The sequence below is a fragment of the bacterium genome (assembly GCA_023145965.1).
In the GTDB taxonomy this organism is placed as follows: Bacteria; UBP14; UBA6098; order UBA6098; family UBA6098; genus UBA6098.
Genome location: JAGLDC010000005.1, coordinates 1 through 48,546, shown reverse-complemented (window position 1 = coordinate 48,546; position 48,546 = coordinate 1). Strand labels below are relative to the sequence as shown.

Annotated in this window: 45 protein-coding genes; 11 read left to right on the top strand and 34 right to left on the bottom strand. The window is 45.1% G+C overall.

All coding sequences use genetic code 11. From position 1 onward, the window contains the following. The 11 genes from KAH81_00580 to glnA form a co-directional block, all read left to right on the top strand. Positions 1-1,707 (top strand): hypothetical protein (locus KAH81_00580; GenBank protein ID MCK5832146.1); only part of this gene is annotated, 1,707 nt, incomplete at its 5' end. Positions 1,708-1,917: 210 nt separating this feature from the next. Next, positions 1,918-2,148: a hypothetical protein gene (locus KAH81_00575; GenBank protein MCK5832145.1), complete on the top strand. Its 231-nt coding sequence runs from the start codon at positions 1,918-1,920 to the stop codon at positions 2,146-2,148. Further along, complete coding sequence (locus KAH81_00570) at positions 2,148-2,477, top strand: type II toxin-antitoxin system PemK/MazF family toxin (protein MCK5832144.1); 330 nt, start codon at positions 2,148-2,150, stop codon at positions 2,475-2,477. Before KAH81_00575 ends, KAH81_00570 begins: the two co-directional genes overlap by 1 nt. A 12-nt stretch (positions 2,478-2,489) precedes the next feature. Beyond that, positions 2,490-2,690: a hypothetical protein gene (locus KAH81_00565; GenBank protein MCK5832143.1), complete on the top strand. Its 201-nt coding sequence runs from the start codon at positions 2,490-2,492 to the stop codon at positions 2,688-2,690. Further along, the gene (locus KAH81_00560; GenBank protein MCK5832142.1) at positions 2,687-2,887 is read left to right on the top strand and encodes a type II toxin-antitoxin system HicB family antitoxin; all 201 of its coding nucleotides are present in this window, start codon (positions 2,687-2,689) and stop codon (positions 2,885-2,887) included. Before KAH81_00565 ends, KAH81_00560 begins: the two co-directional genes overlap by 4 nt. Next, positions 2,884-3,105: a type II toxin-antitoxin system HicA family toxin gene (locus KAH81_00555; GenBank protein ID MCK5832141.1), complete on the top strand. Its 222-nt coding sequence runs from the start codon at positions 2,884-2,886 to the stop codon at positions 3,103-3,105. Before KAH81_00560 ends, KAH81_00555 begins: the two co-directional genes overlap by 4 nt. 766 nt (positions 3,106-3,871) lie before the next feature. Beyond that, entirely contained in the window at positions 3,872-6,580 is a 2,709-nt protein-coding gene (locus KAH81_00550) for a T9SS type A sorting domain-containing protein (protein MCK5832140.1), read from the top strand. A gap of 277 nt (positions 6,581-6,857) precedes the next feature. Further along, positions 6,858-9,236, top strand: coding sequence for a PAS domain S-box protein (locus KAH81_00545; GenBank protein MCK5832139.1), 2,379 nt, complete (start codon positions 6,858-6,860; stop codon positions 9,234-9,236). A gap of 12 nt (positions 9,237-9,248) precedes the next feature. After that, positions 9,249-10,067 (top strand): response regulator, encoded by an 819-nt coding sequence (locus tag KAH81_00540; GenBank protein MCK5832138.1) that lies wholly within the window; start codon positions 9,249-9,251, stop codon positions 10,065-10,067. 90 nt (positions 10,068-10,157) lie between these two features. Then, positions 10,158-10,970, top strand: coding sequence for a helix-turn-helix domain-containing protein (locus KAH81_00535; protein ID MCK5832137.1), 813 nt, complete (start codon positions 10,158-10,160; stop codon positions 10,968-10,970). 479 nt (positions 10,971-11,449) lie between these two features. After that, on the top strand, positions 11,450-12,856 hold the full coding sequence (glnA, locus tag KAH81_00530; protein ID MCK5832136.1) for a type I glutamate--ammonia ligase: 1,407 nt from the start codon (positions 11,450-11,452) through the stop codon (positions 12,854-12,856). Positions 12,857-13,148: 292 nt separating this feature from the next. On the opposite strand, the gene KAH81_00525 is transcribed toward glnA, so the two are convergent. From KAH81_00525 to KAH81_00360, 34 genes are all read right to left on the bottom strand, one after another. Next, positions 13,149-13,514 carry a septum formation initiator family protein gene (locus KAH81_00525; protein MCK5832135.1) on the bottom strand — a complete coding sequence of 122 codons (366 nt, stop codon included), beginning with the start codon at positions 13,512-13,514 and terminating at the stop codon, positions 13,149-13,151. Further along, on the bottom strand, positions 13,514-14,818 hold the full coding sequence (gene eno / locus KAH81_00520) for a phosphopyruvate hydratase (GenBank protein MCK5832134.1): 1,305 nt from the start codon (positions 14,816-14,818) through the stop codon (positions 13,514-13,516). Before eno ends, KAH81_00525 begins: the two co-directional genes overlap by 1 nt. A 126-nt stretch (positions 14,819-14,944) precedes the next feature. Next, positions 14,945-19,045 carry a T9SS type A sorting domain-containing protein gene (locus KAH81_00515; protein ID MCK5832133.1) on the bottom strand — a complete coding sequence of 1,367 codons (4,101 nt, stop codon included), beginning with the start codon at positions 19,043-19,045 and terminating at the stop codon, positions 14,945-14,947. 9 nt (positions 19,046-19,054) lie between these two features. Continuing rightward, entirely contained in the window at positions 19,055-20,308 is a 1,254-nt protein-coding gene (locus KAH81_00510; GenBank protein MCK5832132.1) for an HlyC/CorC family transporter, read from the bottom strand. 52 nt (positions 20,309-20,360) lie between these two features. Then, entirely contained in the window at positions 20,361-22,634 is a 2,274-nt protein-coding gene (locus KAH81_00505; GenBank protein MCK5832131.1) for an HDIG domain-containing protein, read from the bottom strand. 283 nt (positions 22,635-22,917) lie between these two features. Then, on the bottom strand, positions 22,918-23,829 hold the full coding sequence (locus KAH81_00500) for a YbbR-like domain-containing protein (protein MCK5832130.1): 912 nt from the start codon (positions 23,827-23,829) through the stop codon (positions 22,918-22,920). A 36-nt stretch (positions 23,830-23,865) separates the two neighbouring features. Next, positions 23,866-24,054 (bottom strand): hypothetical protein, encoded by a 189-nt coding sequence (locus tag KAH81_00495; protein ID MCK5832129.1) that lies wholly within the window; start codon positions 24,052-24,054, stop codon positions 23,866-23,868. 168 nt (positions 24,055-24,222) lie between these two features. Then, complete coding sequence (locus KAH81_00490; GenBank protein MCK5832128.1) at positions 24,223-24,933, bottom strand: DUF1460 domain-containing protein; 711 nt, start codon at positions 24,931-24,933, stop codon at positions 24,223-24,225. Further along, positions 24,923-26,125, bottom strand: coding sequence for a 2,3-bisphosphoglycerate-independent phosphoglycerate mutase (locus KAH81_00485; GenBank protein MCK5832127.1), 1,203 nt, complete (start codon positions 26,123-26,125; stop codon positions 24,923-24,925). The genes KAH81_00490 and KAH81_00485 overlap by 11 nt, the downstream gene beginning before the upstream one ends. Positions 26,126-26,325: 200 nt before the next feature. Then, positions 26,326-27,531, bottom strand: a complete 1,206-nt coding sequence (locus KAH81_00480; protein MCK5832126.1) for a glycosyltransferase — start codon at positions 27,529-27,531, stop codon at positions 26,326-26,328. Between the two features lie 315 nt (positions 27,532-27,846). After that, positions 27,847-28,455: a hypothetical protein gene (locus tag KAH81_00475; GenBank protein MCK5832125.1), complete on the bottom strand. Its 609-nt coding sequence runs from the start codon at positions 28,453-28,455 to the stop codon at positions 27,847-27,849. Then, a complete protein-coding gene (locus KAH81_00470; GenBank protein ID MCK5832124.1) occupies positions 28,456-29,568 on the bottom strand; it encodes a DegT/DnrJ/EryC1/StrS family aminotransferase in 1,113 nt (370 codons plus the stop codon). Further along, entirely contained in the window at positions 29,565-30,752 is a 1,188-nt protein-coding gene (locus KAH81_00465) for a hypothetical protein (GenBank protein MCK5832123.1), read from the bottom strand. Before KAH81_00465 ends, KAH81_00470 begins: the two co-directional genes overlap by 4 nt. Positions 30,753-30,754: 2 nt before the next feature. Then, entirely contained in the window at positions 30,755-31,993 is a 1,239-nt protein-coding gene (locus KAH81_00460) for a polysaccharide export protein (GenBank protein MCK5832122.1), read from the bottom strand. Then, entirely contained in the window at positions 31,990-32,982 is a 993-nt protein-coding gene (gene rfbB / locus KAH81_00455) for a dTDP-glucose 4,6-dehydratase (GenBank protein MCK5832121.1), read from the bottom strand. The genes KAH81_00460 and rfbB overlap by 4 nt, the downstream gene beginning before the upstream one ends. Continuing rightward, the gene (locus tag KAH81_00450) at positions 32,957-33,412 is read right to left on the bottom strand and encodes a dTDP-4-dehydrorhamnose 3,5-epimerase family protein (GenBank protein MCK5832120.1); all 456 of its coding nucleotides are present in this window, start codon (positions 33,410-33,412) and stop codon (positions 32,957-32,959) included. Before KAH81_00450 ends, rfbB begins: the two co-directional genes overlap by 26 nt. 10 nt (positions 33,413-33,422) lie before the next feature. Beyond that, complete coding sequence (locus KAH81_00445) at positions 33,423-34,616, bottom strand: pyridoxal phosphate-dependent aminotransferase (protein ID MCK5832119.1); 1,194 nt, start codon at positions 34,614-34,616, stop codon at positions 33,423-33,425. A gap of 273 nt (positions 34,617-34,889) precedes the next feature. Continuing rightward, positions 34,890-36,257, bottom strand: coding sequence for a V-type ATP synthase subunit B (locus KAH81_00440; protein MCK5832118.1), 1,368 nt, complete (start codon positions 36,255-36,257; stop codon positions 34,890-34,892). Between the two features lie 35 nt (positions 36,258-36,292). Further along, the gene (locus tag KAH81_00435; GenBank protein MCK5832117.1) at positions 36,293-36,817 is read right to left on the bottom strand and encodes a hypothetical protein; all 525 of its coding nucleotides are present in this window, start codon (positions 36,815-36,817) and stop codon (positions 36,293-36,295) included. Between the two features lie 14 nt (positions 36,818-36,831). Continuing rightward, on the bottom strand, positions 36,832-36,969 hold the full coding sequence (locus KAH81_00430) for a hypothetical protein (protein ID MCK5832116.1): 138 nt from the start codon (positions 36,967-36,969) through the stop codon (positions 36,832-36,834). 239 nt (positions 36,970-37,208) lie between these two features. Further along, positions 37,209-38,657 carry a hypothetical protein gene (locus tag KAH81_00425; protein MCK5832115.1) on the bottom strand — a complete coding sequence of 483 codons (1,449 nt, stop codon included), beginning with the start codon at positions 38,655-38,657 and terminating at the stop codon, positions 37,209-37,211. A 16-nt stretch (positions 38,658-38,673) separates the two neighbouring features. After that, positions 38,674-40,440, bottom strand: a complete 1,767-nt coding sequence (locus tag KAH81_00420; GenBank protein MCK5832114.1) for a V-type ATP synthase subunit A — start codon at positions 40,438-40,440, stop codon at positions 38,674-38,676. Positions 40,441-40,455: 15 nt separating this feature from the next. After that, complete coding sequence (locus tag KAH81_00415) at positions 40,456-40,875, bottom strand: hypothetical protein (protein MCK5832113.1); 420 nt, start codon at positions 40,873-40,875, stop codon at positions 40,456-40,458. A 352-nt stretch (positions 40,876-41,227) separates the two neighbouring features. After that, complete coding sequence (locus KAH81_00410) at positions 41,228-41,947, bottom strand: DNA alkylation repair protein (GenBank protein ID MCK5832112.1); 720 nt, start codon at positions 41,945-41,947, stop codon at positions 41,228-41,230. A 28-nt stretch (positions 41,948-41,975) separates the two neighbouring features. After that, positions 41,976-42,905, bottom strand: a complete 930-nt coding sequence (locus KAH81_00405) for a T9SS type A sorting domain-containing protein (GenBank protein ID MCK5832111.1) — start codon at positions 42,903-42,905, stop codon at positions 41,976-41,978. A 265-nt stretch (positions 42,906-43,170) separates the two neighbouring features. Further along, positions 43,171-43,602, bottom strand: a complete 432-nt coding sequence (locus tag KAH81_00400; protein MCK5832110.1) for a hypothetical protein — start codon at positions 43,600-43,602, stop codon at positions 43,171-43,173. Between the two features lie 9 nt (positions 43,603-43,611). After that, positions 43,612-43,782, bottom strand: a complete 171-nt coding sequence (locus KAH81_00395; protein MCK5832109.1) for a 4Fe-4S binding protein — start codon at positions 43,780-43,782, stop codon at positions 43,612-43,614. 194 nt (positions 43,783-43,976) lie between these two features. Beyond that, positions 43,977-44,303, bottom strand: a complete 327-nt coding sequence (locus tag KAH81_00390; protein MCK5832108.1) for a V-type ATP synthase subunit F — start codon at positions 44,301-44,303, stop codon at positions 43,977-43,979. Continuing rightward, entirely contained in the window at positions 44,290-45,303 is a 1,014-nt protein-coding gene (locus KAH81_00385) for a V-type ATPase subunit (GenBank protein ID MCK5832107.1), read from the bottom strand. The genes KAH81_00390 and KAH81_00385 overlap by 14 nt, the downstream gene beginning before the upstream one ends. Continuing rightward, a complete protein-coding gene (locus KAH81_00380; protein MCK5832106.1) occupies positions 45,300-45,887 on the bottom strand; it encodes a hypothetical protein in 588 nt (195 codons plus the stop codon). The genes KAH81_00385 and KAH81_00380 overlap by 4 nt, the downstream gene beginning before the upstream one ends. A gap of 1 nt (position 45,888) precedes the next feature. After that, on the bottom strand, positions 45,889-46,467 hold the full coding sequence (locus tag KAH81_00375) for a V-type ATP synthase subunit K (protein MCK5832105.1): 579 nt from the start codon (positions 46,465-46,467) through the stop codon (positions 45,889-45,891). Positions 46,468-46,491: 24 nt separating this feature from the next. Further along, positions 46,492-46,848: a hypothetical protein gene (locus KAH81_00370; protein ID MCK5832104.1), complete on the bottom strand. Its 357-nt coding sequence runs from the start codon at positions 46,846-46,848 to the stop codon at positions 46,492-46,494. Positions 46,849-47,301: 453 nt separating this feature from the next. Then, a complete protein-coding gene (locus KAH81_00365; GenBank protein ID MCK5832103.1) occupies positions 47,302-47,946 on the bottom strand; it encodes a hypothetical protein in 645 nt (214 codons plus the stop codon). 11 nt (positions 47,947-47,957) lie between these two features. Beyond that, positions 47,958-48,546: site-specific DNA-methyltransferase (locus KAH81_00360; GenBank protein MCK5832102.1), on the bottom strand; the 589-nt coding region annotated here is incomplete at its 5' end.

The following is a 48,546-nucleotide window of genomic DNA, read 5'->3' as shown; positions in this document are numbered from 1 at the left end:
ACGATACCCAGCAGTTGCACGTATTATCCTGTGCTCACAAGCTCTCTTGGCGTGGGAACGAGTTCGTATACTTACGATTGTGCAAGCCTGACCATCAACAGCGGCGGCTCCGTTACCGGCACGAACACGAACTTCTATACGTGGCTTTATGGCACACTCGATATAAATAGCGGCGGGACATTCCACCAGAATTTCAATACCTCTGGCAGGATGGAGATTCGAAGCGGCGGCAAGCTGCAGGTTGACGGCGGCACCTGTTACATAGGCAGCAATTCGGGCTATGGGTATTCCGATATCTACCTTCGGACCGGTGGCGAGGTCGAGGTGAACAGCGGAACACTGCGAATAGACGACAGGCTTTATGTCGAAAGCGGCGCCACAGTGGATTTAAATGGCGGCAATACTTATGTGAAATATCGTGGACGCGGAGACGGTGATCACGGTTTCCGTCTCAGAAGCGGCGCTACACTCACCATGGATGGCAGCCCAAACCTGTATATCTGCGGCGCTTATAGCACATCGACGTCCTACTGCGGCCTATATTTCCACACCAGTTCGAATGTAACCTGTAACGGGGGGTTTATCCGCTTCCTGAACGGCACGGGCTATACCCACAGCTTCTACGTAAATTTCGGCGGCAAAACCGCTCGATATGTATATAACGATAAAAGCACCAACTATGTTTATACCTGCGGCAATATGAACTGCTACCAGTTGCGCGCCAATCAGGGGCGTTTCTATGTGCGCAATGCCGTCTACGCTTCGAACAACGTATATACATACAACGCCGGGCGGATATACCTCGATAATGCCAGTAGTTCCCTTAGTGGCTACTCTTATGATCTAAATAATACCGGTGGGCTGTATGTCTCGAACGGAACATGCACCTGCAGATACCGTTTCTACAAATACAACGGCGCATATGCCCAGTTTAGCGGCGGGACAACAAACATCGCCAGGGAATACTATAATTATGGCACTTTAGGCAACACGACGGTGAACGGCGGGACACTGAACTTCGGAACAGCGGGCAACTATTATTCATACAACTACAATGGGAAGTTCTACGTGACAAGCGGGACGGTCGATCTGGATTATGTTTGGAAACAAGAAAACGGTTTTACATCGAATTTGACGCAAATCGACGGCGGAACGGTTTCTGTCCAGCATCTCCAGAACTATGACGGGGTTATATCCCATTCAGGTGGCACATTGAATATAAGCCAATATTATCGAGAAAACGATGCTGGCGGGGGGATCTACTACGGCAGATTAACCGCCGTGATGAACTTAACCGGCAGCAGCTATCTCCGCCTTACGCGTGCCGGCTCGTATTTCAACCATGTCAATGTTAATGGAACATACTATATAGAAACCGGCAGCACGCAGAACTTCGATATCAACGGGAATTTCACGATTAATTTGGGCAAATCCTTCGACACTAATGGTCGCACGATGTATGTCGCCAAGAACTGGACGAACAGCGGGACGTTCACGCACGATAATAATATCGTTAGATTCGACGGTAGCACGAACTCCACCATCAGCGGTCCCACGATATTCTACGAGCTGGAGGTCAATAAGACGAACAACACGTATTGGGTGAAACCGGCGGCGAGCACGGAGCTGCACATCACGAATCTCGATGTCAGCCATCTTGGCACATTCGACGCAACCAATACCGGGCTGAATATCCGGACGCCGTAGCAAAATTCCCTTCTCCGCGCTTTTCGCGGGGAGGTAACGGACGATTTGAAAACGATGAACGCGATATTTCCCCGTAGGGGCAGGTCTTAGACCTGCCCGTCGTCAAATTACGATAATCGTGATATGGAAACGGGCGGTTCTCGAACCGCCCCTACAAATCGGGCGCGGAGACCGCGCCCCTACGGATTTGAAAAGGAAGAGTTAACATAGATGAAAACAGAATTGTCCAAACAAAAGACGAAAATCGAATTATCTAAACGAATCGACGAAAGGGTGAAATCCGCATCGGATACGCTCGGGTTCGATAAACAGGAGATAGTAGAAAGGGCTATTCTGTTTTACCTCGACACTATAGATAGACGAATCGAGTTGAAACAGGAGTTCAACGAGTGGGATATGTTGAGCGACGAAACGCTTGCGAACTTCGAGGCGGCATTGTAATGAGAAAAGGGGAAATCATATTAGTTGAAATTCCGGTTACCGGTGGACACGAGCAAGCCGGAATGCGTCCGGCAATCATTATATCGGAAGTAGAGGCTAATATCGCAATAATCATTCCCTTTACATCTAATCTCAGCGCTCTGAGATATCCGCATACTATCGAGGTTAGCCCTTCGGAGTCCAACGGATTGAAAACCGATTCTGTAGCTCTGGTCTTTCAATTAAGGGCGATAGACGATAGGCGGATTAAGGATAAACTCGGGACGCTCGATAATGAGGAGATTAATAAGATCGATAAAATGATCGTGGAGATGCTTTTAATACAATAGCATTCCCTGGATTTGAAAACAATGATTGTCGGTAGAACAGGCATTCCTGCCTGTTCGGGGACAGACAAGAATGTCCGTCCTACCGAAATTCCGACGGGCGGGTCCCCGTGCCCTCCCGTGCGGAAGATTGAAAACGATGATTGCGCTGTAGGGGACGCATATATGCGTCTCGACCGAATAAACAAGGCAGATTATGGAGGCGAGATTATATGAAATTACAGGTTGTCATCGAGCAGGATGAGACAGGATATTATGTTGCCGAGGTGCCGGGGCTACCCGGCTGCGTCTCTCAGGGGCGAACAGCAGCCGAAGCTGAAACAAATATAAAAGAGGCTATTTTAGGATGGCTATCGGTTATGAACGACAAGGCAAAGCAACGTAAGACGTTGCTGGTAGAGGTTTTGGTGTGAGCCGTCGCCTTAAATTATGCTCTGGCGCTGCTACGGTAAAAAAACTCGAACGAGCGGGATGGACAATAGATCGACAGGTTGGTTCTCATATTATGCTTGTTAAACAAGGATACCGATACACATTATCCGTTCCTCAGCACAAGGAACTTGGTGTCGGCATTCTCGGTAGGTTATTGAAACAAGCCGAACTTAGTGTCGAAGAGTTCAACGCGTTATAAAAGAAATGTGATGGGTGGAGCGATAGGAAGAGAATGCAGATTGAAAAAGAAGACAACGATATTTCCCCGTAGGGGCAGGTTTGAAACCCGCCCGCGACGGATTTGAAAACAATGATTGTCGGTAGAACAGGCATTCCTGCCTGTTCGGGGACAGACAAGAATGTCCGTCCTACCGAAATTCCGACGGGCGGGTCCCCGTGCCCTCCCGGCGCGGTAAAACCGAATGGCGTTGGCGTGACGAGCGGGAGCACACAGGGGTGCTCCCCTACGAAATGGGTTAAATTACCCAAATCGCCGTAAGTTCTTTAAAATCAATGAAATAACGCAGTCGATTGTGTGATAAAAGCATTCAATCAATGAGATCGATGTTCCGTCTCTCGAATAGCCTTCATATAATGCTTGTAACAAAGGCGCTGGTATTCCGGCGCCTTTGTAAATTGTTCACTTCATGGCAGAGATTTAAAGTGAGCTTTGACAGAGTTTTTTTGTTGTTTTGAAATCTACATTAAACCATTGAAATATTTAGGATGAAGGCATATAATTAGAGGATAGCGTAATAATATAGTTAAAAATGATAACTGGGGAATATTCCCCTTAGCGGATGTTGATAATCGGGGATAATGCCCAAAGAGAATTTTACTTTTGAATTTAATGTATTGATATTCATATGGTTAGCGTTTTGGTATGGTCTGTGCATTAGTTTTTAACGAGAGTTGGGTTGGGTTGTATTTTAATTGAGGAACAAGGCCCGTTTAAGGAGGGCGTTATGGTAAAGAAAAATAGTGTTTTATTAATTTCCGCCATTTTAATGCTTTGTCTTACAGGTGTGGTGTTAGGCCAATATAAGATGGAGCGAAATACTTTTGCGCCGGGCGTTCCGGGCAAAAGTGATGCCGGCTCGACCTATATAATGAGCGAGGGCGCTATCGCGCAAACTGCGGCCGATATCACCGAAGATGGGACTTATGTCGACCAGCAGGGCTACATCCATCGGCCATTCAATCTGCAGATAGACTATTCCATGGCCGATCTTGGATACACACCGACCTTCGATGCCGAGCTGACGCCCCAACAAGGTTGGTATGAACCTACAGGAAAATTGGAGATACACGCCGAGGCTCAGGTTGTCGTGGTCGATACACTGTTTTACTTCGACCATTGGAGTTCAACTACCGGCGCTTCGTTTAACGACGCAGCGGCGAACGATACATGGTTCCCATTCTATCAAAGCCACAGCGTTTCAGCCGTTTACAAGACTCAATACAAGGTTATTTTTGCAGCCAATACAAAAAATGATGAAGATTACGTCGATTGGGATCCTGTTACTTATACACAAATGAAGACACTTGATGCCTCCGATTATGTGAAGGTTTCTTATTCCAATCAGGGGTCATCCGCCGAAACCACTCCAATTTACGATGGCACCTCTGTTACAACTTGGGCTGACTATGATCAGGATTGGACATTTGACGATTACAATGAAAGCTATGTTCCTGCTTCTGACGTAATTCGTTGGCTTACAATAGATACAGACCACACCGGACCGATTTCTGCGGCACAAGCGGGAGCTACAGTTACTTGCGATTACTATCAGCAATTTAAATGTGTTGTCGACATAGTTTATAACCCGCTTACAGGAACACCCGGCACGGTTGATGGTGTTACCTGGAATGAATGTAATGTTGCCGGAACACCAACCACTGGCTATACTGACGACAATGACTGGGTGACCACCCCAAGCTGGGCCGATGCTGCTTGCCATTTAGCCTTCCCTGAAATAACCACCGGTGGATGGTTTACTGTAAACCTCCGCGAGTGGGAGCCGCTGGATAAGCCTTTAACAAAAACCATCGTTTATGGCGAAAGAATTGTGGCAATGATGGCGGCGAATATGCTGATGTGGCGTGGCTATAGCCTTATGGGTGTTCCGCTTTATCCTGTTGAAGACACTGTAGCTTATCGTGAGCATGTCGAGCGAGAGGGTGGTTCTGTGCCAGCGGGATGGCCGCCCGCAATGGGTAGAAGCGATGGCAGAGGAGACCAAGAAGTTGTTGTATATGACGATCTCGACTCGAATTGCGTGCTTTGCGATGCTATAAGCATCGAGGACTCAGTATTTGGCGTCTATGGAAATTGGTGGAGCGTCAGCAAATATTATCCTGAAACTGGCGCTTACCGTCGCTACCGTGGACCCGGTGTTCCCATCGAGGGTAGCGTCGAACCTTTCTGGCCGGGTCGCGGTTACTGGTTCATTCAGGATCACTGTGATTCACTTCCTATCGATGTTTTTGGAACGCTTGTTGATACTACCGAACCTTATGATATTCCTCTTGGCGTTTTCAATGGCTCTTCTTACTCTATGTATAACATGATTGCTAATCCATTCTTCGACCCTGATTTAAGCGATACAATAGATGTCCAATGGGCCGAAGCACAGGTTTATCTTGCTTCGGATACCACAGTTAAAAAAGTGGTTGATGAAGCTGCGACCTCGGGATGGATAGATGCTACCGCACAGGTATATCGTGATGGGGGCTATGTTCCAATGAATGCCTCGATTGGAGATGAAGATGCGATTTTCGAGGCTGAGGGAGTTTGGGTTAAGACAGGAGATGCACCAGCCATTATCGACGATACTGTATATATCAGAATGCGTCCGCATAGCCTAATTGCTCGTAGGCGTGAGCGCCCAGCGCCGATCTACGAGATTGTCTCGCAATGGAAAGTTAGGCTCGGTGCAGAATGCGAGATTTATGGCCAGCGCGATTTTGCCAACTTCATTGGATATAGAGAATACAGTGAAATGGCTGCTAATCCGGTTTATTCAACTTATGAAATGCCTGATTATACCTATCCCGCGCCGCATCTTCGAGTTTTCATGCTCGATGATGAGAGCCAAGAGGTTTCCTCGATGTTCAAAGGCGAGCGCACATCTGTAATGAGCTGGCCAGCTGTCATTGATGGACGCGCTGTGAAGGGCCAAAAAGTTAATGTTAGCTGGGATGTCGATGACATTCCCGAAGGAATGCGTCTTCACCTGAAAGACCCCGCCCATGATGAATATATCGATATGCTGGAGCAGAAGGATTATAGCTTCATTGGTGATGGCAATATCTATAATATAGAGATCATCGCCAATGCTCCTCTTGCCTGGGTTGCAAAGGAAGTTGGCGAGGTTGCGGCTGTTCCTAAGCAGTTCTATATCGAGTCCCCGATGCCGAATCCGTTCAATGCCAGCACTCGTATCGAGTTTGGCCTTGCGGAGGGCGATGGTGGTGTGGTTCGCGTCGAGGTGTTCGATTTACTCGGTCGGAAAATTAACACGATTCATGATGGCATCCTCGACCCAGGTATCCACCGTTATACATGGACAGGCATTGATGATCTCGGTCGTGATGTTGCAAGCGGAACATACTTCATACGCTTCAACGGCGCAGGTCGCGAGATTACAAAACAGGTTAGCTTGATTAAATAGAACCCATTCTTCATTATACATTGTTTATGGAAAAAAAAGTCCGGTCTCACCGCCGGGCTTTTTCGTTTCCCTCCGATCCTTTCCCGGATTGAAAGATTTAGGGGCTTTTTAGAGGATAGTTGCGGAAATATTGATTTTCTCTTTCAAGTCCGTATATATCTAGAAATTACATAAAATTGTTGCTCATTTGTCAATAATAATTAAAATAATCAATAATATATATCTCGTGAATTATTAATAAGGCGATTTGCAATAATTCAATATTTGTTTGTTAGAAATGAAATTCATTAAAAACCAAAAACATAATAGCATAAAGATCACTTTAATGGCGATTCTTGCCATTGCTTTAGTAATATTTAGCATAAGTATAGATCTAGTAAACGAGATCTATCAATTTCTATTATCCTATGTGTCTATTCCTTTAACGCATACGCTTGTCAATATAGTTTTTTTAATCCAATTACTTGCAATCTTATTCGCATATAGAAAATGGTGGACTTCCAACAAAAGAGAACAGGAGCTTTCAAAGATAATCGATGGCATTAGCCCAGATACTCTTATTGTAACGAATGGATTAGGTGAAATAATCCTATCTAATCGGGCTGCTGAAAGGATGTTCGGTTATTCACAAGACGAGCTTATAGGCCTTGAACAAACTGATCTTATCTCATCTATAACTAAAAACACCGATGCGCTTCCCGACCCAATAGAATCCCTTAAAAATGAGGGTTTTTTGATAGGTCTTTCGAAAGCTAAAAGCAAAGATGGTTTGACTTTCCCCGCAGAAGTTATATCAACATCTTTACAAGATAATGGAGGAGCTGCTGTTCTCATAAGAAACATTACAGAAAAGGTCGATTTTCAGGATGAGATTTTTCATTATAAAAATCGCCTCGAGGAGATTGTTGCCAAAAGGACAAAAGAACTTCGAGATACCAAAATATCTCTTATCAAGGAAATTGACGAACACCGCCGGTCCAAGGAAGAAATCCAAAATCTTGCTCAATTCCACGAAAGTGTTGTAGATAATGCAAAAATATGGATGGATGTTATAGATTCTGAGGGGCGCGTTCTTCTTTGGAACAAGGCTGCAGAGGAAATTAGTGGCTATACTCGCGACGAGGTTGTTGGAAACGATATAATATGGGAAAAACTTTACGATAAAAGGACCTCGGAAAGCTTAAAAGAAAAGGTTTTAAGCGCTTTTAGAAATAATGAAGAAGTTGAGATCGAAACGGTTATTAAAGCTCGAAATGGCGAATTAAAAACCATAGTATGGATTTCGCGCTATTTAAGGAACAAAAAAGGGGGGAATTATAGCGCTCTTTATCTTGGGAGAGAAATAACCCAAGAAAAGATCGCAAACGCTCAGGCTAAAAAGAGGCTCGAGGAAATGAAATTCCTTTCAGACTCGAGTATTGCTTTTCTCGGGATATCCTCCCAAAAAAAGCTATTCGAGTTCCTTGCTAAGGGTCTCAGAAAATTATATCCTTCATCTAAAATCCTCGTAAATTCAAAAAATACAGAGACCATGGAGTTTGTGATCGAGGCATATGCAAATATCGAGGATATACGCGAGCTTCTTCGCCGAAAGCTCGGGAAAGATATGATAGGAATAGGATTCAAGCTTAACGATGATAATGCTATTGCGCAACTGCTTTCGAGTCGTTTAGTTTGTCTTCAATCTATGGGGGACCTAAACGCCCTGAGTTTTGGGCAAATACCCAAAACCGTATCTGAGGAGATAAAAGAGGAGCTTAATTTAGGTAATATTTACACCATCGGTTTCTCATGGGATAGGCAACTTTTTGGAAGCGCTAATATTATCACTACAGAACAAACCGATATAGATAATGCAGACATTATCGAGTCCTTCATCAATCAGGCCTCGGTTGCTCTCAGTCGTATCCGTGCCGAGAAGGAAATGGTTGAGGCAAAACGTATCGCCGAAAAAGCTAATAAGGCCAAGACTCAGTTTTTGGCTAATATGAGTCACGAAATCCGCACCCCTCTTAATGGGCTGCTCGGGATGACAGAGATTACACTTCGTTCGCAGTTAAACGCTGAACAACGAGAGAATATTCGCCTGGCTTACAAATCGGGTAAGGACTTGCTCAAAATAGTAAATAATATACTCGATCTCTCGAAGATCGAGGCAGGCGAGATGAGGCTAGCTGAGGAGGAATTCTCTCTTCGCGAAACTGTTTTATCTCTCAGAAATAAAATGGTTGTTCTCGCGAAAAAGAAGGTTCTTGATTTTTCGATCGAGATTTCTTCCGATGTCACAGATTTGCTTATTGGCGATGCATTTAGGTTGGAGCAGGTCCTCTTGAACCTCGTTTCCAATGCAATTAAGTTTACTGATGAAGGCTCGGTTCGAGTTGTAATTAGAGAGATAAAAAACAGTGATAAGAAAAAAGAAACAATCAAGTTCGATATAATCGATACTGGTATTGGTATTCCAAAAGAAAAAATGAAAATGATTTTCGAAAGTTATCAACAAGCGGATAGTTCCACTAAATATAAAAAAGGCACGGGTTTGGGCATTGCGATAGCTAAAAGTATCATTATATTGATGGGAGGAGATATAGAGGTAGAAAGCGAAGTTGGTATTGGCAGCGATTTTCATTTCACTATCGTGTTCGATTTATCATAAAGGAATTACGATATGGCTTATAGATATAGTTTAGAAGGAAAAAAAGTCCTCCTTGTTGCTCGCGACAGTGAAGAGAATAAAAATATAGCTGAGAGTTACGAGATATGGGGCTTCGAATTAATAGTCGAACCCGACGAAAAAAAGGCTCTTAAATTCCTAAAAAACTCAAAAAAAAGTGGTAATCCAGTCGATATAGTTGTTTGGGATACAACGGATAGTGATTCGAAACCTCTGGAGGTTGCCGAATCTCTTAAGAAAATGCACGAGGATTTTATTAGGGTATCTGTTCTTATCACCGATAGTGAAAGCTACGAAGAGAGAGAGAAGATTCTCAATAGCGGGATAACTTTTTGTCTTTCAAAACCGGTTTCGCCACCAGAATTACTCGACTCATCTCTGGATATACTTGGTGTCGAGGGCTATGGTCGCCGCGAGAGTTGCGGGGTTGATGATGAGTCTTTTAAGCGCATCTTACTTGTTGAGGATCACTATGTTAACCAACGAGTTGTGAAATCGATGTTATGCGAAGCTGGTTGGGCAGTCGAGTTCGCAAATAGCGGAAAAAACGCTCTTGTCCTCTGGGAATATGGCGATTACGATGCTATACTTATGGATATTGGTATCCCCGATCTCAATGGTGTAGAAATCACAAGAAGGATTCGCGAGAATGAGAATTCGAGCGGTGGGCATATACCGATTGTAGCACTTACTGCGCACGCTTTGCCCGGAGATAAAGAACGGTTTCTTGCCGCTGGGATGGACGAATATATCAGCAAACCCTTCAATTTCGAGAAGCTCCACAGGACTCTACAAAAAGTAATGAAAACTTGATTTTAAATTATATTTGTTTAAATTGCTTATATGTAGAATAAGACATAAAACATTGTAATATGTAAATATATAATACAAGAAGAGGTTATTATGAGAGCAACAATGAAAACACTTGGTTTTAGCGATGGAGAGGTTGACCTATATCTAAGACTTCTAGATATGGGCGAAGCAACGATTTCCGAAGCGCTAAAGAAAATCGATATAAGCAGACCACATGCCTATACTCTTATGAAGATATTGCTTAATAAAGGTTTGGTAGCTGAGGTTTCGGGAAAACCCTCGAGGTTTAGGGTTCTTCCTCCGGAAGAATCTTTTCTGAATCTCAGTGTAAAAAGGCTTCAAGTTTTAGAGGAGGATAAGAAGCATGTCGAAGAGGGAATGTCGATTATCAAAGCCAGGGCGCAATCGCTTTATAAAAATATAGATTTTCCTTCAGAGGCAGATGTTGAGTTTATGATTTTGAAGGGATATCGCCATGTAACTGAGTGGATGACAAGATATTATTCACAAACTAGAAACACATTTAAGGTAATGACGTGTTTACCTTCTATTGTCGATCTTATGATGGAAAAGCCTGGTGCACTTGATAAATTAACCGAAAAAAAGACTTTCCCTACCAATATGCTTGCGGCCGAGGAGATGCTTAATGATGAAGGTTTTAAGGCTTATCTTCGGAAGCAGATTTCTAAAGGTATTGCTAAGCTGAGGGTTGTGCCACAGGTTCCCATGAAAATGACGATTTATGATCGTTTCGCCAGTATTATCGTTTTGAACCTCAATCTTGCTCCAGAGGATTTTATTGTAATTCTCGTTCGGAATAAAGACTTGATCGAATATTTCGATATGACTTATAATTTATTATGGGAGAAAGGTCGCATTATTAGCGAGGCTGACCTTAAATAATCTAAAAAGAAATCTATCTGGAAAAGCCCGGTTTATTCCGGGCTTTTTTTGTTATTATTTTCTCGATTTCTGAGATAGGCATCTTGAGGGTTAGTTAGGTAAAGGAAAATATCTAAGCTGATTGATTAGCATTTTGATTTTTATCGATTATAGCTTTATTTGTTTTATTCCCCCCGTCTTTCGCTGTCACGACTTTTGCTATTCTGAGGGTTGTGCATTATCGCTTATATTATTTATGCAAAAATCCCCACCATTCATTTCTCTTCCACCCGCGCCAGCGTTTTGTGGCATTATTTTTCCGCAATTCGATTGAGTTAGTAAGGTAGAATTTTATTTGACAAATTAGATTACTTTGACTGGGTTATTAGTTTTTTCGGTTATTTGGTAGTTATTGTATGATATGCTATTTTTTTTATATTGTAATAAATTTAGATTATACTTATAATTTTCAAAATGACTTTTAAATCGTTAGGAGACTTATGTTTTATTCGGTTGAAGAAGCCCTGAATTATATAGAGGAAGATAATATTTCTATTATCGATGTTCGTTTTGTGGATTTATTAGGGCGTTGGCACCATGTTTCGCTTACGTCTGAGCGCGCCGCTTGTTTTTTCTCGGAGGGGATACCATTCGATAGTTCTAGTATTCCTGGTTTTCGGGGAGTAAACTGTGGCGACATGAATCTTATGCCCGATATAGGCTCGGCCTTTTTAGACCCTTTCACTGAAGCTCGCACACTGGTTTTTATTTGTTCAGTTGTCGAAGCCGATACAGGTGAAGGCATACCCGAAGACCCACGAAGTGTTCTTTTTCGTGCGGAATCTTTATTGAAAAAGAAACTTGGTGCTGAGTCTTTATGGCTTCCTGAACTCGAATTTTATCTTTTTGATAAGGCTTCGTTTAAGACCACAGAATCCTTTTGTTTTTTTCAATTCGAGAATATCGAAGCTGACAGTCGCGAAAATAGCTATATACATCCGCCATCTGGAGGGTATCACTCGATGTCTCCTTCGGACAAGGATTTCGATCTTCGTAGCGAAATCGTTCTTTTAGCGGAAAAAGCAGGAATTCCCATACGCTATCACCATCATGAAGTTGGTCGATTTGGTCAACAGGAAATAGAGATGTTGCCATCACCACCGGTTAAAGCAGCTGACAGTGTAATGAAGCTCAAATATTTAATTCGTATGGCCGCACTCGACCGCGGCATGGTTGCGACTTTCATGCCGAGGCCTCTTTATAACGAACCCGGCAATGGTATGCATTTTCATCAATACTTGACAAAAGACGGCGGCAGCCTTTTTTGGGATGAGAAAGGGTTATATTCACACTTCTCTGATATTGGAAAGGCTTATATAGCTGGTGTTCTGGAACATTCTTCTTCTATAGTAGGGCTAACAAATCCAACAACGAATAGCTATCGCCGTCTTGTTTCGGGTTTCGAAGCGCCTGCCAAAAAGTTTTATGGTCTTGCGAATAGAAGTGCTGCTATAAGAATTCCGAAATACGATGACAAACCAGCTTGTAAACGGTTTGAGTTTCGTCCTCCGGATGCAACATGCAATCCTTATTTAGCAGTGGCTGCCCAGCTTCTTGCCGGTCTCGATGGTATTATGAAAAAACTCGATCCCACTGCTCTAGGTTACGGTCCTTTCGACGACAATATTGACACGTGGTCTGAATCCAAGAAAAAGAGTCTTAAAGATATCCCTGCTACCCTCGATTTGGCTTTAAAAGCACTTAAAAGCGACCGCAAATATCTTACACAAGATAGTGTATTTTCGGATTCCATCTTAAATAGACATATTGAATTTGCTTCTAAAAATGCCGAGGATGTGGCTAAATATCCGAATCCTCGTGAGATGGAGCTTTATTTCGACCTTTAATTTTTAATGTCCGGTCGGAAAGGTTTTTTTCTTACTATTTCCCGGGGGGCGTCGGGCGTTGCGCCTTTTTTGCGCAACGCAGGTGTCCGGCCGGTCTAATATATAATATTATTAAGCGATATTGCTTCGACCGTCCACTGATTTCGTTGCATGCGAAAAATGCATTTTTCGCATGCAACGAAATCACGATGCCCCCCTCGGTTTTCGAAACCGATAAATTGGGTAGGTGTTTCTTGGTTGTTAAATTAAAGAAGAAAAAATAACCGCCCTAATTAAGGGCGGTTACTAGATATTATTCAATCTCTTGTGGTTCGAAACGATAAATAATTTCACCATCTTTCAGCATACGAAGTTTTTCGCGTGCCAATCTTTCTTTAAACTCATCATTAGCGTTAAGGTCCATAAGCGCCTGTTTTAATGAGTCTTGCCGCGCTTTTTCGGCTCCAATCTGTTTGGCGATTTGTTTCTCATATCGTTGGTATTTATAGATCGAGATTAACCCGAAATCGCCGCCGAAAAGTAAAAGAATCATGATCATCGCGATTAATATGAAAAGGGTTGTTTGAGCGCCTTTCCACATTTTTTTTCGATTTTCATCGCTAAGGCGTAAAAAACGGTTTTGATTATCTACATCCGATTTTGGAGTGCGTTCGGGCATTATTTCTTTTTAAGCCTCGGGAAAAACCTCGAAGCTTCGGGGAAGGAACAAACTCCCTCAAGCTCTTCCTCGATTCTGAGTAGCCTATTATATTTTGCAATACGTTCTCCTCTGCAAATGCTTCCCGATTTTATTTGCCCGGCTCCGGTGGCAACTGCAAGATCGGCCATGAAAGTATCCTCGGTTTCGCCGCTACGGTGTGAAATAACCGCTCCCCAGCCGGAGTTTAGCGCAAGATTTATTGCATCGAGTGTCTCGGTAACCGAACCTATCTGATTGAGTTTTATTAGGCTAGAGTTGGCGGATTTTTCCTCGATCCCACGCTCGATTCGCGTGACATTGGTAACGAAGATGTCGTCTCCGACAATCTGTATTTTATCGCCGAGAGCTGCAGTCATGTTATGCCAACCTTCCCAGTCGTCTTCGGCCAGTGGATCCTCAATACTGACAATCGGATAATCCTTGACCAACTTGGCATAGAAATCGATAAGAGCATCTGAATCAAAGCGTTGATTTCCTGCTTTAAACTGATAAATACCCTCGTCGGCGTTGTAAAACTCACTTGCTGCACAATCGAGGCTGAACCAAATGTCGTCACCGGGTGTGTAACCTGCGGCTTCGATAGCTTTCATAAGATAATCGAGTGCTTCCTGATTAGAGGCAAGACTCGGGGCAATACCGCCTTCATCTCCAACTGCAGTGACGAGGCCCTTGTCTCGGAGAATTTTCTTTAACGCATAAAATGTTTCACTAGCAACCCTCAGGGACTCACTGAACTTGCGAGGTCCTGCGGGAAGTATCATGAATTCTTGAATGTCGAGGTTATTATCCGCGTGCGCGCCACCGTTAATAACATTGAGCATCGGAATTGGTAATATGCGATTGTTTATTGTGCCGATGTATTGATACAACGGAAGGCCAGTGTGGTCAGAGGCCGCGCGCGCTAACGCCATAGAGACGCCAAGAATTGCATTAGCACCTAACCGACTTTTGTTTGGTGTGCCATCGAGATCTATCATTAATTTATCGATACCTAGCTGATCGGTAGCATCGAGGTCCATAATAGCCGGCCCGATTATCTCGTTAACATTCTCCACCGCTTTAAGAACTCCCAACCCTCTGTATCGGGATTTATCTCCATCGCGAAGCTCCACAGCTTCGTGTATTCCTGTCGATGCACCACTGGGCACTGCGGCCCAACCGGTTGCGCCGGATTCGAGTTCGATCTCGACTTCGAGCGTGGGATTGCCCCGGCTCTCGAGTATCTCTCTACTCCATACTCCGACAATAATTGGTTCGTTCATTTTTTACTCCTTGTTTTATTGTTATTTCTTGTTTTCTTTTTTATAAGCTAACTCTCGATATGATCGAGGATTTGCTTATTCTTATTCTAAATTTCTGCTTCCAGGAATTATACGAGAGTTCCTCGCCTACTTAATCAAAACTGCTTTGGTCTTGAAATGGTGATTCTCATTCTTGAGTTCGATAAAATACACTCCTGAAGGCAAATTCATCGAATTCTCATCATCACCTGTCCAGAAAACTTGTCTTGTATCGGCGCTCATATTCATTGATTTAACCCTTCGACCGAGTAAATCAAAGATTACAAGCTCTTTGTTTCCGGGAGCCTCAGAGCGAATACAAAGAGATGAATTAAACGGATTGGGCGTAATAGAAAGCCCAATAAAATCCGGTGTCGAAATCTCATCGATACCGGTTAAAAGAACCAACCAGCCGGAATCGGGAGCGCTGGCAAAACTTTCACCGTTTTCATACATTGAGACAATACGATACCAATACTTCCTGCCCTCGACGACGTCTGTGTCAATAAACACAGTGTCTGGCGATTCAATTGCCTCGGGAGTGCTACCCGGAGAGAGGAATTTCAGAAGCTTATAGCTTGTGGGAGAAGGTGAAACCGAAGACCAGTTCAGTGTGATATTCCCCGAGCCGTCCTCTTTACTGATAGATATAAATTCTGGTATAGGAACCGCCGATAGCATAAAATCAAGTTCTATAGATTCATCTGATATTGCTGTAACAGTTTCGGCTTGGGCGAAGTGTCCCGGTGCCGAACAGGTGAATATATTCTCACCCGGCTCGATCTCAGTATATCGATAATAGCAGTCAGAGTTCGGTGTCGTTCGATGACCCCCCGATGTTGTTATTTCAGCGCCTTCGGGATGACCTAACTCGAGCATAACATAACCGAAAATTAGAGCGGCACCGCAGTCAGTGGTGAAACGAATAATCCTGCCGTCTGTGAGAAAAGCCGCGCCAGCATCCGAACGAAGCCCGAATTGGTATTCGAGACCGAAAACATGGCTGGGTGATTCAATGCCCACCGTCGAATACTCCTCATTAGAATCGACATCCTCGATACTTCCACTATACCTGAATTCAATAGGTGAATCGCCAGAGCGCGAAGGATTTACCTCAGGATCAAAGATGATTATCTGGAAAGTGTTGTTCATACCATCTATGCGTGCGTGTTGCATTTGCTCCCACTGCACTATGTATTTGCCTTCAGACGCGAGATACTCGTAATATATTCCTCCGGGGCCAACAATCGGCTCTAAATCATCCCAGAAAGGAGCTAAAGTTCCCCAAGGTCCGTTTGGAGCGGGAATAGGTGTGTTATAAAAATCAAGCATAAAATAAGGTTGCACACCCGGTGCAGCCCAGCCATTTGAACAGATTGTCAGAGTATCGAATAACTCGCCATAAAAAATAAAATCAAAGGGAAGATCGAGAGTGAATATCTCATCATCATCAATACTGCGGAAAGTGCCGGTAGATGAAATATCCTCAAAAGAGGATGTTGGCGCATGGCCCGAGGAAATATCGGTGTCATCATAAGCAAAATATCCCCATCCATCGGGACCAGTTGGGTCCGAGGTTTCAGCTTCGCCCAGAGCAAGCTGTATTTCCCCGAAAGGCGCTAAACCCCTCTCTGTTACCCTGAGAACACTTAAATTGATCACTGTGCCCTTGAATGCATTCGGTGATGCCGAAAGCGTGAACTCTACAGTTTCGCCAATTCCGCCCGACAACGAATTTAATGCTACAGAATCTCCCGCGACATCCACCCAACCCGAATATGAAAACACCTTAAACAAAATTGGCGAAGGATCGAGCGAGCCGCTATGACGAATAACAAGCCGTGCTTGTGCTGTTTCTCCAGGATCGAGTATGCCATCACTATCACCCAGGTCATCGATGATTATCGAATCGAGCAGGAACGCGGAAGTCTCGATAGGCATATTGAATTGTAGCATCGCTCCACCCTCGCGCGTGTCGCAAAGCAAATTCATACGAGCAGGACCACCGCCCGAAGCGAGGCCATCGGCAATTATCTGAAAAGTAACAGTGCGTTCTTCGCCACCCCAAAGACGCTCGAGGGAATCGAAGTTAGATGTTACTTCGATTCCTTCGTGATCACACCAAAGATATGTTTCGATATGTCTAGCCAGAGGGCCATTATTGCGGATCTCCACGGAAAGCATCCCAGATTCGCCCGGATCTATCAAGCCATCCGAATCTCCGGAGGCGTCATCGAATTCAAAGGAAGCAACACTCAAATTCGGCGTGCCAATGACTGAGAAATCCTCACTATACGATACATGGAAAGGTGAAACGACCGTTAAGCGGATAGTTCCTGCGCCAGCACCGGGAACAACTAAACGCACCCTACCGGTAAAATCTGTGTAAGCAAAAGTCTTTTCGCTTGAAGCAATCCGATAAAGACATACCAAGGCTTCCGGTAGAGCCGTGCCGTCTGAGGTAATACTTATGTCCACATCCGCACCCAAAACTATATCCGAGTGCGAGATTTCTAGCTCCGGTGTCCAGCCGTGATACATCATAAGCCCAGGGTCACCGAGTGGCCCGTAAGTCATGAAATATTGCTCGACTTCATCGTGTTCGAAAGGGTGAAGCCTATAACATTCGGCCTCAGCGAGCCATACACACTGTCCCAGGTGAGGGAGATTATGATCAAAAAGGCCCTTATAAAAACCACTATTCATGGGGTTGTTATATCGAGTGTGGCTATCGTGGTCACTTGTCCCAAAAAAAGCCACAGCGCCTCGTGGATTACTCACACTTCCGGCCCTTATCCATGCTTCTCCGAAACAAGGATCGGTCCAAGTTGAACCGAAATCACCGGTTCCGCAAACGATGCTGGTAATGACAGGATAAGCCGTGTTTGTCAAAGCTACAATATCCGAACGATAATAAGCAGGCTCCCACCAACCATCGGAACCAGCCCAGCCGCGATAGTCGACATACGAAACACCAGCGTTGATTTTGGCAGATATCTCCGAAGCCGGTGGAACATAACTTCCATTCTCAAAAAAGCTATCAACAACCGAAAAACCGTGATCTAAGAGAAGCTGTCTAACCCAAAGAACGTTCCACACCGGCGTAACAGCGTGGTCATATGTCGAAACAACCATACCGCGTTGCATCCAATCAGAACCGCTTGCTGTAGGAGAACTCTCGAATCTCTTTATTTTTTCAATAAGAACGCGAAATTCAAGAAGATTATCTACCGGCATTCGACCAAGAAAAACATCGCTAAAGAAATCCTCGCCGTCGAGGAGTGAATATCCATGATCAGAATTGTAAAATGAGTAACCGAAATCTGGGACTTCTGTCCCATCATTCATTTCCTTGTCTCCTACAAGAATTACAAAAGTAGGTGCAGGATTATGCGTTTCATATTCGGATTGAATGTAAGAGTAAATTGCATCGGCGGTTATGGGTGAACCAATCTCAGATAACCTTATTGCCTCGACTCTGTGCCCGCGAGATTCTTTATGTTGAACGAGATCGGCGACAGCATCCCAGCATGTATCGGGGCAAATAATAAGATATTCCCCCGGATCGGCGGAAAGTGGCGATGGCATTGCATTCCCGTTTAAAGCAATTTCGGTAAGCATCGCCAAATAGGGCTTGCTAGCAAGCCTATCCTCCAGTGCTTGTAGGCAGCCACCTAAATCGACAAACAAACGCGCCCTTAGAACAATAATATAGGCGTTGATTGAAAAGTCGTAACTAACTGGCAAAAGAGTTAAGGTTCCAAACGGAATTCCGCGCGCAGAACCCACAGATTCAAGGTTAATAAAGCTCTCCGGCCATACAGAAGATAATTGATAAATCCTCGATTCGGGAACAGGCGGGCCTCCTGCCTCGCCATTCTCATGAACTGGATATTGTGATGGAGCTGGAGGATCCGCAAAAAGAGTCTCAGAAGAAGTAATTTCCCATTCAATAGTTGGACGGCAGTTAGGTGCAAGTAGAATATATTCGGTGAACACCGGAAGTTCGGGATTGCCCGGATGAGAGATCATACCTGCGCCCGCGAGTTTAAAACTCGAATGGCAAGGCGCTATTTCTTCAATGGAGTATTCGGGAGAATTATAGATCGCGGAAAAACCGCTTGAATTTATATCGGCCAATCGAAGCTCGGCAAAGGCCGAACTCAGCGATAAAATCGTTATACTGACCAGAATAATATATTTCCTCATTGTAAATTATTAGCCTTCCTCTTCGGGATTTTTTATTACAATTTTAACATTTTTTAGCCTCTGTCCAGAAACAGATTCGACAACGAACAAGATATTCTCGAACTCAAACTTGTCTCCAGCATTCGGAATAGCACCCGCAATTCCATAAATGAAACCGCCAAGGGTTTCCGAGTCATCTTCGGGAAGCTCTATGCCAAGCTCCTCATTGACCTCGTCTATCGGAAGCTTGGCCAGAACATTATATACATTTTCCGAAAGTTTTCTAATAGGAATTTCCTCGAAATCATATTCGTCCTGAATCTCCCCAACAATTTCCTCGATAAGGTCTTCGAGTGTTACAAGACCAGCAGTTCCACCATATTCATCGACAATAATAGCCATGTGAACACATTCGCGTCTGAGCTCTCTAAGAAGGTCGTTGGTTAGCTTCGACTCAGGGACAAAGTAAGGCGCGCGAGCTATCTCAGTGAGGTCGCTAATCTTCTGCTCTGAACTTATCGCATTGAGAAGGTCTTTAGCATACAGCACACCGACAACATTGTCTATCCTTTCCTTATAAACAGGGACTCGAGTGTGACCGGCCACTGTAATTACTTCAACTGCTTCTGTTGGAGTCTCATCGTGAGAAATGCAGACCATGTCTATTCGCGGAACCATTATTTCACGGACAGTAGTGCTCCTGAATTCCACAACGTGGCGAATCATCTCTTTTTCATCGGTTTCGAGTGAGGCAAAATCCTTGCCATCAGGCATAAGCTCATCGAGCTCTCGTTCTATGGTCAGCGGCCCACCAATACCACCCTCGGGAACTAAAAACCTGAGTGCTGCCCTCCATAAAATAATAAATGGCCATATCAACCAACCCAAAAAGCGCACGAAGGGTATCCATCTGAGAGCTTTTTCCACGCGGTTTCTACGTATTGCTTTACCGGGAAAGGCGTTGGCGTAAAGAATTAATATATTCCATGTAAGCAAGCCTGTCGCAAGTATTATTGTCCAATGGAAGTAAAATGAATTAAAGATTATTGAAACGACCAATAAACAAGATATGAGAAAGGTCTTCACGATAACGAAATATTGTATGAATTCGCGAGGTTTTTTAAGACGCTCCGATAACCATTTCGCTATCGGTTCATTTCTTGAAACAAGTGACCTAATGTTTTCTGCGTTAAGTGCAAAAGCCGCGTTTTCTGCAATCGAAACCGCATAAATATAGATTACGATTACCCCATAAATGACTAATGTTATCACTGCTGCTATCATCTGCATCCCACAAGTGGGAAAAACCTCCTTGTTGAGTGTAAAAAGAGAATACTCAGTGGTCTTCTTTCCGAGTTTGCTGGCCCTCGAGACCTCCGTTTTTGAGCCGAAGCCTGGGCCTTCTGTGAAGGACGCCCTCGAGTATTCTAATGAATGAATCCGTGATGAGTTTTAAATCTCCGGTTGTAAGATCACAGTCTGCAAGTTGACCGGTGGAAAATTTGTTTTCTATAGAGTTATTTATTAAGCGCAATAAGGATTTCTTTTCAATATCCTTTATCGACCTAACAGTAGCCTCGACTGTATCTGCAAGCATGACAATGGCTGCTTCTTTCGATTGTGGTTTTGGCCCCGGATAACTGAAATCATTCTCTGTAACAGAATCATCCACTTCACGAGCTTTTTCATAGAAAAAGCGCATTACACTGTCGCCATGGTGCTGCTGAATAATGTCAATTATCGGGCGCGGAATGTCATTTTTTCTGGCTATACGGACACCCTCGGTTACATGGCCAGAAAGCACAATAAAGCTCATTTTCGGGCTAAGTCGTTCATGCGGATTGTCTTCGGTGAGATTCTCTGAAAAATAATATGGATGACTAAGTTTGCCGATATCATGGTAAAGGGCGCCGGCTTTGGCAAGAAGCGGATCCGCACCGATTGATTCTGCGGCTGTTTCCGCCATGTTGCTTACCACTATACAATGGTGAAATGTCCCCGGCGCTTCGATAGCAAGTTGTTGAAGTATTTGCGCGTTGGTGTTAGCATAGTCGGCGAGGGTAAAGTCGGTAACCAAACCTGAGAATTTTTCAAAGAGGGGCAAGAGACCCAATGCCAAAAGCGGACCAAAAACACAGGCCGATAAAACGGAAAGCGCGCGTATGCCAAGTGTGCCATATTCGGTTAGCGATACAAAATCCAAAACTGCAATAGCAATTAAAGCCGAGGCGGAAGTCCAGGCAATAGCCTTAATACTCTCTCTCCTAACCTGAATCCGCGAAAATAGAATAGAGCAAATTGTGCCTTCGACAAGTAAAGTAATAAGAAGATTGTGCGGATTTTTGCTCGCAATTGAAGTTAGGATTGAGGCTGTAAATATCACTGCAATAGCCGGTTCGAGACCAATAAGAACGGCTAAAAGAGCTGCTGAAAACGCTATAGGCGTGATGAAATCAGGCCACCCAACAGCACGGAAAATAAATGCAAAAAGACATGGAAACCATATGCTGAAAAGCAGGATTGAAAAACTACTGGAAGTGTTCCATATTTGGGGAAAACGAATTTGAATATATTTCGAGAAGATCCATAGAATAAGTAACGCAAGAAGTAGTCTTGCTAATACTGTAAGCGCATTATAAACTGTCGGACGATTCGAATATTTGCTCGATTTTGCTATTGCTAACGATACTAGTTTTTGGTGTATCTCGTCGGAAACCCTCTCATGTTCATCAACGATGCGTTGGTCGCGAAGAACAATGCCTCTTTCTCGCTTGACTCCATCGACTGCTTTTTGGCGCTTTTGTTCGGTTAATTCTTTGTCTGGAAGAAGATTCGGCCTTAGAAATAATGTTGTCAATTCATATACTAAATGTCCCTTGTCGGGGTAGCTCGAGAAATCCGACGCGGATTTTTCCCCTATCTTTCTAATAGTGACTTCAATAGTCGTGATTCTCTCGGCTGGAATAACCTGCTCTTGGCCATTCCTTCTGATATTGAATAGCTGTGCTGTATCTCCGCGCCCTAAGCTTTTCCAGTTGAAGATACCTTCAGAATAGCTCTCAGAAAGAAGCTCGAGCACAGAAGTCTTCACGCCGGCGGGCTTCCTAAGTTCAGCAAGTGTTCGTGCTGATTCTTCGGAAATTTCTGGAAAACGCGCTTTTATCGAGTCTATCTTACCTGAATCGGTAGTTCCCCTAGCTGTTATTGCTTTGAGCGTATTTGTCCAAGATTTGCTAAACTCAGATTTCGCACTTGTAACTACACCATCAACATAATTCAGGACATAAGGAACATTTTGTCGTGCGGTTTGCTTTTCCCTCTCAAATTCAGTTTCAGGTTTGACTATAGGAAAATTAAACGGCGCTATAACCTCTTTTGAACTTATATCGCCAACATCGGGAATGTCAGACTCGACCCCTTTAAAAGGAATAAAAAAAGGCAATAGCAAAAAAGCAGTTATTGTAAGTAATAAATAAGAGAGGTGTTTCCGAGATATAACAAACTTACGCGATCGCTCCGGCTGATCGCGATCGGCGTTTTCTATGGACTCGTGTCGATTATCGTTGCTGTCTGGCGAAGCGCTATCCAAATTAACTCTATCTTGAAACATTTTTTTACGCTGATTATATGTATCAAAATAATGATAAGCTGTATTAATATCAAGCGTTTTTTCGCTTGCATGTGAGGTGTGTCTGTAAACACTTTCCTAAAATATAAGATGTCATCTAAAATACACCGGTGCGTGGGCGGGCGGCACCGAATTACCCCGGATGAGGTTTGTGGATATAAGCAAAATTTAACTCATAACTTTGGAATTATCATCGTGGCGCTGTGGCCGAGAGAATTTTCATTAAGTGTGTGCCGACCGCCCACGCACCGGCAACATTGCCTGTCTATTTATTTATGAAACCAAAATATTCAGGTTGGGTCGATACTATCTGAAGTTCAGAGGGATAGATTATAACTGGCTGTATCTGCTTGGTGTTATTGGTAGAATAATCAACGAATACATGAATATCATCGCGATCGAGTAATTCGATATCCGTTTTAATTCCGCTAAAAACGATTGCAATTCTATTATTATCGAGGGAAATCCCCAGAGAGGGCTGAAGCCCCTTTATTTTAACAGGAATTTCTTCGATGGTAACGGTGATTAAAGGTTCGACAAAAATCTTCGCAGAAACGCGGCTGGGTGTATAATTTAGCAGAAACAGCTCTTTTTCAATATCGACAGCGACTGTAGTGCTAGCATTAAGATTTCGGAAAGTGTCCGCGACAGTTTTAACAAATTCCACTGAACGAATGATTTTTCCCGGACCTTCAATAATAATCTCAAGTGGTTCAAAGGTAGTTTTGTCATATGCAATGGCATAACCATCAGCAGACTCAAGATATAATTGATTTTTAATCGGAACCTCTGCGTTGGCATATCTATCAATAACAAGTCTAATTGGTTCGGAGCGGGTAAAACCTATCAATTCATAGCTGCTCTCTGGAAGCCGAAGATCGGCTTCCAGTAGATCGAAAAAGCGCTCGGAGTATTTAAAGCCCCTACCATCGATGACAATGGAGGGTTCGGCGAAAAATAGTTTTATGAGGTCTTTGCCTTGGCCCTTAAGAATAACTCCAACAGAATCGGGAAGAGGGGCTCCCAAAACATATTCTTCGGGTAGCCCCTCTATAGTCAGTGGTAAACTATATACGTGCTCATACTTCTGTTCTGTAGCGACATGCATCCAAAGAAAGCAAGCCACTAGGAAAGCGAAAATTTTCGCGGGCATGTTTTTAAGTAGTCTATTTTTCACGCTCTGGCTCCGGAGTGCCTGTCCATCTAATTCAAACTACTTATTTGACTGCGACAGAGATTTGCCGAAACTTACCTCGCCGTTATCGATTCTTAGTGAAAAACCACAATCCGGATTTGAACAAACCCAGACTTTATAAAGAATAGGAGCACCCTCGCGCCCATAATCGGACAATGGTAGAAGTTTACCTGTTTTACATTTAAGACATTCGGGGAATTCTTTCATATACACTCCTCACGACCTTTCTAAAAGTTGAGGCCCCACAACCAGAACAAGAAACCTTAAAGATGATTGGTTGAATTGTCAACCCTCAAAATGATATTAGTTTATAGTTAGCGGTTTTTAAAGATAGTAAATAAACCATGTTATATCGCCCCCCGGGGCGCGTTATAATCAAGCGCTATCGAGTATTTGGAGAAAAGAAACTCCTTTGAGGGAAGAACGGGTTTTAAGGTAATCAAATAAATAAATTTCGATTACTTTGCCCTCGCTCAGGCTCGCATGACGGAGCATAAATCCCTTGGTGGAAAGCATGCCCATATGTGAAACAACTGTCCAATCTATGCCTCCGATGAAAAGGACAATTAAGAATCTCGGCAATGCGCTGGCAATATCTTTAATTTTATCAGTAGATAAATATCTAAAGGCAACTTTTTCGGTCTTTGCAAGGTTTGAATTCCCCTGAAAATTGAAACCTTGATTATTAAAAAACTGAACCCTGTCGATTTCTCTTGAGCATATCGAGTTTGTATATATATCTAATTTTTTCACCAAACTACTATTTCCCGGTATCCAATCGACAGAGACAAAATGTTTGCGATGCGCAAAATCTTGTGCACTATTGTAGTATCTTATATTGTTCAAGTTTGGAAGGACCTCCCTTATTTCAGATGACATACCCAATGCCAGACATGTCTCGACTAATGTCATGCAATCGAAACCATCAAAACGAAGACTTTGTTTGCCTCCGTTGTCAGAAAGTGGGTGTTTAAAATATGGTTTATTGAGAAAAAACCGAGACCAAAACTCCACTCGATCAATAAAAGACAGATTTTGTGCTTTTCTTAGACCTTGTTTTATATTCTCTTTAGGCTTATGCTCCAAACTTCATCAGCCTTCCGCAGTTGGCAAGTATAAGAGGCATTATTGCCTGACCGGGAATATGTCCCAAAATCCCGCAATTCGCCGCTTCGCGTTCTGTGAATCTCTTACAATCGTCCATAAAGGCATACGGGCTGTTCAATAGTAGCGGCACAGGATGCCAGCTATGGAGTTTCAAGCAACTAGGCGTCGAATGGTCTCCAGAAATGGCAACTACATCGGCCTTTAAATCCAATACCGATGGTATAATCGAGTCGAATCGCTCTATCATGGCGACTTTTCTGTCAAAATCTCCGTCCTCGCCGGCAGAGTCTGTGTATTTAAAATGTAGGAAATGGAAATCAAAACTGTCGAATGTTTTTTCGAGCCGCGAGATCTCATCTTTAAGAGAGGTTAAGCCGTCGGAAACTTCCATGCCTACAAGCCTGGCAAGTCCCTTATACATTGGGTAAACTGCTATACCCTGAGCGGACATGCCGTATTTCTCCTCGAATGGCATAATATCCGGCGTGTTAGCCGCACCGCGTATAAGGCAGGTATTTGCTGGGCGCTCATCTTTGAGTATGCAATCGACCTCCTCGATAAAACGGTTGATAATCCTAGCACCATTTTCGCTTTCAGGATTTTTTGCCGAAGCCGGCCGAGGTTGCAAACCCACCTGCTGAGGGTCGGCATCCTCGATATCATCTTTAAGTGAAGGGCTGTGGAAAACAACCGCGAAGCGGTAGTCCTTAGCAGCTTTGATATCGAATTCGATACCATCCACATCGGCAAGGTTTTTGCGGATTTTCTCTACTAATTCGGCGCATTTATCAGTTGGTATTCGTCCGGCCCTACGGTCTGTGATTAGGCCGTTTTTCTTGGTTGCAAAATTACCACGAACCGCCAAATCTCCTTGCTTGACAGTCATTCCACTTCCAAGAGCCTCGAGAATGCCCCTTCCAATTTGGTTTTTTATAGGGTCATAACCAAACAGAGCAAGATGTCCCGGGCCACTGCCGGGAGTGAGACCATAACCCACAGGATAGTGAAGTCCCATCGAACCTTTTTTCGCCAGTTCGTCGAGATTTGGGGTTTTGGCGGCCTCCAACTCGGTGCGACCGTTAACCGTTGTTCCCCCAACGCCGTCGGATACGAGTAATATAGCCTTGGTGTTATTCTTTTGGATTAAATCTTTTAGCACATCGTCAAACATTATTTACTCCTATTTTAAACTGTTTTGTTCTGCTATTTTACCATGGTTTTAAAATGTTGCAGGAGGTGGTTTAAGTCCACTTTTTCCCCCACTGGAAAATATCTCTATAACTGGAAAAAAGAGCGACGCAAGATTTGCTCATACACATAGATTTTTTTCTATTTGCTTTTATTGATGCTCTAAGAGTCGTTTTCTTCACTCTATTGCTTAATATCTTTTATCAATTCAAACCATTTCTCGGCAATAAGCTTTCTGTCAAATTCGGGCGGCGGCGCGACACGCTTGAGCGCACCCTCCTTCTTTTTTGCGGAAAGCTGCTTCAATGTCCGTACTAACGCACTGACACTACCAGTGCTTATTGGATAGGCGGCAGAATAGTCTTTCAAGACGCTTTCCGCCTCGCCTCCACGAGGAATGCAGGCGATTATCGGTCTTCCAAGACCCATATATTCATAGGTTTTGCTCGTCACCTGGCCACAGTTTAAAGAGCGGTTATCAATATACAATAACAGAGCGTCCGCCGAGCTTGTAATCGCAAGCGCTTCCTTGTGGTTTTTATAGCCCAATAATTCCACTCTGTCTGAGATACCTAATCGTTTTGCGTCTTCTGCAACCCTTTGCGGATATCTTCCCACGATCTTCAGATGTGTTTTCGGTAGCTTTACCATGGCTTGTAGAAACTCGAGGGGATAATTCAAATCAGGATATATCGTCCCAAGATAGCATATGTTCAGACCATCATCATTAATCGGTGTGGTTTCCTCCGGGCGGTCCGAAGGATCGTAGCCATTTGGCAAAATATGGATATTCGCCGTAGGAGCATATCCTATTATCTCGGAGGCAATTGAATTATAGACGCAGGTTATAAGATCGGCGGAGTTGCAGGCCTTGGCCGCTAAATAACGATTAATGATTCGGTGAGGTGCTGGAAGTCGTTTTCTGTTTGGGTTTTTTGTCCAAGAATCGCGAAAATCGAGAACCAATGGCACTTTGAGCTCTTTCGCTGCGCGTCGAGCAGCGAGTGCCGCCGAAAAAGGCGGGCATGTCGCCCATACAATGTCAGGCGATTCAATCGACTTGATACCGAGCCGCGAAGCCATATCTATCCACCATATTTTGTTATCAGGCAAGAAGAAAAGGTCGCTCGATGGCGCGTGAATAACATTCGGCATTTTCTTTCTCAACAAGCGAAGTGGGTCGCGGTTCTTCGGTGTGCTAAGAGTGAGAAATTCGCGCGGAATCTCAGCTAATAGGGACTCGTCCAATATAGGGTAATCGTCTTTATCCGCCGAGATAACAACACCCTCGGCGCCGAGTCGTGCGGCATACTTCAATAGCTTGAGCGGCCGAAGCGCACCGGGGCCGCCATGCGGTGGGAAATAGAAGCTGAAAGCGAGAATCTTCAATTTTGTCCGTCTTCAATAAATGTCATATATTTTATCAATGCGTTCGATCAGCTCTGGTATGAGTCCGACAAATACCGCTTCAGCATCGTGGTATTAAATGGTTGCATTGCGATATTTTGTTTTATCATTTAATGCCCTTGTAAAGTGTTACAATAACGTAACACTTTATCCCCGTTAACGATAAGTCTCTAAGTCAACATTGGCGGTATTTCTTAGGGAAAACTGTTACAATTCTATAACACTCTTAGTTTTTCTAAAAAAATTAAGCCGGTCAAAGGCCGGCTTTGAATATATTGACAAATAAATATAATGCTACTACTCTTTTTCAGGGGGCGGCCAACCAGTAAGTTCGCCGCGGACAAAGCGTATATCGAATCTTCTATCCGAGATGTCCCCGACTTTATCCCACAATAGATTTCCGGGACTGCCATAATCGGTGATGTCTCGCAGTTTGAATCGGCCCTCGGGCGCACAATCGGTAACGCCTTGAAACTGAATGGAGTCGGTGCCTTCGAGAAAGAAGGCTGAAACCTCGGCGGTCATAAGCCAGCTAGAATCGGTTTTAACCAAATTCATATCACCGATTCGATAGAATGTCCCTTCCGGACTTTTGCGCTCGAGTGCCCATGAGCAGTCGGCATGAACAGTGGATTTAAAACTCCCTTCGCCCGGCTCTTCTATGTATTTAATTCCGAGGTTGAAAAGCTCCGGCGCATTCAGGCTGTCCTTGAATATACGGAAACGAACCGCCCAATTGAACTGAAGCAAGGAAGTGTCCGAGCGGGTAAAAACGAGGCTGTCTGGAAGAGCGACGAGGCTGAGCTCGGCGTGGAATACCGGCGTTTCGGCGCTGTCCGTTTGGGCGAAAGCGCTCAAAGCTAACACTGTTAGGATTATCAGTATTGTCAATAAGTGCGGTTTCATCTATTCAGACAGTCCTTCAATAACAGCATTTATCACTGCATTTTGCTCTTCCGTGGTCAATTCGGGGAATATCGGCAAGGACAAAACCTCGCGCGAGGCGAGATCAACCTGAGGAAGATGAACATCTTTATAGGTGTCTCCATATACTGGTTGTCGATGAAGCGGCACCATGTAATAAATCGCGCAACCTATACCACTCTCTTGTAAATGCTTGAAAACCTTATCGCGTTTACCATCTAAAATGCGAATTGTATATTGATGGTAAGTGTGGCGATAACCGTTTTCCTCGAATGCTGGTTCGATGCCTTCTATTTTTTCGAAGGCCTCACGGTAGCGGTCGGCATTGTTGCGGCGGAGCTGGTTAAAATCATCGAGGTGGCGGAGTTTAACTCTAAGAATAGCCGCTTGCAGCTCGTCGAGCCTGCTATTATATCCGAAAAGCTCATGGCGATAACGGTCGCTTTTTGTGCCGTGCATACGCATCGAGTTTGCGAAATCCCTGATGGCTTCATCACTTGTAGTAAGAAGACCGCCATCACCTACAGCACCGAGATTTTTGCTCGGGAAAAAACTGAATGCACCGGCATGGCCGATAGAACCTGCTTTGCCAGCATGGCTATTCGATCCAACAGACTGACAGGCATCTTCGAGAATATAAAGATCATGTTCTTTGGCTATCTTTATTATCTCATTCATGTTGCAAAGTTGACCGAAAAGATGCACTGGAAGCAACGCCTTGGTTTTGGGTGTTATCTTGCGGCGGACATCCTCGGGGTCGATATTGAAAGTCTTCGGTTCGATGTCCGCGAATATTACTTTTGCCCCGATGTCATCGATGACCTCGCATGTGGCAAAATAGCTGAAAGACGAGGTAATAATCTCGTCACCTGGACCAACTCCAAATGCGCGCAACGCGACACGAAGAGCATCTGTGCCGGAATTAAGTCCGATGGCGAATTTTGAGCCGGTATATTCGGCGAATTCAGTCTCGAAGGCTTTTACGTTTGGCCCGAGAATATAATATCCCGATTCGAGAACGGCAAGAACCTCTCGCTCGATTTCAGCTTGCATTGTTTTGTACTGTCGTTTAAGATCGAGCAGGGGAACGGTCATAAATTCTCCTTTTTTTGCTTTTTTCCGGCTAAACTGTCTGTGAGTAATCTATATTTTTCGGGTTTTGTCGTTTTCATCCGTTCTAAAAAGCAAGATCCGAGAACCCATATGGATAATAGGATTCCGCCTCCAATAAGAGCCAATAGAGTGATGATAGATCTTTTTGGGCGGTATTTTTTTTCTGGTATCTTTGCGCGTGAGAGTCTTTGTAGAACAGGAGTATCCTTCTTTTCCTCGATGCTAGCTTGTTCGTGTTGTTGGACGAGATACTCATAGAGGACTTCTTGGATCATCGTTTCACGGTAGAGCCGAGCATATTCGATAGCAAGTTCTGGAATTTCGATTAGGCCAAATTGGCTCGAGATGCCCTCGCCGGACTTGACACCCTCTATCTGGTTGTTCAACGTCTTTATTCTGGATATAACTTGTTCGACTTCTCCGTGAGCGGCCTTTCTGGTCGATGTAAGGATGGCAAGCTCGACTTGTGCAACATGGATCTCGGCTTCGAGTTGCGCTACACTTTCGATAGCAACGCGAGTCTGATCTTCCATCGAGAAAGCGCCATTTTCTTTTTGAAACTCGGAAAAGTTGGATTCGGCGTTACTAAGAGCCTTCTTTGTTTCCTCGAGTCGTTGTTCGATAAATCCGCGAGTGGCGCCAGCTGAACCGGAGCGAAGGTCGCGGTTAATAAAATCTAGATTATCGACAATTGTGTTGGTGACATTTGCAGCAAAGGCAGGATTCTTGGCCTCATACCTCACTTTAAGAATGCCCTGGCCAGTAACCTCGGTATCCATGTGCTCTCGGACGGCCTTGTGGAGTTTCTCGCGAATGGGTTGCTCATACAGCACATCGAAACTGAATTCACTGATAAGAGTATCGACCATTGCGTTCGATGAAACGATAGCGCTCCAAAGGTCGGATGGGGTTACCATCATAGGGAGAACATAATCACCTCCACCTCCACCCATGCTCATGATTCCGGTCATGAGGTTGGCCATTGCTCCGAGCTCCGTGCCTCCACGATAGGGCGGCATGACCTCGGCTTCTGCTTGATACCATTTAGGGAAAAAAGAGGCGATACCAAACGACAGGATAGCGACAATTATAGCTCCGAAGATTATTAATTTCCATCTGCGAAGTAGTTCCCAAAGCCACCAATATTCATTTTTAATATTATCCATCTTTAATCCCTGAAACCTATTACATAAACAGCCGAAGCAAAGGTTCCGATGGAACCTAGGCTCTTAAATGCTTCATTCGCAACATACCATGGTGATGTTCCAATCAATATTGCATCGCCACGGCGAATCATGCCAGCCTTATTCGGTCTGAGCTTTTTCCCATTACGGATAATTTTAACTCTGCTCAAAGAGCCTTCGAGCGATAATCCCCCGGCCATTGCTATATAGGTTACATAACTTGCGCCGGCGATATATTGTTTCGAACCCCCGCCGACAACCTTACCGCCGACATACACTGAATCGGGGAGGAGCTTAAAATAGATACTGTCACCGGAAAACATCGGTGTCTCAGGATTATCGAATAGATTAATGGAGTAGAGTTCGCCTTTTCGAATGAGGCCGATATCAGCAAGGTCGATAAGTTCGCGGTCAGCGCCGACTCTTTTGATAAGGCTCATAGGGCTTTCGTCTTCATAGATATTGGTAACTGTTCCGGAATAACCTGCCCCAAAGATAAAAACCGAGGGCTGGCTTATATCCGCGCCCGGGACGACAATAATATCGCCATCCAGAAGATGTGGATTTTGCGAGAGATCGCCCTCATAAAGAAACCTCGTAAGATCGAGGCTCTTTTCGAGGCCGTTGCGTATGAGTTTGACGCGACTGAAATTACCATTCTGAAGCTTACCTCCGGCAAGTTCTATTGCGGAAAACACCCGCTGTGCAGGACTAACAGTCTGGTCACCCGGAAGATTAACCATACCCACGACATTCACTAAAAATAATCTAGTAGCTGTCAAGGATACACTGATGTCGTTTTCCTGTATAACCTTAGCTAGGCTGGATATTATGGCTTTTTTGGCTGAAGCTAGAGATTTATCTCCCACCGAAACGCCCACGGTGTAGGGCAGAATGATCGTTCCATCGGCACCGACGGTTATTTGATATTCCTCTTCGACTCCACCGACAATGCTAAGAGTGAAGTGATCGCCCGGACCGACGATGTATTTTTCCTCGTCAACTGTTCCCTCGATTGGAATATATTCGATAAGATTTTTGAGGTTGGTTTTTTTCTTATCGAGTTCTTTAAGTTTTTCTTCGAGGGATAGTGTAGCTCCGCGGACGCTTCTTCCCGAGGTTTCCATCGTGGGGAGTCCAAGGCCGCTTTGCATGGATTGGGCAAGTCCGGTGGAGATCGAGAAAACTGAAAATGCCAATAAAACGATAATATATTTCCTCAAACTTCACCTCCGAATTTATCCCGGAAGAACTTGACTGTCTTTTCGAAGCCTTCCTCAAAACCTATCTCTGATTTCCAGCCGAGGTTTCTTATTTTTGTCGAGTCAACAGCATAACGGAAATCGTGACCGAGGCGATCATCGACATGCTCGATCCTGTCATCTGGAAGAGCCAGGATTTGGAGCAATGTGTGCGCGATCTCGATATTTTTTTTGTGGCAATCGGCGCCGATGTTGTAGATTTCGCCTATCTCACCGTGGTCGAGCACCAGTTTGATTGCTCTACAGCTATCCTCGACAAAGAGCCAATCACGAAGCTGGTCGCCCTCGCCGTAAATAGGAAGTGTCTGTCCATTTAAAGCCCTTTTTACGAAGAAGGGAATGAGTTTTTCCGGGAATTGGTTCGGTCCATAGTTGTTTGTCGGCCTGATTGTTATAGTAGGGACATTCCATGTAACGCGATAAGCGTTGCATAGGGCATCCCCTGCAACCTTACTCGCTGAATATGGCGATGAGGGGTTGAGGGGTGAATTTTCATGAGCTGAGCCCTCCATGATAGGGCCATAAACCTCATCGGTGCTTATGTGGATGAATTTTTCCAGTGGAAAATCGCGTGCTTTTTCCATAAGTGTGTGAACACCTAAAATGTTCGATCTTATAAAGGGATTCGATTCCGCCAACGATCTATCGACATGTGTTTCTGCGGCGAAATTGATCACATGGCGACAGTTTTCGAGTGCTCGTTCGACATCGTCGGGATCGGCGATGTCCCCTTTAAAAAAGCGGACGCGCTCGTTGTTCAGCGCACCTTGGAGATTGTCGAGATTTCCGGCATATGTAAGTTTATCTAAGATAAGGATTTCGTCGTAATCGCTATTTTTAAGCAATAATTTAACGAAATTCGAGCCGATAAAACCCGCTCCGCCTGTGATGAGAATTTTATTTTCCAATGGTGTCCGATCCTTTTTAGCCGTTGCGCTTGGTCCAATCATAGGGTATCGATGGGTCGTTCCAGTCAAGCCGTTCTTCATCTGGGTTTTTGTAATCATAGGCCTTGGTCGGTATATTCACGATGATTGCCTCTTCGAGGCCGACACATTTCCATCCGTGATATACCCCCGGAGGCACCGAGATCAAGAGCGGTTTATGCACGCCGACGAAGAATTCGTTAATTTCGCCATAAGTTGGCGAATTTTGGCGGGAATCGAAAAGCGCTACCTGAATTGTGCCATGCACGCAAGCAAAATTGTCTGTTTGTTTGCGGTGGAAATGCCAGGCCTTAACAACATCAGGCAGAGTAGTTGTTATATACACTTGACCGAATTGATCGAATATATCGTCGTCGTTGCGAAGTATTTCCGTAAGCCTTCCGCGCGAATCGGGAATAACTTTTAATTGCTTAACTTGAACTTCATTGATCATATTATCCTCATTACTTATTGTTAAAAGCTTTTATACCCTTAGCTAATATCTGTATAGCCCTCCTTAAGTCTTCTTCCCGCAGGACATATGCCAACCTTGCCTCATTAGAGCCCCGACCGGGTGTGCCATAGAAACCCGGTCCCGGCGCAATCATGGTTGTTTCACCATTTGAGTCGAAATCAGTGAGCATCCATTTAGCGAAGACCTCGATGTCTTTGATCGGAAGGGTAACCATCATGTAAAAAGCACCACTGGGTTTTTTACAGAATGCGCCATCGATTTTTGAGACCTCCTCGAAAGCGGCGTTTCTGCGGTGACAGTATTCATTTTTCATGTCGAGAAAGTATTTATTATCGAGCTCTTTGAGGACAGCTGTTGCGCCGATTTGTTCGAGGGTTGGCGGGCATAGGCGCGCCTGTGCGAGACGCCATACAGCATCGCTAACCTCTTTATTTTTACATATTAGACATCCAACTCGCGCACCGCAAGCGGAAAAACGCTTGCTTATCGAGTCGAGGAGAATGGCTCGGTCGGCAAGTGAGGGAATGTGCATGATGCTTGTATGCTCCCCCTCATATATAAATTCACGATATACCTCGTCGGATATGACGAACAGGTCGTGTTTCTGGGCGATGTCTGCAATGGTCTCTATTTCGGCGTGCGTGAGGACTGTGCCGGTAGGGTTGTTTGGTGAACAAATAAGTATAGCGCGTGTTTTTGGGGTAATCTTTTCTTCGATAGCGCTTCTTGTCGGAAGATGATAGCCATCATCGGCGCTGGTCGCGATGGGTATGAGGTTTACTCCGGCCATGGCAGAATAGCCGTTGTAGTTCGGATAAAACGGTTCGAAGACAATTATCTCGTCGCCGGGATCGGCGATAGTCATCATCGCAAAAACGATAGATTCGCTGCCACCAGTGGTGACTACTAGGTTGTCCGCTTCGATGTCGATACCCGCCGAGGCATAATACTTTATAAGCTCGACAGAATAATCGTGAAGGCCGCGAGCGTCGCCATAGGCGAGAACCTTCGAAGGATATTGATGGATAGCGTTCCAAAAAGACATCGGGGTTTCGATATCTGGTTGACCGATGTTAATTTTATAGATTTTCTTCCCTAATTGTTGAGCCGCAGTCGCAAAAGGCATAAGTTTTCTGATTGGCGAGGGCGGGACTTTCTTGGCTCTTTTACTTGTTATTGTCATGTATCCTCCAATTTTTTTAAATAAATATAATCAAACAAATTAATATATTGAAGGCCTAAGTGTCAAGGATTTAAAAGGGTAAGGAGTAAATTGTAGTTTTAAGCAAAAGGGAATTGGCTATAGGCCAAAAAGATAGAATATATAGAAACCCTTACAGAGAGAAATTTTGCACAATTTATTAGATTCCAAATTATTATAAAATTAATTGCTAGGGCGAAATGTAGAGTGAGAATTGATACTGGCAGGCGGGCCTGAGACCCGCCTGCCAATAATCTATTTCAAGTATTTTTCTATTAATTTTTCATCGATTTTCTTCAGTTCTCTGCGTGGGAATTTAGATAAAAGCTCCCATGAAAGATCGAGAGTTTCCTCTATTGTGCGGTTGCTATTGTATCCTTGCCCGATATATCGCTCCTCGAAATTCGAGGCGAATTCGAGATATATTTTATCGAGGTCAGAAAGAGCTGCCTCGCCAAGAATCACAGCAAGTTCCTGCGACTGTTTGCCTCGAGCATAAGCCGCATACAATTGATTGAAAAGATCATCGTGGTCTTCACGGGTTTTGCCGGGGCCGACGCCTTTCTGGCGAAGACGTGAGAGGCTTGGGAGTGCATCTATTGGCGGTGTAATGCCCTTTTTAAGGAGCGAGCGCGATAGGTATATTTGGCCCTCCGTGATATAGCCCGTAAGGTCGGGAATTGGGTGTGTCTTGTCGTCTTCGGGCATCGTGAGAACGGGGATCAGCGTGATCGAGCCGTCGCGGCCCTTGATTCTGCCGGCGCGTTCATAAAGTGTGGCAAGGTCGGTGTATAGATAGCCGGGGAAGCCACGCCGGCCGGGAATCTCCTTGCGCGATGCTGAAACCTCCCTGAGAGCCTCACAATAATTCGTCATATCTGTGATGATCACGAGGATGTGCATCCCCTTCTCGAACGCAAGGTATTCCGCAGTCGTCAACGCGATTCGCGGCGTCGAGATTCGCTCGATTGCCGGGTCGTTCGCCAGATTTAAATACAGCACCGCGCGCTCCAAGGCGCCAGTGCGCTCGAACTCCCGACGGAAAAATTCCGCCTCCTCGAAGGTGATTCCCATCGCGCCGAACACCACACCGAATTTCTCCTCAGTGCCGAGCACCTTTGCCTGCCGCGCGATCTGAGCCGCGAGCATATTGTGTGGTAATCCCGAGGCCGAGAATATCGGCAATTTCTGCCCGCGAACCAGAGTATTCAAGCCATCGATGGCCGACACGCCCGTCTGGATAAACTCATCGGGGAACTCGCGCGCGTATGGGTTTATCGGCGCGCCATTGATGTCGAGGCGCTTTTCGGGTAAAATCTCCGGGCCGTCGTCGATAGGCCGCCCGAGGCCATCGAAAATGCGTCCGAGCATGTCTTCGGAAACGCCCAGCTCGATCCCGCGCCCAAGAAATCTCACGCGCGAGCCATAGACATCGACGCCTGTGGTGCCCTCGAAAAGTTGGATTATCGCCTTGTCGCGGTTGACCTCGAGCACCTTACCGCGCCGCTTTTCGCCGTCGGGAAGCGTGATCTCGACCAGCTCCTCGAATGTCGCGCCCTCGATCCCCTCGACAACCAGCAGCGGCCCCGCGACCTCGGTAATTGTTCTGTATTCTTTTAGCATGCTTTCCTCCGGTTGATTTTCGTTTTATAAATTCATCAAAATTCGGCAACCATTTCTGGGTTGTTCTGTATGTATCCGCGAACCTTAGAAAGGTCTTTTTCGTTTCGGATGACATGGTCATAAAATCCACGTTGCCAGAATTTTGCCCTTATTTCCATATTATTATTCTCGATATATTCCAACCAATCTTTTAAACATAATGATTTAAATGATCCAACAATGTTACCGATCGTAGGGGCCGGTCTTGCGCCGGCCCGTTTTTCCGAACACGGAACATTGTCGTTTCCATGGGCGGGCGCAAGACCCGCCCCTACGGCTGGTAGGATAAATATTATTCCGTGAATATGATCTGGCATTATTATATATTCGTCTATCTCCGCCATTTCATAACGTTCTGGAATTTTCTTCCAGTTTTTATCAGCGATTTGCTTTAAAACAGGAAACTTAATGAAAACGGGTTTTCTATTCTCAGAACAAATGGTCACAAAATAAGCTCCCGGTGACGAATAATCGTAATCTTTGAGACGAATTTGCTTTCTATTTATCGAAGATCTTGACATTTCGCCGATTTGATTTATAATGTTACTGTAACAGCCCTAACGATAGTATCGTTAGCCCGACGCCGTCCCGATTTCGGGGCGGTGTTTCTATTTATTTCGACCACGAGCAGCGGCCCCGCGACTTCCGTAATTGTTCTATATTCTTTTAACATTGTTTCCTCCGTATGATTATTATTTTATAAATTCAGTTTTGCAACTTGCGATAATTTTGTTCAAAAAAATATGTTTTTGCTTAAGTCGTTGTCGCTCAGGCTTTCCCAAGACTCCTTTTGCGTTTTAAAGACCTACATCGACGTTTTCAAAAGATATAACCTCATTTCCAAGACATAACTGAACGTTTTCAAGACCTACGTCGTCATCTTTAAGATAATTCCCCGAGTTTCTCATAGGATTACTGTTTATCTTTTATCTCTTTAAGTAAGTCTGCAATGATTTGTATAAATGTCTCCACATCGAAAAAATCGTTATCGGGTGTTATATACCATTCTATAGAATTATCATCCTCCTCAAGTAAGCTGAAAAGTCCTGAACTTATAAGTCTATCTTTTATGGGGAGGTAGAATTCTTTTATATAACGATTAATTAAGAATCCCCACTCATCCATAGAGATATGAGTTTGTTGATTTACGGCAATCAAATCATCGCTCCATGGGCCACAGTCAAATTCGCTCACAGAGTTATTTTCATATTCTTCTTCCTCGTAATTTTTAGGCATATCCGAAACTAATTCGAGACGGAAAACTGTGAACTCATCGTCGCCATAAGGAGCATAAAAATAATTGTAATTACTTCCAGTATCATATCTTAGAAGATTCTGCCTCTCTAATTCTTTTAGGTCCTCTATTATTCGCCGCGTTAAACTTCTAACGTTAGCCTGTATAGATTTATAGAAGCCTTGTTCCCAGATTTCGTCCTTTATTTCCGAGATTTTAACAACGGCATTTTTATAGTTGCAATCCCAGGCAGTCCAAGCAACCGCTTTTTTGCCGTCGGATATATACTTGGATAATCCCGTCAAGCTCGAAAAGGCTAAGTCATTATATCTGAATAAATCGTGGCTATATAGCAAGGCTTTATAGGCAACGCGCTTATAGGTCATGGAAATCTCTATTGGAAATTCCAAGTCTCCTTTAATCTTAACGATACTCTCCTTAATACTAACCGGAACCGGAGTTTCTTCTTTGTCTGGTTTTTTTTGAGCTGGTTTTACCGTTTTCATTATAGGTTGAGTCACGAAGTCATACTGCGGTTCGAATCTTAGCGCAAATTCCTCCTCCGCGCCCTCGCGGGCGTAAATGGCAACCTCGAGAACCTTCGGATGCGGCATCAGCAATTTCATCGCGCCGAGTATTTGCGGCGTTTCGCGCTCTATTACGACAATTGTCTCGAAACCGCCGCCCTCGGCAAGCGCCTCGAACACCTCGTTATAAAGGAAATCGAAAAGCCCTTTGCCCTTCGCCGCTTTGCCGAGCCGTTCGCGCAGTTGCGGATTTTCTTCGATATGCCTTTGCACGAGCTTTGCGAGCTTATTCCGCGACCTGTGATTTTCAAATGAGCCAATAAATGTCGCAAGCTGCCTGCTCACATGCGAGTGGACGTCGTGGCTCGATAATTCCACCTCGACTAAAACGAAACGCTTCTCCTCCGGGTAGAAAAGATAGCCGTCCGGTATCGTTCCCTTGCCCCACTCGGTCTTGATGAGCTTCTTTATATCCAAATATATCGCGTCCTCACCGAAAATCTGCGCGGCGTTCTCCACCACAAGATGCTCGAACTCGGCCTCGGTTTTCGGCTCGTATCTGCAATATTTCACTCCATCCAATAAGATCATGTCGCCCATGGGTTTATCCCTTTCTTTATTTCGCCAATTCGCCAAGCTCTTTCGGGATGCGCTCGATTATCGATTCGATGCGCGCAATCGCCTCCGACTCCGGAATTCGCTTCATCCGCGCAATCTCCTCGCGGATATGATGCTCGTCGATAGCCTTGAAATCCGCGCCGGCATCCAGCGCTTTGCGAGCCTCGGTCTCAAAAAGAAGAATCGCCGTTAGCATAAGGTTCTGTTTTTCGATGGAACAGAAGGTGTCCACTTTGTGGAAGGCGTGTTGTTGCAAGAAATCCTCGCGTATGGACTGTGCGGAGTCGAGCGTGAGGCGGTCAGGTGGGTCGAGGGCCTCCGCGCCCACGAGTTTAACTATTTCCTGAAGGTCGGCTTCAGTTTGGAGTATCGCCATAGCCTTGATACGGTTATCGGGGAATTCCGGGGAAACATTCTCGCGATAATACTCGTCGAAAACATCGCCATAAAGCGAGTAGCTATTCAGCCATGAAATCGCCGGGTAATGGCGCTGATATGCCAATTCGGCTTCGAGGCTCCAGAACACGCGGACAACGCGGAGCGTCGCCTGCACAACCGGGTCGGCCAAATCGCCGCCCGGAGGCGACACCGCGCCGACAACAGTAAGCGCTCCGACGCGCTCATCGGAGCCGAGTGTATCGACCCAGCCGGATCGCTCGTAAAACTCCGCGATTCGCCGCGCCAAATATGCCGGATAGCCTTCGTCGCCGGGCATCTCCTCGAGCCGCCCGGAAATCTCACGCATTGCCTCAGCCCATCGGCTTGTCGAGTCTGCCATTACCGCAACTGAATAGCCCATATCGCGGAAATATTCGGCGATGGTAATCCCGGTATAGACCGAGGCCTCGCGCGCTGCGACCGGCATGTTCGATGTGTTCGCGATGAGAACGGTGCGTTTCATGAGCGGTTCGCCCGTTTTCGGGTCTTTGAGTTCTGGGAATTCATTGAGGACATCGGTCATTTCGTTGCCACGCTCGCCGCAGCCGACATAGACGATGATATCCGCATCGGCCCACTTGGCCAACTGGTGCTGAATCACGGTTTTTCCGCTGCCGAACGGTCCGGGAACGCATGCCGTCCCGCCCTTTCCGACAGGGAAGAATGTATCGATTACGCGCTGTCCGGTCGTCAGCGGCATCCTCGGTAGATGCTTTTTTTTGAATGGCCTCGAATGACGAACGGGCCAGCGGTGGAACATCTTTATTTTCTGCTCGATGCCGTCGTCGCCACGAACGACGCAAATATCCTCTTCGATATTGAATTCACCGGATTCGATAGAAACGACCTCGCCGGAAATCCCGGGCGGAAGCATGATCTTATGTTCGATGATCGATGTTTCCTGCACCGTGCCGATAATATCGCCCGCGATGAGCTTATCGCCGGGCTTCACGGTCGGTTTGAAATCCCATTTAATATTTCGTGGAAGCTTGTCTGTGACAACTCCGCGAGGGATGAAATCGCCGGCCATCTCGACGATATCGTCGAGCGGGCGTTGGATTCCGTCGTAAATCGATGTCAGAAGTCCGGGGCCAAGCTCGACGGAAAGGGGTGAGCCTGTAAGGTGAACCGGCTCGCCGGGGCCCATGCCACTGGTTTCCTCATAAACCTGAATAGAGGCAAGGTCGCCTTTTAGCTCGATAATTTCACCGATAAGCCCTTGTTCGGACACGCGCACGACATCGTACATCTTTGCGCCGGTCATATTTTCGGCGACTACGAGCGGGCCGGAGACTTTTACGACGCGCCCGATTTTCTCTTCAGACATAAATGCTCCTTGTAATTATGATGCTTTTTCCCCAATTGTTGGTATCGTCTTCATCCTCTCGCCACGCCTTCTTTGCTCGACGAGGCCGGCTATTTCGGCGAACGACGCACCCATCTCCAACATGGAACCTTCGATTGAGTCTATGTTAGTCAAGACCGGTTGGAATTTGGAATTGTCTCTCATTTTTATATAGTTTGGACTGAGCTTTCTCGCCATGATAACATCGGAGTCCCCAAATATCTCAATGGCCTTTTGCATCTTGATCTTGTCGGCGTGGCTCTTTGATTTGCCGGACAGGTTCTCCCTCTTTTCGACAAATTCGAATCGCCCATCTTCGAAAAGGTCGTATATAAGGAAGCTCTTCGATTCCCCCATGTGATTCAGGATGATGTTGACTCCATCGTCCGAGCCGAGCGCGACCCTTAATTTTTCCATATTTCCCCTTTTCAATCTTTTATTTTTTTACCCCATTGCAATAGCGTTCACGAGGCAAGCGGGAACACATCTGCCACAGCCGCTTCCCTTTGTCGGTCGATGGATCGTCTTCACGGTGCGCCTTGCAGCCTCCCCAGTGAGGCGATTTTCTCATACACATTCCACGGTTACTGGCGGGTCCTTTACCGTTCGGTCCCGTTCCATTTACTTAAATTTTTAATTTCAGTCGTTTTTGGCTGTCACGCCCGTTGCTACGTCCTTCGGAGACAACGGTTCCCCGCCCCATCCACTCCGTCACTCGATTTGCGAATGTGCAAATCTCGCGCCGTCGCCCGGCCCTCGCGCCAGCCGTTTATTTTATTTTCATCGCCCTTTTTTTCATTTCAGGCGGTAATTTTTCGATAGCGTATCTGAACGCGACACGCGGCATCCTCGCGACACTTGCCGTGACGAAATCGAACACGCGCTTCGGGCGTTTTTCGCCGACGACCTTGAGCATCCATCCATAGCCTTTTCGCACGAGGTCGTCTTCGTCGTCCATGAGAATATTTGCGATCTCGAATGCCTCGTCGATATTTTCGCCGCGCTTGTTGGAATATATCAACGAAACGGCGGAGGCTCTTTTGCGCCAACGGTTTTTGGAGCGCGTCCAATTATATAGCGCTCCGATAAGCTCGCGGTTTTCGAATATCATATATCCAATATTTCGACAACAGATATTGTCACACGCGCCCCAATTATCGACATATTCGTCGAGCCACCGCTGGAATAATTCGAAATCGTCCGGCTCATATTTTCGGCGGATTTTCCACGCTAAATCGAGTGCCACGGAAGTCATTTCGGCTATTCGATATTTTAAAAGAACCTCGCAAAGCTCGAAAATTCGGTCTTTTGGCTCGGCCTTGATATTTAGCCATTGCCGCGCCGCCACCTCGTGAATGAACTTCGCTCGCACGCCGATAGGATTAATTTCCTCGCGGAAAAAGCCTTTAAGGCGTTCGCGGTATTCCGGCTCGGCTATGGCTTCGAGTTCGGCCTTTATTTCATCGGCGATTTTATTGAAATCGGCCATAAATTTTTCATCGGATCGCGTCCAACGCCTATTTTAGAAATACGATTTTCTTAGAAACAAAACGACCGCCGGACTTAGCCTTGACTAAATACATACCCGCAGCGGTCTCTCTCGATGGATTCCATCTTGCTTGTCCGAAATCGACGGGAACGGTATCGACGAGTTTTCCCATAGCGTCGTAAACTTCGATTTCCTCGGTGTTTTCGGGGACATCGATAGTCACCGCAGCATTGAACGGATTTGGGAACGCGGCTATCGCATTTACCGATGGCAAAATTGCTTCGTCGATACCGGTGAGGTTCGACCGTATCAATAGCGATACAGACTCGGTGCTGTCTTCGGTGTCGAAAGTATAATCTTTGACTACACCGGCATCCTCGCCAATCCAGATATAGTTGATATCGAGGTCCGAAGAATCCGAATAAATCGGTGTTCCGTCCATTAGAACGGTCATTCTGAAATACCCACTTTGCGATATTTTCAGGCAGTTCATGAACAAACCTGCCGGAGTAACCACATTTTCGACCGCTTCGAGGACAGCGGACGAATGAATAGTGTAAAAATATTCATACGGATCTTCTGTCCAGCTCGTGTCCATATATATTACATCCCAGGTCGATCCGATGTCGAAAACCGCCGGAAGGAAGAGAACCAAGAAATGATCGCCTTCTTCCGAATCATACTGGACTATCCACAAGCTTCCGGAATCGAAGTAGACAAAAGATGTTTCGATCTCGGAATACTCGTAATCGATATTCTCCATTATGAAACACGGTGTTCCTTCCCATATCGATGTTCCGGCGATATCCGTTCTCGATGAGTCCAAACCGACCTCCGACGAATCTGAATAAACCCAATAATTTCCGACTGTGAGCGGCATATAATCCGCTGCCACATAAGCGGATAGTGCTCCGGCGGCGAAAACTATCGCCATCGCAACAAACATCATCTTTTTCATTCTTCCTCCTTTTAAAATTTAAAAATCCTTTTTCGTTTATTGGTCACTCGACCGGCTGTCACGCCCGTTGCTACGTCCTCTGGACGCAACGGCTCCGCCCCCGGCCACCGCTCCGTCACGCGATTTGCGATGGCAAATCGCGCGCCGTCGCCCGGCCCTCGCGCCAGCCTATTTTTCCTAATGGCGCATATTTTTCAATTTTGGTGTTAATTTTTATCGCCGCTATTTTAATCCGGTCCCATAATGTTTCTTCCGGCGGCGCGTTTCATAGTTTCGCGCACCGCGTTTTTTTCCCGATTTTGGGAATAATCTTCATCCTTTCGCCGCGCTTTCGCCGCTCGACGAGGCCGCATATCTCATCGAACGACGCGCCCATCTCCGCCATAGAACCCTCGATCGAGTCCATATGGGTCAAGACAGGCTGGAATTTGGAGTTGTCCCTCATCCTAATATAATTTGGGCTGAGTTCCCTTGCCATGACGATATCGGAGTCTGCGAACATCATCATAGCCTTTTGCATTTTTTCCTTATCGCCGTGTTTAATCGATTCGCCGGATGTATTCTCTCTCTTTTCGACAAATTCGAACCGTCCATCCTCAAAAAGATCGTATATAAGGAAGTTTTTTGATTCTCCCATGTGATCCAGAACGATATTCACGTTATCGTTCGAGCCGAGCGCGATCCTTAATGTCTTCATATTTTCCAATCACCTCATTGTGATAGCGGTCACGGGGCAAGCCGGAACGCATCGACCGCAGCCATTGCATTTCGTTTCGTCCACGCGGGCGGTTTTATTTACTGTAATCGCTCCAAATGGGCAAGCTTCGATACAGAGTTTGCAGCCGGTGCATTTCGATTCGTCGATGATCGCCTTCATTTGAGCGCTTCTGGAAAAGTTTCTTCCCATTCCGCGACCTGTGCCGCGACCCGTGCCTGGCCCTTTACCGTCAGGTCCTGTTCCGTCACCTCTTGGCATCTTGCTCTCCTTGCTTTATGTTTATTTAGAAATCTTGTTTATTATTATTTATTTACATCCAATCTTATATTTATCGCCATAATAAAGTTTGTTCATCATCCATCTCCCATAATGTCTCTTCCGGCGGCGCGTTTCATAGTTTCGCGCACCGCGTTTTTGCCTTTGCCTAGCGAGCCACGCACAGTTGGGATAAGAATCACAGACGGCAGTGGTTCATAGCGCACCTTTTCGATACTCTCTGTTATTTTCTCTGCGGACTCCTCGGTGATGAATATTGCGCCGTATTCTCTAGTATTTACAAGTTTATTGAATGCCTCAGTCAAATCGACTTGACCGTCGTCGATTATTGTATCGAGGCCCATTGCTTTAAATGGAAGCGTAGTCGCGATATCGCCGATAATAGCAGTTTTATATGTCGCCATAGCGAATCCTTTCGGCGATGATGTCTTTGCCGAGTTTAGCTGACTTCATGCGTGCGATGGCTCTAACGGCGCGTATTTCACTGTGTTTCAGGAAGGCATATGCGATAATAACCTCTACACCGAAGGGCACATAAATACTGTTCCTGAGAAATTCCTCGAGGAGCTTATTGAAAAACGCCGAGAGTTTGGAGAAATTTTCATTTTTAATAGAGTCGGCTACGGCATCGGCGAAGGGCTTGCCATATATTGAGAACACCAATCTCGATGGGATTGCATCGATTTCGCCCTCTTCGAATCGCATGTAATCTTCTCTTATTAAATGCCCGCCTTCGACGAAAAACTGTTTGAATAGATCAATATCGAAATTAGCTGCTCTCAAACGAAGGTATGCAGAGAAATTTTTACAATCTAACCAGCGACGCGCTAATTCGATGAGGAATTCTCTAGCAGAGCCAAAAAGGAGTTTTTTAAATATCGTAGCGAAATGAGAATCGACTGCGGCGTTGATTGTAAGCTGAAGGTCTGTTTTTTCATAGACATCTCGAGCCTCTTTTATAGCCAGTAAAATCTCTTCTTCGGCTTGATTTTGAGCTAAACGTTCATCGGCGACAAGTTCGGCCATTTCTTCGGAGGATAGAAGTCCTCCAGGGAGATGATAAGGCTTATAATCGAAATTGAATGCCTCAGCTTTGATTGCAATCGCCAAATTTGTAAAATCGGTATATATTCTAGCCAGTGAAGCCAATTTTGCATCATCGATCAGGGACTCGACGAGGGCGATAGTCTTGAACCATTCTTCAGAAAGAGCTAATTCTATATCAGTTTCAGCCCCCTGAAAACCGAGTTCGGCAATTGTTTTACCTAGCTCCTCGGGTTGAGCCTCGATAAGCCGTGCGAATTCGGGACGCTTGAGGCGTTTTTCCCATTTACCGCGAACAACGCCGGTTGCATATGAGTATCTCGAGTCTGGAGTGACCACTAAGGGCACATTGAGGCTCATTCAGCCTCCCCTGAGAACAATATAGAGGCGATTTGGTCTGTTTTACTCTCGCTTATCTCATTATAAAGCTCGTCGAAACGCGCGTCATATTGGATTTTGCCGGCGATAAGCATAAAACCGTGTTTGAAGCTATCGCTAAGCTCGCGGTCGAAAGAACCTCCCACCGCATCCCCCGCAGATTTCACGAAGTCTTCATCCAGAAGAGCTTTATCTTCAGAGCCGACGATTATCTTGCCGTTTTTTTCGCCGAAAGACACGATGTGATTTAAATAGCGTTTTTTTAGCTCTTCATTTGGTAATCCTAGAAGGCTATTGCGCGCCTTTGCGAAAGTCTCTACGACTAGCTCTTGTTTTACTCGGAGGAATTCGACTCGTAGCTTTGCCTCTTCGCGCGAAAGTGTCTGATCGAAGGCGCGTTGTTGTTCTTCCGTTGCTCGAATTTGCGCCGATTTTTCGATCTCTGCGACGTTTTTAAGCGCTTCTTCCTTTATTTTTTGCATAGCCTTTTTGTTTTCGGCCTCGAGTTGGGCTATCTGAGTGTCGGCATCGGCGGAGATTTTATTTATGATTCCATTTATACCCATTTTACTTGATGGAGAGTAAAATTAACACGCTGGCCAGAAGACCGAGGATGGCGTAGAACTCGACGAAAGCCGCGAGCGTCATAGCCTTGGCGACATTCGCCTTATCTCTTACGACAAGCCCAACGCCCGATGCACAAACCTTGCCCTGATGAATTCCCGAAACCAATCCGGCCAACCCGACAGGCACTCCCGCGAATAGGAAATGCCATCCCTGCACCGGCGTAAGCGCCGCCAGCGCGGATGGGTCGTTCAGAAGCCCGGTCCACAGGATAATTAAAAATCCCGCGACGAATCCGTAAATGCCCTGCGTTCCCGGAAGCGCCGACAGAAGTAAGAACTGCGGGAACAATCCGGGATGCTCGTGCATCGCGCCGATAGACATATTCGCCGCGATCCCGATCCCGATAGCCGATCCGAAACCTGCCAGCACGACCGCGATTCCGACTCCGATGAGCGCGAGTGTTCCGGCATCCCAATTGAACCATCCGGCTTTGGCCTCGACGGGAGCATCCTGCGCAAACGCCGCCGCGACAGTGCAAAGTGCGATAATCGCTATCGCGAGTGTCAATTTTTTTGTCATCCTACCTCCTAATGGGTCGATTTGTTATTTTGATAATCTTTTTATTTCAATGCGAATTTCATCGATAACTTCAATATTCTGAATTTTCTTAATACGACGGAATTCTTCTTTTAGGTCTTCAGACATTTCTTCGTTTTCCGATATTTTTTTATAATAATTATTATAAATCCTTTCTTGAAGAACTAATGTGCTGAGAAGGCAATTATTAAGGATAATATTCTTTGCTTCTTCGTGATCAAAGTCTAATGATAACAAGGTCTTAAGAAAGAAATCGAATGTAAATCTGTCGTAAACTTTTTCGTTTTTAATATAACTTATTACGTCGATCCCGGCCATATCGCGGGAATCGCCAATAACAATTTTATGTGTTGTTTTATCCATTAGTTTTACTGTTCACTCCACTATCTCGACGCCGTCGATTGCGCGGCGGTTGCCGCTGGAACCTGCGCAAACGCCGCTGCGACAGTGCAAAGTGCGATAATCGCTATCGCGAGTGTCAATTTTTTTGTCATCCTACCTCCTAATGGGAATTTTATTTGACAGAATTTGATTTGTTATGTGAAAAACGGGATTTCCAATCCGGCGAATGACATATTTAACTGACGGAACACGATTTTTAAGAAACGGAATGCCGTTCCAAAGAACAGAAATGTCGTTTTGAACCGGACGAATGGCATTTTTAACTGACGGAATGCGATTTTCAAGAAGAAGAATGCCATTCCGAAGGCTTTTTTGTCTCATTTCGCCTCTTAAAAACTGTTTTTCCACGGTTCTAAATCCCTTTCGTCCAGTTGTTTTATTGCTTCGCAAATATCATTATGTAAACCACCCATATCAGACCGTTCCTTCGGTAAGAATTAGCTTTTCCGAATAAAGTCTTTTATTGTCGGAGTTAAACTCATGTTTGACGTCGCATAATAAATTCTCGATGGAAAGGATTTTCCATCCTCTCGTTTTGTAAATATTTTTCTCTTTCGAACGTCCTGCGACATATATCTCGAACGAAATCACTAAATGATGGGCATCAGTCGTTACTTTAAAATCGTCTGAGGGCGAAAGGTAGAAAGAACGAAAACTTGTGTCCAGGCTCTTGTCATTAAATGTTTTACATTCGAGATAATTTGGTCTACCGGACTCGTCGAAGAAAATTATATCGGGATAACCGGTCGATTTCTTCTTTCCGCTTCTTCCGGTAGGTATTTCGGCTTTCAACCCAAAATCTTCGAGAACCCGCTTTACATAAAGTTCGATGTCGTTGCCGGCTTCGTTTGGTCTTTTTCGCAAAATCGGTTTGCTATTTACATCTTTGCAGACCTTTTTTGCGACTTTTTTTAAAGTAGATAGAAGTTTTTTATCCTTTTCGTCGTCGAGATCGAAAGGAATAACATTAAAACCGCAAAGGCCTTTTATAATTACGTCGAATGGCACGTCCTTATAAGGTTCTAACATTTTTGCTATTACCGCTTCAAGTTTTTTCACATAATCTTTATTCATGTCTGCACTTTCTGGAAAAGCACTATCCTATTTGTATTCGTACCGCCGCTGTTGTTGCTGACTCCCCATATATTCGATGTTTTTGTGAAGTTCTGCTCATTGATAATTACGGATTTGCATTCAAAACCGGCTTTTTCGCCAAGCGGGACGACATATTCTTCGAGTTTTATCTTGCCTTTTCTCAGTTCGCCAACCTCGAATGCGACCCATCCACCCTTTTTTGTAATGCGAAAAAGCTCTTCAAAAACGCCACCCATAATCGAAGACCATTCGCTTATATCCCTCGTAACAGTGATCTTTCCAGAAATCTCTTCGTTATCGATATCGTTGAACCAACACCGTAGCCAATTGTCCTTCGCGTATTGCACGATATCTAAAAACGGCGGTGAGGTAACGGTCAATGCGACAATCCCGGATTCGATCTCTTCTGTTTTTCGTGCGTCCTTCGTTAAAAATAACCCCTCTTTCCCGGCTCTCTTTAAAGAGGCGATTTTTTTTGTCGTCAATCCACTTAATAAAGAAGCCGTTTTGCGTAGAATTATCTCTTTAGTATCTCGATATTCGGGAACCTGATTCCTCTTTTCG

Bases quoted from the DNA above. Each gene is read 5' to 3' on its own strand.
- KAH81_00575 (MCK5832145.1), top strand. From the start codon at position 1,918: ATGAAAACAGAATTGTCCAAACAAAAGACGAAAATCGAATTATCTAAA.
- KAH81_00570 (MCK5832144.1), top strand. From the start codon at position 2,148: ATGAGAAAAGGGGAAATCATATTAGTTGAAATTCCGGTTACCGGTGGA.
- KAH81_00560 (MCK5832142.1), top strand. From the start codon at position 2,687: ATGAAATTACAGGTTGTCATCGAGCAGGATGAGACAGGATATTATGTT.
- KAH81_00550 (MCK5832140.1), top strand. From the start codon at position 3,872: ATGGTAAAGAAAAATAGTGTTTTATTAATTTCCGCCATTTTAATGCTT.
- KAH81_00545 (MCK5832139.1), top strand. From the start codon at position 6,858: ATGAAATTCATTAAAAACCAAAAACATAATAGCATAAAGATCACTTTA.
- KAH81_00540 (MCK5832138.1), top strand. From the start codon at position 9,249: ATGGCTTATAGATATAGTTTAGAAGGAAAAAAAGTCCTCCTTGTTGCT.
- KAH81_00535 (MCK5832137.1), top strand. From the start codon at position 10,158: ATGAGAGCAACAATGAAAACACTTGGTTTTAGCGATGGAGAGGTTGAC.
- glnA (MCK5832136.1), top strand. From the start codon at position 11,450: ATGTTTTATTCGGTTGAAGAAGCCCTGAATTATATAGAGGAAGATAAT.
- KAH81_00525 (MCK5832135.1), bottom strand. From the start codon at position 13,514: ATGCCCGAACGCACTCCAAAATCGGATGTAGATAATCAAAACCGTTTT.
- eno (MCK5832134.1), bottom strand. From the start codon at position 14,818: ATGAACGAACCAATTATTGTCGGAGTATGGAGTAGAGAGATACTCGAG.
- KAH81_00515 (MCK5832133.1), bottom strand. From the start codon at position 19,045: ATGAGGAAATATATTATTCTGGTCAGTATAACGATTTTATCGCTGAGT.
- KAH81_00510 (MCK5832132.1), bottom strand. From the start codon at position 20,308: ATGATAGCAGCAGTGATAACATTAGTCATTTATGGGGTAATCGTAATC.
- KAH81_00505 (MCK5832131.1), bottom strand. From the start codon at position 22,634: ATGTTTCAAGATAGAGTTAATTTGGATAGCGCTTCGCCAGACAGCAAC.
- KAH81_00495 (MCK5832129.1), bottom strand. From the start codon at position 24,054: ATGAAAGAATTCCCCGAATGTCTTAAATGTAAAACAGGTAAACTTCTA.
- KAH81_00485 (MCK5832127.1), bottom strand. From the start codon at position 26,125: ATGTTTGACGATGTGCTAAAAGATTTAATCCAAAAGAATAACACCAAG.
- KAH81_00475 (MCK5832125.1), bottom strand. From the start codon at position 28,455: ATGAAACCGCACTTATTGACAATACTGATAATCCTAACAGTGTTAGCT.
- KAH81_00470 (MCK5832124.1), bottom strand. From the start codon at position 29,568: ATGACCGTTCCCCTGCTCGATCTTAAACGACAGTACAAAACAATGCAA.
- KAH81_00465 (MCK5832123.1), bottom strand. From the start codon at position 30,752: ATGGATAATATTAAAAATGAATATTGGTGGCTTTGGGAACTACTTCGC.
- rfbB (MCK5832121.1), bottom strand. From the start codon at position 32,982: ATGATTGGACCAAGCGCAACGGCTAAAAAGGATCGGACACCATTGGAA.
- KAH81_00450 (MCK5832120.1), bottom strand. From the start codon at position 33,412: ATGATCAATGAAGTTCAAGTTAAGCAATTAAAAGTTATTCCCGATTCG.
- KAH81_00445 (MCK5832119.1), bottom strand. From the start codon at position 34,616: ATGACAATAACAAGTAAAAGAGCCAAGAAAGTCCCGCCCTCGCCAATC.
- KAH81_00440 (MCK5832118.1), bottom strand. From the start codon at position 36,257: ATGCTAAAAGAATACAGAACAATTACCGAGGTCGCGGGGCCGCTGCTG.
- KAH81_00435 (MCK5832117.1), bottom strand. From the start codon at position 36,817: ATGTCAAGATCTTCGATAAATAGAAAGCAAATTCGTCTCAAAGATTAC.
- KAH81_00430 (MCK5832116.1), bottom strand. From the start codon at position 36,969: ATGTTAAAAGAATATAGAACAATTACGGAAGTCGCGGGGCCGCTGCTC.
- KAH81_00425 (MCK5832115.1), bottom strand. From the start codon at position 38,657: ATGGGCGACATGATCTTATTGGATGGAGTGAAATATTGCAGATACGAG.
- KAH81_00420 (MCK5832114.1), bottom strand. From the start codon at position 40,440: ATGTCTGAAGAGAAAATCGGGCGCGTCGTAAAAGTCTCCGGCCCGCTC.
- KAH81_00415 (MCK5832113.1), bottom strand. From the start codon at position 40,875: ATGGAAAAATTAAGGGTCGCGCTCGGCTCGGACGATGGAGTCAACATC.
- KAH81_00410 (MCK5832112.1), bottom strand. From the start codon at position 41,947: ATGGCCGATTTCAATAAAATCGCCGATGAAATAAAGGCCGAACTCGAA.
- KAH81_00405 (MCK5832111.1), bottom strand. From the start codon at position 42,905: ATGAAAAAGATGATGTTTGTTGCGATGGCGATAGTTTTCGCCGCCGGA.
- KAH81_00400 (MCK5832110.1), bottom strand. From the start codon at position 43,602: ATGAAGACATTAAGGATCGCGCTCGGCTCGAACGATAACGTGAATATC.
- KAH81_00395 (MCK5832109.1), bottom strand. From the start codon at position 43,782: ATGAAGGCGATCATCGACGAATCGAAATGCACCGGCTGCAAACTCTGT.
- KAH81_00390 (MCK5832108.1), bottom strand. From the start codon at position 44,303: ATGGCGACATATAAAACTGCTATTATCGGCGATATCGCGACTACGCTT.
- KAH81_00385 (MCK5832107.1), bottom strand. From the start codon at position 45,303: ATGAGCCTCAATGTGCCCTTAGTGGTCACTCCAGACTCGAGATACTCA.
- KAH81_00380 (MCK5832106.1), bottom strand. From the start codon at position 45,887: ATGGGTATAAATGGAATCATAAATAAAATCTCCGCCGATGCCGACACT.
- KAH81_00375 (MCK5832105.1), bottom strand. From the start codon at position 46,467: ATGACAAAAAAATTGACACTCGCGATAGCGATTATCGCACTTTGCACT.
- KAH81_00370 (MCK5832104.1), bottom strand. From the start codon at position 46,848: ATGGATAAAACAACACATAAAATTGTTATTGGCGATTCCCGCGATATG.